Genomic DNA, 57671 nt, shown 5'->3' on the forward strand with positions numbered 1-57671 from the left:
CCTTCGACGAGTCCCGACGCGGTCATCGCATCGAGGCGCTCGGTCGGGTTCTGGAGCGCCGCGACGAGGATGCCGCCGATCGCGGCGGGCAGCAGCAGGATGCCGAGGATCGTCAGCCAGGTGAGCGAGCGGCGGCCTGTGAGCGAGCGGCGGCCTGTGAGCGAGCGGGTCATGCGTGCACCTCGGTCGTGGTGGAGGAGTGGGCGGCGGTGGCGTCGAGGTCGATCAGGTCGGGGGCGGCGCGACCGGCGGATTCGAGAACCGCGAGCGCCGGCTCGGGTGCGAGCGCGGTCAGCACCACGGCGAGTGTCGGGTCGGCATCGCGCAGACGTGCGGCGAGCTGATCGCGCGCGGCACGGCCGAGTCGGTCGACGCCGTCGACCACGAGGAGCGAGGGGCGTCCGCGCAGGGCCTCCGCGAGGTCGGATGCCGTGTCGCCGGTGTCCGAGACGATCACCGCTCCGACGTGTGCTCGCACCCACGCCGCACGGCCGGGAAGCAGGTGGCCGGCGACGCGGAGGCGCCCGCCGTCGGGCGTGATGCGTCCCGCGAGGGCGAGCGCGAGCACGCGCAGCGCACCGGCTGACGATCCCGTCACGACGGCCGAACCGCGGGGCGGTACCCGCAGACGAAGGGCGCCGATGCCGGCATCCGTGATGGCGAGGTCGTCGGCGGCCACCACCGAGTCGTCACCGGGCCAGTCGGCCAGGTGACGCTCACGCTCGACCGCCTCGCCCTCGATGTCGACGCTCGGCAGGATGCGCTCGAGCCAGGCCGGGATCTGCCAGGCGCGCTCACCGAGGATCGCCATGAGCGCGGGAATGAGCGTCATGCGCACGAGGAAGGCGTCGATCGCGATACCGGCGGCGAGGCCGAGCGCGATCGGCTTGAGGGAGGAGTCGCCCTCCGGCACGAACGCGACGAACACCGCGAACATGATGAGACCGGCCGCCGTGACGACCTTGGCCGAGCCGGTGAACCCGCTGCGCACCGCGCGGAGGGCCGCTGCGCGCCGCGTGACGCGGTCGGCGCTCTTGGCATCTGGGTCGTGCACGTAGTCCTCGCGCATGCGCGAGACGAGGAACACCTGGTAGTCCATCGCGAGACCGAACAGCACACCCATGAGGATGATCGGCATGAAGCTGATGATCGGACCGACCTTCGCGACGTGCAGGGCGTCGGCGAACCAGCCCCACTCGAACACCGCTCCGACCACGCCGAACCCCGCGACGATCGACAGCAGGTATCCGGCGGCGGCTGTCACCGGCACCCAGAGCGACCGGAAGACGATCGTGAGGAGGATCAGCGAGAGGCCGATCACGAAGATGCCGAACGGCAGCAGGGCGTGGCCGAGCTGGTCGGAGATGTCGATGCCGACGGCCGTGAAGCCGGTGACCTTCAGATCGATGCCGTACTCGTCGAGCCACTCGTCGTGGTGTGCGCGGAGCTCGCGCACGAGGTCGGCCGTCGCGGGGTCGTCCGGTGCCGTCTCGGGCACGATCTGCACGATGCCGGTGTCGGCGGTCTCGTTCGGAGTGGCGAGAGCGACCTCCTTCACGCCGTCGATCGTCGCCACCTCGTTGCCGAGGTCCTGCATGAGGGTGAGCGGATCCGTGCTCGTGACGATGGTGCCGGTGAGGATCAGGGGCCCGTTGAACCCGGCACCGAACTCCTCGGCGACCAGGTCGTAGCTCTGCCGCGCCTCCGAGCCCTTCGGCAGCACGCCCGCGTTCGGGAGAGCGAGATTCAGGCTGAGTGCTGGGACGGCGACGACGCCCAGCCCGATCACGACGGCGAGCGATACGAGGATCGGCCGCTTCGTGACCCCGGCGACCCAGCGGTCGCTGAAGCCGCGGCGGGGAGCAGGAGCCTGCCCCTTCTTCGTCTTCGGCACCCGGCGCGGTCGCCCGACGACGCGTCCCTTCATGAAGCCGAGGAGCGCGGGTGTGAGCGTCACGGCGATGGCCACGGCGATCGCGACGGCGACGGACGCGGCGATCCCCATGGTGGTGAGGAACGGGATGCCGGCGAAGCCGAGCCCGACCAGGGCGATGAGCACGGTGACACCCGCGAACACCACGGCGGAGCCGGCGGTGCCGACCGCGCGCGAGGCGGACTCCTCGGGGTCTGTCCCGGCCCTCACCTGGTCCTGATGCCTGGCCATGATGAACAGCGCGTAGTCGATGCCGACGGCGAGTCCGAGCATGAGCGCCAGCAGGGGCGTCGTCGATGAGACGGTGGCGAAGGCGGTGGCGGCGAAGATGCCCGCCATGGAGATTCCGACGCCGAGCACAGCCGTGAGAAGGGGCAGGCCGGCGACGACGAACGAGCGGAACGTGACGATCAGCACGAGCAGCGCGATCAGCAGACCCACCGCCTCGGTCAGCGTCACTCCGGGGATCGACGTCGCGAAGAGGTCGCCGCCGAGCGCGGTCTGCGAGCCCGAGGGAAGCTCGTCGGAGAGGTCGGCGACGACGGCGCGGAGGTCGTCCTTCGTCTGGTCGTCGACGTCACTGGACTGCCCGTCGAACTGCAGGCGGATGATGCCCGCGGTCTGGTCGTCGTTCACCATGCCGCTGACGTTCTCATCGAAGGGCGAGGTCGCGGAGAGCACGGAGTCGTCGAGGTCAGCGAGCTTCTCGACGGCATCCTCGATCTCCGCCCGGTACGGATCGTCGACGATGGAGTCTCCGTCGGCCGCGACCACGATGATCTGCGCGCTCGTGCCGCTCACCTGCGGGAACGAGCGGTTCAGCTGCTCGAGACCCGCCTGTGACTCCGTGCCGGGGATCGAGAACGTGTTGTCGGTCCCGGTGCCGAGAACGAGGGCTCCGGCGCCGGCGAGCCCCAGCGCCAGCAGCCACGACACGAGGACGCGCCAGGGGTGCCGGTACGACCAGCGACCGAGCGAGGACAGGAGTGTGGACACGGGGCTCCTCCGAGGATGCGGGTTGGATACATATCTGTATCCAATACATAGTTGTATCGTAAGGTGGTCCGATCGCCGAAGTCTGTGGACGGGGTGTGAGAATGAGGGGTCAGGAGGATTCGATGACGACGACCGCCACTCGGAGCAGGGAGAACACCCGTGCCCGGCTGCTCGACGCCGCCGCGCAGGTGTTCGCCGAGGTCGGGCTCGAGGGCGCATCCGTCGAGACCGTGTGCGAGCGCGCGGGCTTCACGCGCGGCGCCTTCTACTCGAACTTCGAATCCAAGGACGAGCTGTTCCTCATGCTCGCCGGCCGGGTCGCCGAGCAGCGTGTCGAGGCTGTCCGCGCCCGCGTCGACGAGATCGCCGCCGACGGGGGTCTCATCGAGGACTGCGACCCCGTCGACCTCGTGCAGCAGATCATGGATGCCGGGAGCGACGACCGCCTGAACGTCATGCTCATGAGCGAGATCCGCATCCGCGCCCTGCGCGACGCGCAGTTCGGTGCGGCGTATCTCGCCCAGGAGCGCGAGATGGTGTCGAGCATCGCGACCATCGTGTCGGACATCGTCGACGCGAGCTCGCTCGAACTGCGGATCCCCGCCGATGCTGCCGCCCGCATGCTCATGATCATCTGGGAGGGCATGACGGTGCGCGGCGCGATGGCGGGTCACGACGCCGAGCAGCTGCGGCGCTCCGGCAGCGAGGAGCTCGGCCGGCTCGTGCAGCTCCTGCTCGCGGAGTGACTGCCCGCGGGTGCTGAGCGAGCCGCGCGGGCCGACGTGACGAAACCCGCCGCGCGCAGGTCAGAGGTCGCGGGTGCGGATCGGGTAGAACCAGAAGCACAGCCACGCGAGTGCGGTGAACGCCAACGGCACGACGGCGACCATGATGCGGATGCCGCCGTCGACCGTGTCCGGCTGCGCGTCGCCGAGTGAGGCGTCGAAGCCGGACGACGTGAGCACGGCCGCGGCGACGACGGCCTGGAGCACGACCGACCCGCGTACGACGAAGCCGTTGACCCCGAAGTACGCGCCCTCGCGTCGGTGGCCGGTGCGCACGGCATCCTCGTCGATGATCTGCGACAGGACGACCTCGAGCAGCTGCAGCAGGCCGCCCACGCCGACCCCTACGGCGACGCCGATCAGCGCGGCGGCGAGGACGCTCGTCGGCAGCAGGTAGCCGAGCACGGCGACGCCGAACACCGCGACGCTCCACAGCAGGGCGGTGCGCGGTGAGGTGCGGCGCACGACTGCGCTCCACAGCACGATCGACGGGATGGCCGTCACGAAGATCGCGCCGAGCAGCAGACTGCCGTCGCCCTCGGCCGCGCCCAGCGAGTACCGGACGTAGAAGGGAACGGCGGCGAGGATGACGGCGATCGACGTCTGCACGAACAGCGAGCCGAGCACATAGGGCACGAAAGCGCGGTTGGCGAAGGTGTAGCGCAGCTGCGCTCCCCAGCGCATGGCCTCCGAGGCGGTCTCCGGCACACGCCGCTCGACCATGCCGCCGACGAACGACCACACCAGCAGTGCCAGGCACACGGCCGAGAGCACGATCGCCATTCCCGGCCACCCGATCCAGCCGTAGAGCGCCGGTGCTCCGGCGGTGCCGAGCACCATGCCGAGGATCGCGAAGATCTGCCGGGGCACGTTGCCGCGGGCGCGCTCCTCGGTGGTTCGGAAGATCTCGGGGAACAGGGCGGAGATGTTCAGCACCACGACCACGAACGCGATGTCGTAGACCGCGACGACGACGAGGAACCAGACGATGAGGCCCGGCACAGGCAGCGCCGGCGGCATCCAGACGAGAGCGAATGCGACGACGAGCGGCACGATGCCGAGCCCGATCCACGGGATGCGCCGACCCCACGGGGTGCGGATGCGGTCGGAGAGCGCCCCGACCACCGGGTTCAGCAGCGCGTTGAGCACCCCGTGCGCGATCATCGCGGCGGCGACCCACTCCGGCGGCACCCCGAGCTGCGTGACGTAGAAGTACACGACGAACGCCGAGAACGTCTGCGTCATCAACTGGGTCGGGAAGCCCGACGCCCCGAACGCGATGGTCTGCGCCCTCGTCGGCCCGGCGTCGAGCCTCCGGTCGCGCAGCCGGGTGGTGAGCGAGGTCATGCGCGTCCCTTCCGCTGCAGCTCGCGCAGGGCGCGCCAGCCGATCCGCACGAGCCCCTCGTCGGCGATCACCTGGTGCACGGCGGGGTCGGACAGCAGCCGCAGCTCGTGTCCGCGCTTCTCGGCGGCGAAGTCGACCGCGGACCGCAGCTCGACGTCGTCGACCATCGGATGCAGGTAGATCTCGGTCACGCCCGCGGGGACGGCGCGCAGCAGGGCGATGAATCCGTCGCGCATCTGCTCGTACGTCTCCCCGGGGGCCTGCTCGAACGGATGCGTCCACAGCCGATCGACGATCTCGACGCCCCGGGCATCGGCGGCCGCGGCCGTCTCCGCGAGCTTCCCCCGCAGGGCAGCATCGTCGTCCGAGCCCGCCATCTCCCGCGGCAGCCGGAACGGCAGCCCGTGCCGCGCGGCGATGTCGAAGACCGGGCCGAGGAAGTCGCGCCCCGTGAGCAGGCCGTACACCGAGCCCATGTGGTTGTCGAGATGCGTCACGTCGACCCCGGCATCCAGTGCGGTCTGCACCTGTGCCGCGAGCTCGGCGGCGACGTCGGCCTCGGCGGCATGCTGCTCGACGGCGAGCACCTCGGCCGGGAAGAACCCGGCGTCGTCGACGAGCGTCGTGCCGGTGCCCGTGAGGGGACGCCAGCGATACCGCGTCCACTCGCTCGTCAGCACGAGGTGCACGCCCACGTCGAGATCCCGACGGGATGCCGCGAACGCCAGCGCCTCCGGCGCCCATGCGCACGGCACCATGACTGTGGCCGAGTCGATCGCCCCGTCGCCGAGCAGCCCCATGATGGCGGTGTTCGCGGCGTGGCACATGCCGAAGTCGTCGGCGTTGAGGATGACGGCCCTGGCCCCCGGCTCCAGGCCCAGGCGGTCGGCGAGGTCGGAGCTCATCTCCCGGCCTTGTCGGCCGACGGCACGAGCCGCGAGAACACGGTGGCGCGGAGCGCGGCGGCCGACTCCTGCACGGCACCGACGAGCGGCGCCTCCGGGCCGAACGACGAGACGATGAAGCGCATCGGCAGCTGTGCCGCGAACTCGTCGGCGACCCGGGCGACCGCGTCGACGAGCACGGGATGCGCGGCGGTGCCGCCGAGGATGAACGCCTCGGGGTCGAGGATCAGAGCGACGCTTCCGGCGGCGATCGTGAGACGCCGGCCCATCTCGGCGGCCATGGCGATCGCCGCTTCGTCGCCGTCGGCCGCGGCATCGAGGTGCTGGTCGATCGACGCGTCGGGGTCGCGCCCGTGCACGAGAGCGAGGTCGCGCACGACGGCGTCACCGAGCACGGGCGCGCCGATCGGGAGCGGGGTCTGCGGCAGGTACATCACCTCGCCGGCGACCCCCGAGAAGCCCCGGTGCAGCCGCCCGTCGATGACGACGCCGCCGCCGAGACCGCCGTCGAGCAGCAGCAGGGCGAAGCTCGAGAGCTCGGCGCCGCGGCCGTCGCTCAGCTCGGCGAGCGCGGCCAGGTTCACGTCGTTCTCGACGCGCACGGGGCAGCCGAGCCTGGTCGAGAGCGCCGAGCGGAACGCCCCGCCGTCGGGCCCCTGGTCGTCTCGGATCCCGCCGTCGGCCGTCACGATGCCCGGCACCCCGACGACCGCCACGTGGAGCGGGCCCGCGACGGACGCGAGGCACGCGTCGATCAGCTCGGCGATGTGCTCGACCCGATCGCCCTTGAGCGGGAAGGGCGCATGGTTCTCGACGCGGACCGCACCGGTCGCGTCGACGAGCGCGACATGGGCGGCGACGGTGTCGACGTGCACGGCGGCCGCGAAACCGAGTGCCGGATGCAGCGCGACGCGCCCCGCGGCGGGGCCGCGCGTCTCCCGATCGACGCCGGCGGGGGCGACGGCGTCCGTCCCCTCCAGCATCCGCAGCACCTGGGTCACTGCGGTGCGCGAGAGCCCCGTCTCGGTCATGAGCTCCGCGCGGGTGAGCGGCCCGCGGCGGGCGAGCGATTCGAGGATGGCGCGCCCGTTGAGGGTGCGCAGCAGAGTCTGCGGACCGGCGAGCGGTCGTGCCATGAGGATCCCCCCGGAGTCGACGTGCGACCCAGCATAGACACATCGCGTCCCACCGGTCGAGCGGTCATTCCAGTGCCGTCATCACATGCTTCAGGCGCGTGTAGTCGTCGAAGCCGTACTGCGAGAGATCCTTGCCGTAGCCGGAGTGCTTGAAGCCGCCGTGCGGCATGTCGGACACGAACGGGATGTGGGTGTTGATCCACACGCAGCCGAAGTCGAGGTCGCGCGAGAACCTCATCGCCCGGGTGTGGTCGCGCGTCCACACCGACGAGGCCAGCGCGTAGGGCACGTCGTTCGCCATCGCGAGCGCCTCCTCCTCGGCGTCGAAGGCCTGCACCGTGAGAACCGGCCCGAAGATCTCGCTCTGCACGGCCTCGTCGTCCTGGCGCAGCCCCGTGACGATCGTCGCCTCGTAGAAGTAGCCCCGGTCGCCCTGACGACGCCCGCCGGTCGCGATCGTCGCATGCGCGGGAAGGCGGTCGACCACGCCCGATACCTGGGCGAGCTGTGCCGCGCTGCTGAGCGGGCCGTAGAGCACACCCTCCTCGTGCGGACCGCCCGTGCGGGCATCCGTCTTCGCCTTCTCGACCAGCGCCGCGACGAACTCGTCGTGCACCGAGGAGTGCACGAGCACGCGGGTGGCGGCCGTGCAGTCCTGCCCGGCGTTGAAGAACGCGCCGGTGACGATGCCCGAGGCCGCCTTGTCGAGGTCGGCGTCGGGGAACACGATCGCCGGCGCCTTGCCGCCCAGTTCGAGGTGCACGCGCTTGACGTCGGCGGCGGCCGAGCGCGCCACCGCCATGCCCGCGCGCACCGAGCCGGTGATGGCGACCATCTGGGGCGTCGGATGCTCGACGAGCGCCACCCCGGTGTCGCGGTCGCCGAGCACGACGTTCAGGGTGCCGGCCGGAGTGTGCACCGCCACGATCTCGGCGAGCAGCAGCGTGGTGAGCGGGGTCGACTCGGCGGGCTTCAGCACGACGGTGTTGCCCGCGGCGAGCGCCGGTGCGATCTTCCACACCGCCATGTTGAGCGGGTAGTTCCACGGCGTGACCTGGCCGATGACGCCGATCGGCTCGCGGCGCACGAACGAGGTGTGGCCGGCGAGGTACTCGGCGGCGGCGCGTCCCTCGAGGCTGCGGGCCGCACCGGCGAAGAACCGCAGCTGGTCGATCGACTGCAGGATCTCGTCGGCGACGAGGCCGGCCCGCGGCTTGCCCGTGTCCTTCGACTCCAGATCGGCGAACTCCTCGGCGCGGGCCTGCATCTCGTCGGCGATGCGGAACAGCGCCAGCTGCCGGTCGGCCGGGGTCGTGTCGCGCCAGATCGGGAACGCGGCGGCGGCGGCCGCATAGGCCGCATCGACGTCACTCGCGTCGGAGATCGGCAGCTCGCCGTACGTCTCCTCCGTCGCCGGGTCGATCAACGGCATCCGCTCCGCGCCGTTCACGGGAACGCGTCGACCGCCGATGAAGTTCTGCAAGGGTTCTGTGGCCATGCCCGCCATGCTAGCGAGGGGGTCACGAATACAGAAGGGCAAACTCGAGACGACGATGGAATCAGTTGCCATCGACCTCTTCGCCTGTCAATATCGACATATGAGCGGCCCGACCAAGCATCCGATGCTCGACGACATCTCCAAGCGCATCGTCGAACTCCTGCAGGAGGACGGGCGCCGTCCGTACGCCGAGATCGGCCGCGAGGTCGGCCTCAGCGAGGCCGCGGCCCGCCAGCGCGTGCAGCGCATGACCGAGGCGGGCATCATCCAGATCGTCGCCGTGACCGACCCCATGCAGCTCGGATTCCACCGCATGTCGATGATCGGCATCCGCGTCACCGGCGACCCGCGTGCCGTCGCCGAGAAGCTCACCGAGATCACCGAGCTCGCGTACGTCGTGGTGACCCTCGGCACCTTCGACATCCTCGTCGAGGCGGTGTGCGAGAGCGACGCCGACCTGCTCGACCTCATCGCCACCCGGATCCGCACCATCCCCGGCGTCATCCACACCGAGAGTCTGCTCTACGCAGGACTGTACAAAGACCTCTACAACTGGGGCACGCGCTGACCGCGTCGTCCCCACCATCCGCACGTCGATCCGCACCGGAGTGATCATGGGAACCACCGTCTTCGAACGCCAGCGCCCCTCGGATGCCGTCGTCGACGCGTCCCTGCAGGATACGGCGATGAGCGTCTTCTGGCTCGACGACGTCGAGCGGCCGACGCACCCGCCGCTCACCGGGACCATGGCCGCCGACCTCGTCATCGTCGGCGGCGGCTACGCGGGCCTGTGGACCGCGGTGCGCGCGAAGGAGCGAGAGCCTGAGCGCCGCGTCGTGCTGCTCGAGGCGTCGCGCATCGCGTGGGCGGCGTCCGGTCGCAACGGCGGCTTCTGCGAGGCGAGCCTCACGCACGGCCACGAGAACGGCCTGACCCGGTGGCCGCACGAGATCGACCGGCTCGAGGAGCTCGGCCTCGAGAACCTCGACGGGATCGCTCAGACGGTCGAGCGGTACCGGATGGATGCCGAGTTCGAGCGCACCGGGGCGATCGCCCTGGCCGTCGAGCCGCATCAGGTTGAGTGGCTGCGCGCGGAGGAGGGCTTCCTCGATCGCGATGCCGTGCAGGCCGAGGTGCACTCCCCCACGTTCCTGGCCGGCGCCTGGGACCGGGACGCCACCGCCCTCGTGCATCCCGCGAAGCTCGGCCTCGAGCTCGCGCGGGTGGCCGCCGATCTCGGCGTCGAGATCTTCGAGCACTCGCTCGTGCGGAGCATCGAGGGCGACGGGTCGGGGCCGATGACCGTCGTGACCCGTGACGGCGGCCGCGTGATCGCCGACGACGTCGCGCTCGCGACGAACGTCTTCCCGTCGCTGCTGAAGCGGAATCGCCTGATGACCGTTCCCGTGTACGACTATGTGCTCATGACCGAGCCGCTGAGCGACGAGCAGCTCGCATCGATCGGCTGGTCGAACCGTCAGGGCCTCGCCGACAGCGCGAACCAGTTCCACTACTACCGGCTCACGGCCGACAACCGGATCCTGTTCGGCGGCTATGACGCGGTCTACCACTTCGGCGGCAAGGTGCGCGCCGAGTACGAGGACCGGATGGAGAGCCACCGCAAGCTCGCGTCGCACTTCTTCACGACGTTCCCGCAGCTCGAGGGGCTCCGCTTCACCCACCGCTGGGCCGGGGCGATCGACTCGTCGAGCCGGTTCTGCGCGTTCTTCGGCACCGCCCGCCGCGGACGCGTCGCCTATGCGACCGGCTTCACGGGGCTCGGAGTGGGTGCCGCCCGGTTCGCCGCCGACGTCATGCTCGACGAGCTGTCGGGCGAGAAGACGGAACGCACGGAACTGGCCATGGTCCGCGAGAAGCCCATCCCGTTCCCGCCGGAGCCCGTCGCCTCGATCGGCGTCAACCTCGTCCGGGCGGCGATGGACCGCGCCGATCACAACGAGGGACGGCGCAACCTCTTCCTCAGGACGCTCGACGCCGTCGGCATGGGATTCGACTCGTGACGATGCTTCCGGCGGGGACGGGAGTGGATGCCGCGGCGCTGCCGCTCGCGCACGCGCCGCTTCCGGCATCCGATGTCGTGTCGGGGTCTCCGACCGCGGCGACCGTCGCCCTCGGGGAGATTCGCGGCGTCGAGGTCGGCGTGTGGGAGATGACGCCGGGCACGGCATGCGACAGGGAGGCGGACGAGGTGTTCGTCGTGATGTCCGGCCGCGCTCGCATCGCCTTCCTCGAGCCGGCGCTGCCGTCGATCGAGGTCGGACCGGGGTCGATCGTGCGCCTCGCGGAGGGCATGCGCACGGAGTGGACGGTCACCGAGACCCTCCGCAAGGTCTACGTCGCCTGACGGTCGCGCACCCGCGTTCCCGGCGCGCGCGCCTCACCGCCCTCCCCTCGCGTTGAGTTGGCACCTCCTGCCGCAATTCCTCGCGAATTCCCGCGTGAGGTGCCAACTCAGCGCCCCGGCGCGGGCGCTCCTAGGGTCGCCAGCCCCGACGCAGCAGCACCTCTCGCACGATGCGCGCGGCGACGGGCTCTGCGCCGCGAATATGCGCCGCAGTCAGCCGGACGACCTCGTACCCTTCGGCGACATAGGCGGCGTACTTCTCGATGTCACGATTCCACTGACGGCGCGAGGTGCGGTGATGGTCGCCTTCGATCTCGACGAGAACGCGGAAGTCCCGGTATGCGATCTCCGTGATGCCGAGAAGCCTGCCCCAGTCGTCGCGGATCTCGACGTCCAGCGACGATTCGGGCAGGCCTTCTTGCTCTGCGAGAAGGCGGAAGTCGGTCTCAAGCGGTGACGCGCTGCCGACGCGGATGAGAGGCAGCGCGGCGCGCATCCGCGCGATGCCGCGTCGGCGTCCGGCATCCGTCGCACGCTGCAAGTCGTCGATGGAGGCGAGGGCGCCACCAGGATGCCGGAACCCGCCTGGTCCGCGGGGCTCTCGCACGATCGCGTCGCCGATGCGGACCAGTTCGCGCACCGACATCTCGGCTGCGAGAAGCCCCCAGGTCGATGCCGGATCGGAAGCCCGCACCCCCTCGACCTCGACCACGGCGACGAGATCCTGCGACACCTGGCGACTTCGGATGCCGTGGCGGCGAGGTGCACGATGCGGAGACGGCACAGCGACCTCCAACGGGCCGGAGGGATCGACCGGCATACCCCAGAGCGCTGCCGCTGTGCGACCGGCGAAGAACGCATGCGCGACCATCAGGCGACCGTAGAGTCGCGCTCGGTCCCACAACTCCGCGCGCCGCGCGCGATCAGTGGCGAACGGGTCGGCGTTGTCGTCACGGCCGTCGCCGCGCGAGGCACTGGCGGGCGTCACCAGGAGGCCACGATGCGGATGCGCGACGTCCCGAGCCCGCAGCCGCCCGGTGGACACTCCGGCGGCGCGGGCCTCCTCCCACGTGAAGACCGGACCCAGCGACGAAGGAAGCGGATTCGGATGCCGTGCCATCGCTCGAGTATCGCGGCCGCCAGCCCGGGCGAGCACCGGCGCGAGCGCCAGCGGACGGCATCCCGGGAAAATTCCCATCGGGCCGCGCCTGTGCAGGAGCGATGGTCAGTCGCTCACTCGGCACCTTCTGCCGCAATTGCGCGAAAATTCCCACCTCAGGTGCCAACTGAACAGAGGGGAACGAGCACCCGATCACGGCAACCTCGCGAGGGTATCCGACCCGACCCGACTCAGGTGGCACCTTCTGCCGCAATTGCGCGCGAATTCCCACCTCAGGTGCCAACTGAACAGAGGGGAACGAGCACCCGACGAGCACCCGACGTGCACCCGACCCCCCACCCAACGGGCGCGCCGCGCGCACCGAACCGGTCACACCCCCAGCGGGCGTACGGTCGCGTAGGCGTCAGCGACATCGCGGGTCTCGGTGTCGTACACGCGCACGATGCCGGCATCCCCTTCGTGCCGGGGCCAGCCCGGGTCGCCGTGCGTGACGAAGGCGACCGCTCCGGCGTGCACCTCGTCGGCGAGCTTCTGCGGCGGGTTCGAGCCCGCGAGATTCTCGATGCGCGGGCCGTCGAGGCAGTCGAAGAGGAAGGGCACGTCGAGGCAGTGCTCCGCGAAGCCGAACCGTCCGGAGGGCCAGGAGAACCGGTACACCCAGGTCGGGGCGTCGCCGCGCGCGGAGGACACGCGGAGCACGCCGACCCGGAACATCCGGTCGGTCAGCACGCGACCGGCGAGCCGCGATTTCCCGAGACGCGCGACGTCGGCGTTGGCCGCGAGATAGTCCGCTCGCACCGCGCGCGGCAGCCCGAGCCGGTCGAGCACCACGTTCCGCGGCACCCAGCGCAGGGCCTTCGCCACCGCCCCACCGAACACCATGGTGAACTCGTCGTCGGTGGCGCCGAGCACGAGCGGCTTGTCGGCGCCGACACCGGCTCGCAGCGATTCGCGGGTCGGCCGCGTGATGAGGTCACCGTCGACAGCGGGGCCGAGCGGCAGCCCCTGGTCGACGAGGCCCGCGATCTCGCGGGGGTTCAGGTGCGTCGCGCGCTTCTGCAGCGCCAGCAGTCGCAGCTCACCGACACCCGAGAGTCCCGCGACCGTCGGGGCGACGCCGGCCGAGGCGGCGAGCGCCCGACCGAACGTCTCGGAGCGGGATGCCGCGACATCCGTCAGCGCGGCCGACACCGCGTAGACGCCGTGGAACAGGTGCTGCGCTGCCTCCATCCCCAGCAGCGTGAGCACGGCCCCGCCGCCCGCGGACTGCCCGGCGATCGTCACGCGCCCGGGGTCCCCACCGAACGCGGCGATGTTCTGCTGCACCCACTCGAGCGCGAGCAGCCAGTCCCGCACCCCGCGGTTCGACGGCGCATCCTCGATCCAGCCGAAGCCCTCGAAGCCGAGGCGGTACGAGATCGTCACGGTCACGACGCCGTCGCGGTTGAAGTTCCGCCCGTCGTACCAGGGGCTCGCCGGAGAGCCGGTCGTGAAACCGCCGCCGTGGATCCAGACGAGCACGGGCAGACCGGCGGCATCCGGGTCCGGGGTGAAGACGTTGACGTTGAGCGTCGATGATCCCTCGACGCTCGGCTCGGGGATGAGCGTGTCGCCCTGATCGCCGCGCTGCGCGGTCGCCCCGAACTCCAGCGCATCGCGCACGCCCTCCCAGGGTGTGTGCGGCACCGGGGCGGCGAACCGCAGATCGCCGACGGGCGGCTCCGCGAACGGGATGCCGAGGAACGCGGCCGACCTCGGCGTCCCTCGCCCTCCCGTGGTCGGGCGCCAGCGCCCGCGGACGCGCCCGGCGGCGGTGTCGACCTCGACGAATTCGCTCATCCCCGCAGTCTGCCGGATGCGCAGGGGTTCAGCCGCGAACGACCTCGGCGTGCGGCATCCGCTCGGTCATGACCCGGATCGCCTCGGGGTTGTCGTCGACGAGCACGGCGTCGCGCCCGAGCGCCGAGGCGACCGCTCCCGTCGTGCCGCTGCCGGCAAAGAGATCGAGCACGCGGTCGCCGGGGCGGCTCGACGCCCGCACGATGCGGCGCAGGATGCCCTCGGGCTTCTGGGTCGGATACCCCGTCTTCTCCCGCCCGGTCGTGGGCACGATCGTGTGCCACCACACGTCGGTCGGCAGCTTGCCCCGCGCGGCCTTCTCGGCGGTCACGAGCCCGGGCGCCATGTACGGCTCGCGGTCGACGTCGTCGGAGTTGAACACGTACTCCCGAGGATTCTTCACGTACACGAGGATCGTGTCGTGCTTGGTCGGCCAGCGGCGACGCGACTTCGCCCCGTAGTCGTACGCCCAGATGAGCTCGTTGAGGAAGCAGTCGCGCCCGAAGACGGCATCCAGCATCACCTTGGCGTAGTGCGCCTCACGGTAGTCGAGGTGTAGGTAGAGCGTGCCGTCGTCGGCGAGCAGCCGCCACGCCTCCTCGAGCCGCGGCATGAGGAATGCGCCGTAGTCGTCGAAGCGGTCGTCGTAGGTGCGCAGCATCCCCCGCACCCGCTCGTACCGGTGGCCGTGGAATCCATGCCGCACCTCGGCCGAGCCCGCGGGCTGGCCGGTATCCCCGGCATCCCCCGCCGTCCCGGCATCCTCGGCCTGCTTCGCGTCCGGCGCCGTGCGCCGCGCGGTCACGATCTGCCGCTCCTGCGCCCGGCCGGTGTTGAACGGCGGGTCGAGGTAGACGAGCGTGAAGGATGCCGAGGGCAGTGTCGCGGCGACGGCGAGGTTGTCGCCCTGGATGACGGTGACGGATCCTCGTGCGGGCGCGGACCCGTCCGTCACGGAACCCGGTGCAGCCACGCGTCGGTCGCGAACTTCGACTCGACCAGCGCCTCGGCATCGGCGTACTCGTCGGCCGTGATCGCGCCGTCCTCCGCGCCGGTGAGCGATCGGAACGTCTCGATGAAGCGGTCGATGATCTCGGCGCGCTCGAGACCGGTCTGACTGCGCAGCGGGTCGACGCGCTTCGCCGCCGAGGTTGTGCCCTTGTCGCTGAGCTTCTCGCGGCCGATGCGCAGCACCTCGGTCATGGTCTGCCCGTCGATGTCGTACGACAGCGTGGCATGGTGCAGAACCCCGCCGTTGGCGAGACGCTTCTGCGCGGCCCCGCCGATCTTGCCCGAGGAGCTCGCGATGTCGTTGAGCGGCTGGTACACCGCGTCGATGCCGAGCGAGCGCAGCGCCTGCAGCACCCAGTCGTCGAGGAAGGCGTAGGAGTCGGCGAACGTCATGCCCTGCACGAGGGATGCCGGCACGTACAGCGAGTACGTGATGATCTGCCCCGCGGCCATGAGCATGGCGCCGCCGCCCGAGATGCGGCGCACGACGTCGAAGCCGTGGCGCTCCGCGCCCTGGGGGTCGACCTCATTGCGATACGACTGGAAGGAGCCGATCACGACCGCGGACTGGTCCCACTCCCAGATGCGCAGGGTGGGGCGCCGACGCCCCTCGCCGACGCGCGAGGTGAGCACCTCGTCGAGGGCCAGGTTCATGCGAGGCGACACAGCCTTCTCGTGCACGATCTCCCAGTCGAAGTCGCGCCAGCCGGGGGCGGTGACGAGGGCGCGGCGCACGGCCGTGCCGACGGCCTCGGGGGTGAAGCCGAGCAGCTGCGCGCCCTCGGGAAGGGCGCTGCGCACGGCGGCCGCGATGGCCGTGGCGTCGGATTCGACCGGAAGACCTGTCACCGCCGCGTCGATGTCGGCGAGAGCGGTGTCGGGCTCGAGGAAGAAGTCCCCGGCGAGACGGAAACGGGCGATCCGACCGTCCTCCACATCGAGGTCGACGACGACGAGCTTGCCCCCTGGGACCTTGTATTCACCGTGCACGGTTCCAGCTTAAGGCGCTGACCGTCCGCCGTCGCGGTGCTCAGCGGCCGAAGACGACGACCCGCTCTCCCGCCCGGATCGGCAGCGACCAGCGGTTCCCGTCCGGCGGCTGCGGGCAGACGTACTGATCCGAGAACGCGCACGGCGGGAGGTAGGCGCGGTTGAAGTCGATGACGGCCGAGCCGTCGGCATCCGGCTCGTCGATCGGGAGGAAGCGGAAGCGGTACGTCTCGATGCCGTTGGTCCCGTCGCCGAACACGGCCGTCAGGCCGCCCTGCGAGGACCTGGTCGCCGCGAGGGTCAGTCGGATGCCGTCGAGGGCGAAGTGCAGCCGGCCGGCGAGATCCTGCTCGTGAGTGGCGCCGTCGATGGCCCTGACCGTCACGGTCTCGCCAGGCGTCTGCTCGAATCGCGCCGCGACCCGCCAGCCCTCCCGCGGCGGATACGCGTCGATGCCGCTGAAGCGCTCGCGCTCGGGGCGCCGCGGGTTGAACACCCGAAGGGCGACTGCACCACGTCGATCGAACACGCGCAACTCGCGGTGACCGAGGCGCAGGGTCTGCGTGCCGGTCAGGGTCACGCTCGATCCCGCTGTGCCGAGGTCGCTGCCGCGGATGCCGCCGTCACCGGTGAGCGCCCACAGACCGGGCACCCCGTCGACCGCGGCCGGCTCGGTGATGAGCCAGTTGGTCGACTCCAGCGCCGCCGGGCCGTATTCGGCGCCGGCATAGCGCTCGCGCGCCTTCCGCCAGTCGCGCCAGTCCTCCTCGAAGCCCACTGCGCCCCTCCTCGCCGCCCTCGCCCCTCTCGTCCAGAATCTAGAGGGAGCGACGGATGCCGGGTGCGGCCGGCGTCACGCGGATTCACCCGCTGTCACGCAGAGTCATGCGGGGTCACGCGGGGACACGCGGAGACGTGCGCCGTGGGGTCGGCGCCTTTCCGCGGACCCTATCCTCGTCCGAGTTGGCACCTCGTGCGGGAATTCAGCGCGAATTCACGCAGCAGGTGCCAAGTGAAGCCACCGTCGGCTCCCACGCACACGCACACGCACCCGCACGCACGCACGCACCCACGCTGACTCAGTTGGCACGTCCTGCGGGAATTCGGCGCAGATTGCCGCAAGAGGTGCCACGCGAAGTCGCCTGATCAGCGGCAGGGGCGGCAGCGCGGGGATGCGGAGGGCTCAGCGCGCAGGGATGCGGGCGTCGAGCCAGGCGAGCACGTCAGCGCGGACCTCGGCCTGGTTCAGCTCGGCGAAGATCTCGTGCCGCGCATCCGGGTAGACGAGAGTCGTGATGTCCGTGAGGCCGGAGCGGATGCGGTACTCCTCGGCCAGCCGGTGCACGCTGCGGGGTCCGCCCACCGGGTCGTCGCGGCCGACGAGCAGCAACAGCGGGATGTCGTGACCGAGGTCCTTCCGCGGGCGGCCGTACAGCCGCGCGGCCTCGATCGGACCGAACAGCTTCAGCAGCGGCACGTCGGTCGTGAGCGGATCGTCGTGGAACGCCGCCCACACCTCAGGGTCGCGGCTCAGCCACTCCAGGCCCGTGGCCTCGGGTCCGGCCCAGCGTGCGTTCAGCGGGGCCGCGTTGAGCGAGCCGGGCATGCGCAGCGCCGAGCCCGAGAGGATCACGGCGCTCCACGCCTCGGGGTGGTCGTTCACGAGCATCTGCGCGAGGAACGACCCCCACGAGTGCCCGAGCAGCACGAGCGGCAGGTCGGGATGCTCGTCCGCGATGATGCCGGTGAGCTGCCAGACCGCCGCGACCGCGGCCCGCAGACCGCCCTTGCCGAGACGGCCGAGCCTCGCCGGCCCGTCATGCTGACGGATGCCGGTGCGACCGTGGCCGCGGTGGTCGTCGGCGTACACGTGGAACCCGGCCTCGGTGAGCGCTGCGATCAGCGCGCCGTACCGGCCCGCGTGCTCGCCGACCCCGTGCAGCAGCTGCACGACTCCTCGTGCGTCGCCGACCGCCTCGTGCACGTCGTAGACGATGGCGATGCCGTGGGCGTCGGTGAACTCGCGGGTATCCGTCACGGGGCGAGCCTACCGGCCGAGGACGGCGACGATCGCGCGGGCGATGTCGAGGTCGGTGACCTCGTAGCCGCCGACGCCGTCGGCCGCCGAGCCCATGCGCACGCCGCCCTCCTCGCGCACCCTGCGCTTGGCGGAGAAGTGCAGGGCGTCGACCCCGGTCGCGGCGAGAGCGGCGGCGCTCGCGGCATCCACTCCGCTCCCGGCCATGACTTCGATGTCGCCCGCGGCTTCGGCGACCATCGCGCGAAGCGTGTCGACGCCGTCGATCGCCGCGGATGCGCCGCCCGAGGTGAGCACCCGGCGGAGTCCGAGAGACCGAGCGGCGGCGAGCGTCGCGACGGGGTCGGCGGTCACGTCGATCGCCCGGTGGAGGGTGACGGATGCCGCGCCCGCGGCGTCGCGCAGCCTCGCCATCGCGGCGAGGTCGAGGGCGCCCTCGGCATCCAGCGCGCCGACGACGACGCCGTCGGCGCCCGCGTCGACCGCACGCCGCACGTCGCGTTCGGTGACCGCGAGCTCCTCGGTGTCGTAGTGGAACCCGCCGGGCCGCGGACGCACGAGCACGTGCACGTCGACGCCGAGGTCGCGGGCAGTCTCGATCGCGAGTTCCAGAGTCGCCGGCGACGGCGTGAGCCCCCCGAGCGGGAGGGCCTGGGCGAGTTCGATCCGCGTCGCTCCGACCGCTCCGGCGATGCGGACTCCCGCGATGTCCTGGACGGCGATCTCGAGGGCAGGCATGCGGGTCATCGGTCCATTCTGCCCGAGTGCCGCGAGCGGTGAGCGAGGGATCAGCGCACGGGCAGCGTGCGGATCTCGAGCATCGCGGCGAATCGGGCGTCGGCGTCGTCGAGGTCGAGCTCACCCACTTCGGCGACGCGGCGCAGGCGGTACCGGAACGTGTTGGCGTGCACGAAGCAGGCGGCGGCCGCCGCGGTGACGTCGCCGAAGTGGTCGAGCCAGGCCGTGAGGGTGTCGACGAGGTGCGCATCGTGGCGCGCGTCGTAGTCGATCAGCCGGGCGAGCGGCCCCGAGGCGAGGTCGCCGCGCGCGCTGCGCAGGTCGCGCAGGTCGAGCAGCAGCGAGTCGGTCTCGACGTCGGCGATGCGGGCGAGGCTGCGCTGTCGAGGGGCGCGCTCGACCACGACGCGCAACGCGCGGTGGGCCTCGGCGCGGGAGCGCGCGATCTCGGCCACGGTCGCAGCGGGGCGGCCGATGCCGATCACGGCGGGGATGCGGTCGCCGACCCGCTGCAGGAAGTCCTCGGCGAGGCGCACGGAACGGTCCTCGGCCGCGGCATCGGCGACGGGCAGGATGCCGTAGACGGTGTCGCCGACGAGGGCGACCGCGGCTCCCTGCTGCACGGCCGAGAGGTGCAGTGCGAGGGCGTCGGTGAGCCGCTCCCGCTCCGCGATGGAGTCGTGCTCGGTGCCGTCCTCGCCGCGCGGTGCGAGAGCCGTCGCCATCACCCAGACGCGGCGACCGGCGAGGCCGAGGCGACCGAGCGCGTCCTGCGCATCGGGCCCGCCGTCGAGCGCGCGGCTCACGAGCTCGGCGCGCAGGCTGCGCTGCGCGTCGGCCCCGGCGCGGATCCGAAGCAAGTGCAGCGCCACGAGGGTCGTCGCGTCGCGGAGGGTCGCCGCACGCTCCTCGGTGAGCGGGCCGTCCATGGCGGCCCAGATCGAGCCGAGCACCTCGTCGCCCGCGCGCACGGCGATCGCGATGCGCTGCGTCGAGACGCCCTCGCCGAGCCGAACCGGGTCGACGACCACCGGCGCATCGCCGCGGTACAGGTCGCGGAAGACGCCCATCTCGGTGAGCACGCGCGCGTAGCGGTCGGGCACCTGCCGCCCGATGATCGTCTCCACGCGCGAGGGGTCGGCCGCCTCCTGCCCGCCGGAGAAGGCGAGCACCCGTGACGATCGGTCCTCGATCGTCACGGGGGCGTCGAGCAGTGCGGCGATCGCGTTGGCCACGGCGAAGAGGTCGCCCGACGACACTCCGCCCAGCGACTCCGCCGGCGTCTGGCCCACGTCGTCCTCGGCGAGCAGCGAGCGGAGGAGGGCGGCGAGCTGCGTCCACGTCGCGCCACGGGCGAGGCCGAGGATCGCGATGCCGGCGTCATCAGCGGCATCCCGCACGCCCCGCGGCAGCTCGGTCGACGCTCGCACGACCACCGCCACGGCGCCGCGCGCCCCCGCCTCTCGCACCAGCGCCGCGAGCTCGTCGGCGTCTCGCAGCGCGACCGCGAGCACCACGGCACCCTGCGGGTAGACCGGCTCGTCGAGCGGATCGTGGATGACGACGCCGCCGACCTGGCGGTCGACGTCGATGCGCCCGTAGGCCACGTCGAGCAGCGTCACGCCGAGATCGTCGATCACGCGACCCCAGCTCGACCGTGACAGCGCGCTCATATCGGCGAGCATAACCTCACATCGGAAGCCACTCGGTCCCGGTCGTGAGCTCGTCGAGGATCTCCGGGATCGGGGTCACACCGAGCCCTGGGCCCTGCGGCACCGCGAGGCTTCCGTCGCGCATCACGAACGGCTCGGTGAGGTCGACCCGGTAGAAGCGGTCGCTCGCCGAGACGTCCCCCGGCAGCACGAATCCGGGCAGCGCGGCGAGCGCGACGTTCGCCGCCCGCCCGATGCCGCTCTCGACCATGCCGCCGCACCAGACCGGCACACCCTGCGCCACCGCGAGGTCGTGGATGCGGCGTGCCTCGAGGTACCCGCCGACACGGCCCGGCTTGATGTTGATGACGCTCGTGGCGCCGAGGCGGATCGCGGCGGCCGCGGTCTGCGCCGAGGTGATCGACTCGTCCAGACAGATCGGCGTCTTCAGCATCCGTGCGAGGTCGGCATGGCCCACGATGTCCTCCTCCTCGAGCGGCTGCTCGATGAGGAGGAGGCCGAAGTCGTCGAGGCGGGCGAGGTGCTGCGCGTCGCGCAGCGTGTAGGCGGTGTTCGCGTCGACCTGCAGCAGCACGTCGTCGCCGAAGCGCTCGCGCACGGCGCGGACGACGTCGACGTCCCACCCCGGCTCGATCTTGAGCTTGATGCGCACGTACCCCTCGGCGAGGTACGCGTCGACGGCGTCGAGCAGCCGCGGGATCTCGTCCATGATGCCCACCGACACCCCGCACGGCACGGTGTCGTGCACGGCGCCCAGCTCGCGCGCGAACGACCGCCCCTCGGCGCGCAGCTCGGCGTCGAGCACCGCCGTCTCGACCGCGGCCTTCGCCATGCGGTGGCCCTTGAACGGCGCCAGCAGCTCGCCCACCATGTGGGCACCGGAGATCTCGGCCCCGGTGAGCGCCGGCACGATGTAGCGGCGGATCATGTCGACCGCCCCCTCGGTGTACTCGGGCGAGTAGACAGGATCGGGCAGCGTGACGCACTCGCCCCAGCCGTCGACGCCGTCGACGACGGCCCGCACGAGCAGGATGTCCTTGGCGGTCTGCGTGCCGAACGATGTGCGGAACGGGGAGACGAGCGGCATCGCCACCCGTCGCAGCTCGATCCCGTCGATCCTCATGCCGTTGTCCTCTCCGGTCGGATGATGTACCCCTCGGTGCGGTCGAACCCGACGATCCGTCCGCCCGCGTCCAGGGCCGCGATGAGCTGCTCTCTCAGCCGCAGCCGCCATCGCTGCGCCTCGGCGCGGTCCTCCCGTCGCAGCCGCTCGATGTCGGGCGGCACCGCGACGGCGCGGTCGCCCGGCATCCGCGTCTCCGGCTGCGGGGAGCTGCCGTGCGCTCGGAGCACGACGCCCGCGTCGCGGAGCTCCCAGCGCATGAGCAGCCGGTCGGTCTCGTCGTCGCTGTTCACCCCGTCGGTCATCGCGCCGTAGAAGTCCGAGAGGTACTCCTGCGGCCTGGCGCCGAGCTTGGTGATGTTGAAGTGCGCGTTGCGGGCGACGAGCGGATCGAAGGTCCACTCGATCGCCTGGATGCCGCGGCCGAGCGCCCAGGCTCGCTGGTGCTGCTTGAGCGCGAACCCGATCGAGCGCCCGGCGCTCTCCGCCGAGATCCCGGCGATGTGGCTGTAGAGCGCGTGCCGCTCCGGATCGGCGTGGAAGGCGATCGCGACGCCGACGAGGCGGTCGTCGGCGAACGCGCCGCCGATGTAGTTGCCCGCCTTGCTCAGCGCCCGCATGAGCTCGGGCGGCACGACCGGGTTCTCCGGCGAGCGCCGCCAGATGCGCGACAGCAGGGCGATGGCCTCGGTGTGCTCGCCGACCGCCCCGAGCTCCCTGATCGAGACGCCAGATGCGGCGGCCGCGCGGTCCGCGTCGCGCTGCGCGGACGACACGACCGCATCGTCGTGCATCAGTTCTGCCATGGTCCGTCCGTTCTCGATATCACCGCGGCCATGTCGGCCAGCAGCCGCGTTCGGGGCAGGATCTCCGCCACGATCGCGTGTTCGTCGTCGGCGTGCGCACCGCCCCCGACGGCCCCCATGCCGTCGAGGGTCGGCACCCCCGCACCCGCGGTGAAGTTGCCGTCGCTGCCCCCGCCGACGGCGACCGTTCCCACGTCACCCAGCCCGTGCGCCGCACCGAGCCGTCTCGCGAGATCCGCGAGCCCCTGCGACATCTCCCGTTCGAGAGGCGGGCGGTTGATCCCGCCGTGCACGGCGATCGCCGCGCCGGGAATCGGCGACGTGTACGCGCGGAGCGCCGCGTCCACCCGCTCGAGCTCCGCCGCCGACCAGGCGCGTACGTCGACGAGCAGCCGCGCCTCCGCCGGGACGGTGTTGCCCGTGGTGCCGGAGTCGGCGCGCGTCGGTGTGACGGTCGTGCCGGCATCCGGATCGGCGAGCCCGCCCAGAGCCAGCACCAGGTGCGCGAGCGCGACCGTCGCGTTGACGCCCTTCTCCGGTTCGAGTCCCGCGTGCGCCGCCCTGCCCCGCACCGCGATCTCGTACATGCCGACGCCCTTGCGCGCGCCCTTCCAGGCGCCGTTCTCCGAGGCCTCGGTGACGAGCACGGCTGCGGCGCCGCGCGCCGTCTCCTCGATGAGCGCGCGGGACCGCACCGATCCCGTCTCCTCGTCGCCCGTGACCAGCACGGTCACCCCGTCGCGGTCGTCGAGCGCGGCCACCGCGTGCAGCACCATGGCGAGACCCGTCTTCATGTCGAACGACCCCGGCCCTCGGAGCACGCCGTCGACGATGCCGAACGGCAGCCGATCGAGGGTTCCGTGCGGCCAGACGGTGTCGTGGTGGGTCAGCAGCAGCACCCGCGTCTCGGTGCCGAACCGCCACCGCAGATGCGTGCAGCCGTCGATGACGAGGCGCTCGGGCCCTGTGCCCAGCAGCTCGGCGCCGATCTGGGCGACGACGTCGGCCGACCGGGCGACGGCCTCGTCGTCGCCGGAGGGCGACTCGCACTCGATCAGCCGACGTATCGAGGAGACGAGCGCCGCCTCCGTGAGTGCGCCGGTCATGAGCGGGGACGGGATGCTCATACGCCGCTCGACACCTTCGGGGTCGCCCGTGCGCCGAAGTGCAGGTACTCCTCGCCCGTGGGCAGCGTGTAGAACGTCGCCGTCAACCACGTCTGGGTTCCCGGCGCGCGGAGCGCGAAGACGCCGTCGCTGTACGGGGTCAGCGCGTACTCGTCGACCGGGTCGGGCTCGAGCTCGGCGAGCGGGCCGAGCACGGTGGTGCGCAGCATCGGTCCCTCGTCGCCGACGAACACCTCCGCCCGCACCGAGGCGCGCTCGTAGGTGCCGACGAACGGCGCGATGTCGACCTCGACGGGCTCCGCGGGCGGCTGCACGGTGGACTGCATGGTGACGCCCGCGAGCTCGGCGAAGATCTCGCGATAGAGATCCTCGTAGAGGTCGCGCGTGTGGCCGCCGTTCGTGAGCAGCGTCACCGCGACACCCGACTCGGGGTGCACGCGCAGGAACGCCGCCTGGCCGATCGTGTTGCCGTCGTGCCCGTACAGGCGCTCGCCGTTCCAGTCGAAGCGGATCCAGCCGAGGCCCCACGAGTCGCCGAGGATGTGCTTGTCGGGCACCTCGGCCTGGAACGCCTGCATCTCGGCGACCGTCGACTCGTCGAGCAGACGGGTGCCGTCAGCCGCGACGCCGCCGGCCAGGTGCAGCCGTGCGAACGCCAGCACGTCCGCGGCACGCGCGGTGATGAGCCCGGCGGGGCCGAGCGAGCGCGGCAGCGCCCACACCGGCGCGATGACCGGCTTCTCCCCCGTCTCGACGTGTCCGACGGCGGCGGAGTGCAGGATCGCCTCCTCGGGCAGCGTGACGGTGTGCGTGAGACCGAGCGGCGTGAAGATCAGGTCGCGCATAGCGGCATCCCACACGCTGCCCGTGGCGCTCTCGATCACGCGCCCCAGCAGCGAGAAGCCCGAGTTGCAGTACGACCAGGTCGCGCCGAGCGGGTGGTTCACGCCGATCTCGGGGAACAGCTCGGTGTACTTCTCCAGGCAGTCGTCGCCGCGGCCGGTGTCGGTGAACACGTCGCCGTCGATGCCGCTCGTGTGCGTGAGCAGGTGGCGCACCGTGACGCCGCGCGTGAACTCCTCGGTCGCGAGCTGCAGGTCGGGCACGATCTCCTTCACCGGGGTGTCGAGGGTGAAGGCTCCCTGCTCGATCAGCCGCATGACGGCAGTGGCCGTCCACACCTTCGAGATCGAGCCGATCTGGAAGACCGAGTCGGGCAGCACGGTCGCCGACGCCGCCGGCAGATCGGCGTTGAGGGTGCCGGTGGTCGCCGTGACGACCTCGTCGCGCCCCTCGGGGTCGTAGCGCAGGATGCCGAGCTGCGCACCCGGCACGTCGTGCAGCCGCGCGAGCTCGTCGAGCCGGTGCTGCCAGTGCGCGGCGTCTATCGCGGCCGGGCGCGCGCCGCGGGTGCTCCCGGCGAAGCGCTCGACCCAGTCGACGATGCGGCGGGCGTAGTCGACCCGGTGGCTCGGTGCTCCGAGCAGCGGGAAGACGTGGCTGCCGCCGGGGTAGATGACGAGCTCGGTCGGGACTCCGCGCTCGCGCAGCGCGTAGTGCCACTGCTGCGCCTGGTGCACGGGGCACCGCAGGTCCTTCTCGCCGTGCAGGACGAGCGTCGGCGTCGTCACGTTCTCGACGGCCGAGTACGGCGACATCGCAGTGAGCGTGTCGCGGTCGGCCGACGCCCACGGCATGACGCCGAGTTCGAGCACGCTCAGCATGTGCGCATCGTCGCTTGTGCCGCCCATGCTGAAGAGGTCGGCGACGATGCCGCCCGCGACGGCGGCGGCGAACCGGTCGTCGTGCCCCGTGAGGTACGCCGTCATGTACCCGCCGTAGCTGTAGCCCGCGACCGCGAGGCGCGCGGCATCCGCCGTCCCCTCCGCGACGAGCTGGTCGACCGGCTCGAGGAAGTCCTTCGCGTCGGAGACGCCCCAGGCGCCGTTGACCCCGCGCCAGAAGTCCTCGCCGTAGCCGTCGCTGCCGCGCGGGTTGATCATGAGGATCGTCCACCCGTCGGCGGCGAGCTGCTGGTGGTACAGGTGCATCTCGTCGACGGCGCCGTTCCAGGCGTTGTGCGGGCCGCCGTGGATGTCGACGAGCAGCGGGGTCGCCCCCGCCACGGCGGGGTCGCGCACGACCCAGCCCTGCACGACCGTGCCGTCGCTGATCGTGAACTCGCGACTCTCGCGTACGAACAGCTCGGCGCCGTCCGGCGCGTCTCCGTGAGCCGTGAGCACCGAAGTCGTGCCGGCCGCGAGGTCGAGGCGCACGATCTCGCCGAACGACGTCGGCGTCATGAGCGCGATCGCAGCGGTGTCGCCCGCGACCGACAGGCCGCTGACGACCTCGTCGGTGCCGCCGTGCACGAGTCGGGACGCACCGCCCGCGACGGGCACGGCGTAGAGGTGCGTCGCACCGCGGTCGCGGATCGCGAAGAGGATGTCGCCGGATGCCGTGACCTGCGGCAGCGCGCCCGGATAGGCCGGGGCGCCGGGCATCACGTTGCGGTCGAGGTCGCCCGCCGCGTCGACGACGTCGCCGGAGGCGAGATCGACGACGAAGAGCCCGGCGTGGCCCTCTGGCTCGCCGTTCCAGCCGATGACGACGAGCCCGCCGCCGTCGGGCGTGAACGTCACGGTGCCCGCATAGCCGTCGGCGAACGCGAGGGTACGGGGGCGGGCTGCGGGGTCGGCGGGGTCGAGCGCCTGCACGCACGAGCGGAAGGCGAGGTCGTCCGCGCCCTCGGGTCGCGCGACGTAGGCCAGGGTGCTGCCGTCGGGCGACCATGCCGGGCTGCCGACGCCGGGGACGCCGTCGGTGAGACGGCGCACGCTGCCGCCTGCCAGGTCGAGCACGTGCAGCTGGTCGGTCACGCCGCGCGTGAACCAGGCGCCGTCGACGAGGTAGTCGATCCCGCTCGTGACGATCGGGGCCTTCTCGCGCTCCGCCCGCTGCTCCTCGCTCTCACCCGTGTCGGGTGCGGAGAGCGGCACGACCGGAGCCGTGAACGCGATGCGCGTGCTGTCGGGGCTCCACACGGGCACGCCGGCACCGAGAGGCAGCGTCGTGCGCTGCTCGGGCTCGCCGCCCGCGAGCGGCAGCGTCCACAGCTGGCCGTCGCGCAGGAAAGCCACCTGCGTGCCGTCGGGCGAGAACACCGGGCTGGAGTCCGACGGACCCCGCGTGAGCGCCCTGGTCGCGCCGCCCTCCGCGATCCAGAGCGAGCTCGTGCTGCGGTCCTTCTCGACATCGGTCGCGCCGAGCACGTACACGACCCGGTCGCCGGTGGGCGACAGCGTCGGCTGGCTCGGCACGGTCAGAGCGAGAGCGTCGTCGATACTCATTCTGCGGGTCACAGGGACTCCTTCGGTTGCGGCGCTCGTGGCACCGGCGGCGTGTGGGTCGGTCAGGGGGTGTACTGGATCGGTCGCGGGATCGCGGCGAGTAGCTCCCGCGTGTACGGGTCCTGCGGGTCGTCGAGCACGTCGGCGGTGGGGCCGTGCTCGACGACGGTGCCGTCTCGCATCACGACCATCCGCGAGGCGACGTATCGCACGACCGCGAGGTTGTGCGAGATGAAGAGCATCGAGAACCCGAGCTCGTCCTGCAGCTCGCGCAGCAGATTGAGGATCGCGCCCTGGATGAGCACGTCGAGGGCCGAGGTGATCTCGTCGGCGATGAGCACCCGCGGCCTGCCGGCGAGCGCGCGGGCGATCGCGATGCGCTGGCGCTGGCCGCCCGAGAAGCGCGAGGGCCGCGAGTCGGCCTTGTCGGGGTCGAGCTGCACGAGCTCCAGCAGCCGGGCGGCCTCGGCCGCGCGCTCGCGCCTGGTCATGCCAGACGGCATCATCTCGGCGATGCTCGCGCCCACCGGCATCCGCGGGTCGAGCGACGAGTACGGGTCCTGGAAGACCATCTGCAGGGGCCGCGGCCCCCGACGCGGGATGGGCTCGCCGTCGAGCAGGATCCGCCCGCTGTGCAGGGGGACGAGTCCGACAGCCGCCCTGGCCAGCGTCGACTTGCCGGATCCCGACTCGCCGACCACGCCGGTGACGCCGCCGTCCGGCACCGTGAGCGAGGCGCGATCCACCGCGGTCATGGCGCCGCGGCCGACGCCGTAGCGCACCGAGACCTGATCGAACACGAGCTCGCTCATCGGGTGCCCACCTCCTGGTGATCGCCGCCGACGGTATCGACCGGGGCAGCATCGCCCTCGGCATCCGACCCGTCACCCGTCGTGCTGTCGGCCTTCGTCGCCCGCCCCTCCTCGGCCGCCAGCGTCGCGAGCGTCGCGAGCGGGCGGTCGAGCGGGGTCGCCATGTGCGGCACGGCAGCGAGCAGCGCTCTCGTGTAGGGATGCCGCGCCGACGACAGGTCGCTCGCGGGCAGCGACTCGACGATCTCTCCGGAGCGCATCACGAGCACCCGGTCGCAGAGCTCGGCGACCACGGAGATGTCGTGGCTGATGAAGAGGATCGACGCGCCGTCCTCGTCGCGGATCGCCCGCAGCAGATCGAGCACCTGGCTCTGCACGGTGACGTCGAGCGCGGTGGTCGGCTCGTCGGCGATGATGAGCCGCGGCGACACCATCAGGCCCATGCCGATCATGGCGCGCTGCCGCATACCGCCCGAGAATTCGTACGGGTACTGCCGCACCCGTCGCTTCGGTGCCGTGATCCGAACCGCGGCGAGTCGGTCGGCCGCCCGGTCGAGCGCCTCCCGTCGGCTGAGGCCGGCGTGCTCGGTGGCGACCTCGGCCAGCTGCGAGCCCATCCGCATGGTCGGGTTGAACGACGACATCGGGTCCTGGAACACCATCGCCATCGAGGTGCCGAGCAGTCGGCGCAGCGCCGGGCCCTCGGCCGCCTGCAGATCGACCCCGAGGAAGCGCAGAGCGGATGCCGTGACCCGCCCCGGAGGGTTCACGAGCCGCGCGACGGCGAGCGCGGTCATCGACTTGCCCGATCCGGACTCGCCGACGATCCCGACGATCTCCCCCGAGCGGACCTCGAAGTCGATCCCCCGCACGGCGTGCACCACGGTACCGTCGGCGGCCTCGAAGTCGACGCGCAGGTCCTCGACCTCCAGCACGGCCCCGTTCTCCGAGGCGTTCGCCGCCGTCCGCGCGGCGGCGCGGCCGAAGGGCGTCCGGCGGTGGACGCGGGTCGCGGTGCGCAGCAGCGCGTCCTCGGCGAGGCCGAGGCTGCGCGCGGCGGACTCGCCGGTGAGGTTGAACGCGAGTCCGGCGATCACGACGGCGAGGCCGGGGGCGAGCGCGGCGAGCGGGTTCGCGTAGATGCCGCGCAGGCCGTCCATCATCAGGCGCCCCCAGTCGTACTCGGGAGGCTGCACGCCGAGACCGAGGAACGAGAGTCCGGCGAATGCGAGCAGCGTGCCGCCGGCGCCGATGGTCGAGTTGACGATCAGCGGCTCGCCGATGTTGGGGAGGATGTGCCGGAGCAGCACGCGCACGCGGCCGACGCCGCCGACGCGGGCGGCCGCCACGAAGTCGCGCGCCTCGATGCCCGCGATGAGGTTCTGGCAGAGGCGGGCGAACGAGGGGGCGCCCGCGAGTCCGAGCGCGAAGACCGCTGCGGTGGCGGTGCTGCCGAAGATCGCCGCGAAGAAGAGGGCGAGCAGCAGTCCCGGGAAGGCGACCGCGATACCCGTGAACCACGTCACGGCGCGACCGAGCACCGGCCCGAGCAGCAGCGGGGCCACCCCGAGGATGAGCCCGGCGACCACCGCGACGAGGGTGGCGAGCAGTGCGAGCACGATCGACAGGCGCGTGGCGACGATCGTGCGCAGCAGCAGGTCCCGGCCGAGATTGTCGGTGCCGATCAGGTGCTCGGCCGACGGCCCGGCCAGGAGGTCTCCGGTGTCGGTGACGTCGGCCTGCTCGCCCCAGATCAATGGGGCGACGATCGCCGTGAGCACGACGATCGCGAGCAGCGCCAGCGCGACCGCCCCGAGCGGGGTGCGCACCATGTTCGCGAGTGTGCGCCTCATGCGTCGGCCGCCGTCGACTGGGGGTCGAGCACCGCGAGCGCGGCGTCGACGAGGGTGTTCACGAGCAGCACGCCCACGCCGTAGACGAGCACGGTGCCCTGCACGAGCGGATAGTCCTTGGTCTGGATCGAGCTGACGATCGTGCTGCCGAGACCCGGCCACGCGAACACGGTCTCGACGAGCACGGTGCCGGCGACGAGGCCGCTCAGCAGCAGGCCGCCGAGCGTGAGCGTCGCGGTCACGGCGTTCGGCAGCACGTGCCGCAGCGTGATGCGCGGGCCCCGAAGCCGCTTGGCGTGCGCGGTGCGCACGAAGTCGGCCTCGAGCACCGAGAGCGCCTCGATGCGGAGGATGCGCGCGAGGATCGCCGCCGGCCCCAGCGCCAGCGCGAGCACGGGGAGGATGTACGACAGCGGCCCCTCGCGGCCGGCGACCGGCAGCCACCCCAGCTGCACGCCGAACACCGCGACGAGAGCCACCGCCAGGAGGAAGTCCGGGATCGACCCGATCACGACGCTCGTCGAGCTGAAGCCCACCTCGAGGCTGCGCGCCCTGCCGCGCTGCGTCGCCACGGCGACGGCCATGCCCAGGGGGATGGCGATGAGCACCGCGAGCACGAAGGCCAGCAGGGCGAGGGTCAGCGTGGCGGGCAGCCGCTGCGCGATCGTGTCGGCGACGGGCAGCTGCGACCCGATCGACACCCCGAGGTCTCCCGTGAACACCCCACGGATGTAGTCGAGGTACTGCTGCCAGATCGGGTCGTTCAGCCCCAGCGACTCCCGCCGCGCCTCGACGACCGCGGCCGGAGCCGTCGGACCCAGCGCCGCGCGGATCGGGTCACCCGGCACCAGATGGATCATCAGGAAGGATGCCGTGATCAGGATCCACAGCGAGACGAGCAGCCGACCGGTGCGGCGGAGGGCGAACCTCAGCCAGCGGTGGTCGCCGACGCGCGTGTCGTCTTCGGCGATGCGGGTGGTCACTGTCGTCATGTCGTCGATTCGATCCGGGGGTCGAGGGCGGCTCGGGCTCTCAGCCGACGAGGCGGATGCTGGTCGGTTCGATCACGCCGGTCCAGTCGAACTCCGCGCCGTTGCCGAACATGTACACGGTCGCGTTCGCGAAGGGCACGAGATCCGCGGCGGCGAACAGCGCGCTCTCGGCCTCCTGCCACACGTCGCAGCCCTCGCTGCCGTTGAGCTCGGAGGCCCTGGTGACGGCATCCGTGTACTCCGCGTTCTCGATCGCCGAGAAGTTCGAACCCTCAGGCGGCACGGTGCCGCTCACGAAGCCGATGGCCTGGTCGGGGCTGTTGACGCTCAGCGTGAGCCAGCCGATGTCCCACGCACCGGTGCTGAACGTCGCTTCGAGCAGCGCCGTCTCATCCTGCTGCTTGCCGTCGACCTCGGCGCCGATCTCCTCCCACGCCGACATCGCGAGCTCCGCCGCGGCCGCGGCCGCGGCACCGAGGCTGTTCTCGTAGAGGAACGTCAGGCTCAGACGCTGTCCGTCCTTGGCGCGCACGCCGTCGGAGCCGCGCACCCACCCCGCCTCGTCGAGCGTCGCGTTCGCGGCGTCGACATCGAACTCGGGGCGCGACTCGGCGATCGCGTCGTACGTGCAGACGGTCGGCTCGACGACCGCCAGGGCCGTGGCGGGTCCGCCCTTGCCTGCGGTCATGACGTTCGCGAGCTCGTCGTAGTCGACGGCCTGCGTCAGCGCCATGCGCACCGCCGGGTCGCTCGTCGGGTGGCCCGCGGCGTGGTTGTACCACTGCTCTCCCGCGATGGCGGTGCCCTCGCGGGAGAAGAGACCGGCACTGATCGCCCGATCCGCGTCGGGGCCGGTCAGCTGGGCGGCGTTCGCCTCACCCGAGAGCAGCAGGTTGGCCGCGGTGGTGCCGTCTGACACGACGCGCACGTTCACCTTCGCCGGGATGCCCTCCTCGTCGACCGTGGCTCCGCCGGGGCCCCACGCGTAGTCCTCGCGCAGCTCGTACGTGTAGTGGTCGTTCGGCACGGCCTCCGTGAGCACGTACGGGCCGGTGCCGTCCGTGCCCGCCGCGAGCCCGTCGCGGTCGTTCAGCGAGGTGTCGCACACCATCGGCAGACCCGAGAGTCCGAGCAGCAGGAACGGCGCCGGGCTCGACAGCGTCATCGTCACGGTGTCTCCCTCGGCGGTGCTCGTCACGCCGACGGGGAGGAACGCGCCGAGGAAGCCGCTCTGGTTCTCGGGGTCGGAGATCCAGTTGAGGTTGTCGGCGGCGCTCTGGGCCGTGAACGGCGTGCCGTCGCCGCAGGTGATGCCGTCCTGGATCTTCAGGGTCGCGGTGGTGCCGTCGACCTCCCACTCGGTGGCGAGCTGGCTGCGCACCTCGCCGTCGGCGTCGACGCTGACGAGCGTGTCGTAGGCCAGCTTGCTGATGTCGAACAGCGCGCTGCCGGCCGACAGCTGCGGGTCGAGGCTTCCCGGGTCCGAGCCGAGGATCTCGGTGAAGGTGCCTCCCGTCACCGCCTCACCCCCGCCTCCTCCGTCCGAGCCGCACGCGGTGAGCACGGTGGCGAGAGCGGTCACGGCGACGACGGCGGTGACGGCGGTGCGATTCGGTGTCATGACGTTCCTCCAGGCAGTGGGTTCGTGCGTATCGGGGTGCACGCCGCGTGGCGACGAGGGTTCGGGTGGTCAGCGCGACCGCGGCACAGCGCGGCCGAAGTGGATGTACGAGGCGCGGCCGTCGTCGGCCGGATCGAGGAAGGCGAGTACGAGGTGCATCCCGTCCTTGCGTTCGCGCGCGATGAGCGATGCATCGCCGTAGGGCATGAACTCGTCGGTCGACGGCTCGGCGCCGAGCGCGCGCAGCTCGGGCGTCGGGCGCTGCTCGAGCCACAGCCGCCCCTCCGCGTCCTGCGACACCTCCATCTCGACCGTGGAGTTCGCGTAAACGCCGAGGTAGCCGCTCACGTCGGGGACGGTCGGGTCGGATGCCGTCGGGTCGGATGCCGCGGCATCCGCCGCGTCCCCGGCCGGCACCGGCGCCTCGGGCAGCCCCGCGCCGGTGAGCTCGCGCAGCAGCGGGTCGACGACGTCGCGGAAGAGACCGGCGCCGTCGCCCCCGTTCGTGAGCAGCACGACGGCGACCCCCGCCTCCGGCGCGATCCGCAGGAACGACGACTGTCCGACCGTGTTGCCGTCGTGCCCGAACAGCACGGTGCCCTCGTCGCGGTCGATCTCCCAGCCGAGCCCCCAGGCGGCTCCCATGCCGGCGACGCGCGGCAGGCGCACCTCCGTCGTGCGCATCGCGGTCGCGGCGGCCTGCGAGACGATGGGCCGCCCGTCCTCCGACGCGGGCGGCGCACCCGCTGCGGCACGGAGGTGTGCGCGGGCGAACACGGCCAGGTCCTCGGCCGTCATCGCGAGCATCGAGCCGGCGGGTTCGTTCGAGCGCGCCATCGCCCAGAACGGCGCGGGCTGAGGTTCACCGCCGTCCCCGGCATCCACGTGTCCGACTGCGACGCGGTGCAGGATCGCCTCGTACGGGCTGGGCGAGACGCTGCGCAGGCCGAGCGGTGTCGCGAGGTGCGTGAGCAGAGCCTGCTCCCACGTCGTGTCGCGCAGCCGCTCGACGAGTCGTCCCAGCACGACGTAGCCGGCGTTGCTGTACGAGAACAGCGCCCCCGGTTCGAAGATCTGCGCCGCCTCGGCGAGCAGCGCGACGTACTTCTCGACGGCGTCGTCGCCGCGACCGGTGTCGGTGAAGATGTCGCCCTCGATGCCCGATCGGTGGCTGAGCAGGTGCCGCACCGTGATCGCCGCGGAGGCGGCCTCGTCGGCGAGCGCGAACTCGGGCAGATACGTGCGGACGGGCTCATCGAGATCGACGAGTCCCTCGTCCACGAGCTGCATCACGAGCGTGGCGGTCCAGACCTTCGTGATGGATCCGATCTGGAACACGGCGTCGGTCGTCGCCTCGATCCGCGTCGCGGTGCTCAGGAGGCCGGCGGCGTGGGTGACGATCTCGCCGTCGACGAGGACCGCCACGGATGCCGCGGGCACCCCGTGCGTCTCGATGAGCGATCCGAGAGTGGACCGCAGGTGTTCACCGACCGCGTGGGGGCTCTGCATGGCCTCACTCTAGGCATCGCACCACGGCGCATCGTTGGTGTGATCGAACGGAAGCAGTGGTCTGCGTTCGTCATCCCGGACGAACTACCAGCGGAGGAGGCATCTTGTCTCAGAAGAGAAATTAGATAGACTATCTAAGTAATGTCTGCGTCCGATGAGTCCCTTCACCTCACCGCGACAGACCTGCGCCTCGCCACCTTCCGGCTCGCGCGCCGCCTCCGACACGTTCGTGCCGTCGACGCCATGAGCGACGCGCAGCTGGCGGTGCTCGCGACGCTGCGCATGCACGGTCGTCGCACGATCACCGCTCTCGCGGATGCCGAGCGCGTCACCGCCCCGTCGATGACCAGCATGATCAACGGCCTCGCCGAGCAGGGCTACGTCGTGCGCATCCCCGATGAGGAGGACCGCCGCCGCGTGCAGGTCGACATCACCGAGAGCGGTTCGGCGATCGTCGCCGAGACCATTCAACGGCGCGACCGACTGCTCGCCGGCATGCTGGCCGAGCTCGATCTCACCGAGGCGGAGCTCTCGACGCTGCGCGAGGCCAGCGCCCTGATGCGGAGGGTGGTCGACCGATGAGCGCCATGTTCCGCTCGTTCGCGAACGTCAACTACCGCATCTGGTTCGCCGGCGCTCTCGTCTCGAACGTCGGCGGGTGGATGCAGGCGACCGCGCAGGACTGGGTCGTGCTCACCGAGCTCACCGACAACGACGCCGCCGCGATGGGCGTGACGATGGCGCTGCAGTTCGGACCGCCGCTCGTGCTCGTGAGCCTCACCGGGTGGGTGGCCGACCGCTTCGAGCGCCGCCGCATTTTGCTCGCGACGCAGAGCGCGCTGCTGGTGCTCGCGATCGCCGTCGGCGTCCTGCTCCTGAACGGGCTCATGACGCTGCCGATGATGTTCGGCTTCGCGGCGGCCTTCGGCGTCGTGAACGCGTTCGACGCCCCGGCCCGTCAGGCGTTCGTCTCCGACATGGTGTCGGTGGGCGACACCTCGAACGCGGTCGCGCTGAACTCGGCATCCTTCAACCTCGCCCGTATGATCGGCCCCGCCGTCGGTGGACTGCTGATCGTCGCGATCGGCTCCGGCTGGGTGTTCATCGCGAACGCGGCGACCTTCCTCGCGATGCTCGTGGCGCTTCTGCTGCTGCGTACCGGACAGCTCGCGCCGCGCCTCAAGGGACGCAGCCGCGGAGGCCTCGCCGCCGGATTCCGCTACGTCTGGGGGCGCAGCGATCTGCGCGTCGTGTTCGTGACCGTGTTCCTCATCGGCGCGTTCGGCATGAACTTCCCGATCTTCGCCTCGACCATGGCCCTGGAGTTCGGTGCGGGGGCCGACGGCTACGGCGTGCTCAGCTCGATCCTCGCGATCGGATCCCTCGCCGGGGCCCTCCTCGCTGCTCGCCGCGACCGCGCCCGCGTGCGGGTCGTGATCCTCGCGGCCGGCGGCTTCGGCATCGCCGCGTTCGTCTCGTCGGCGATGCCGACCTACGCCGCCTACGCGGTGACCCTGACCTTCACCGGTTTCATGATCGTCACGCTGCTCACCACGGCGAACGGCTACGTGCAGATGACGACCGACCCCACGCTGCGCGGTCGGGTGCTCGCGCTCTACATGGCCGTGATCATGGGGTCGACCCCGGTCGGGGCGCCCATCGCGGGGTGGGTGGCCGACACGTTCGGCCCGCGCAGCGCGATCATGCTCGGCGGAACGGCCGGTCTCGTCGCGTGCGCGATCGGCACGATCTGGGTCATCACGTCGGGACGCCTCCGGCGCTCCGAGGACCGCCGCTTCCTGCTCACCCTCGACGAGACGCGCCCGCTCAGCGTCATCGACGAGCCGGAGCTCGCCGAGCCGGCGGCATCCGCCGAGCACGTGGACTACACCGAGAAGGCCACCGCGACGACACCGATCCGGATCGCGAAGCAGGACTGAGCCGGATCGCCCGGCGCGGGTTTGTCAACCCCTCGCCGCCCCACCGGCACCGGCGTAACGTCGCGCACATGGACGACAACACAGGACGCACCCCGCACCCCGAGCAGCCCGCCGAGGGCTCCCCCGAGATCAACCCGGAGCACAACACCGCTCCCGACGGTCAGAGCGCCGGCGACGGCGCAAACGACCTCGACGGCGGCGCGCAGGGCGCAGCCCAGGGTGGCGCGATCCAGGGCGACAACGCGCACGGCGAATCGCCCCGCGGCGCGATCCAGGGCGAAGCCGCAGACGGCGACCCGCAGGGGTCGTCGCAGGGCGGAGCCATCCAGGGCGACAGCTCGCACGGCGAGTCGCCGCACGGCGCGATCCAGGGCGACGCGAATCCCGACCGCGACGTTCCCATCGGCGGCGACGACACGACCGCCGCGCAGCTGGACGCCGACAACGATGTGGAGCGCGACACCCTTCGCACCCTCGACCCCGAGGACCCGCCGGCCTGAATCGCGGACTCGCGGCGACGCCACGGTGTCCCCGTTCCCGCCCGCGCCCACCCCACCGCTCGCTTGGCACCTCCTGCCGGAATCCTCGCGGAATTCCCGCAGGAGGTGCCAACCGAAGCGGGGTGACTACGCGCCGAGCACGTGCTTGAGCTGCTCCACCGCCCAGTCGAGTTCCGTCGCGCGGATCACGATGGGCGGCGCGATGCGGATCGTCTGTCCGTGCGTGTCCTTGACGAGCACGCCGCGATCGAGCAGACGATCGGCGATCTCCCGCCCGGTGCCCTTCGCGGGGTCGATGTCGACGCCGGCCCAGAGCCCGGCGATGCGCACCGCGGTCACGCCGTGCCCCTTCAGCGACTCGAGCGCCCCGGCGAGGTGCTCGCCCAGAGCGCGGGCGCGCTCCTGGAACTCGCCGTTCTCGAGCATCTCCACCACGCGGAGTCCCACCGCCGCCGCGAGCGGATTGCCGCCGAACGTCGAGCCGTGCTCGCCGGGCTGGATGACCCCGAGCACATCGCTGTTGCCGACCACCGCGGAGACGGGGAGGATGCCGCCGCCCAGCGCCTTGCCGAGCAGGTACAGGTCGGGCACGACGCCCTCGCGATCGCACGCGAACGTCTCGCCGACGCGCCCGAGCCCCGACTGGATCTCGTCGGCGATGAAGAGCACGTTCTTCTCGTCGCAGATCTCGCGGATGCGGCGCAGGTACCCCTCCGGCGGGATGATCACCCCGCCCTCGCCCTGGATGGGCTCGATGAGCACGGCGGCGGTGTCGGCGGTGATGGCCGCGGCGACGGCATCCGCGTCCCCGTAGGGCACCACGTCGAAACCGGGCGTGTACGGCCCGAAGCCCTCGCGCGCCTGCTCGTCGTCGCTGAAGCTGACGATGGTCGTCGTGCGCCCGTGGAAGTTGCCCGCGGCGACGATGATCCGCGCAGCGCCGTCGGTGATGCCCTTGACCCGGTAGCCCCACGCACGGGCGACCTTGATTCCGGTCTCGACCGCCTCGGCGCCGGTGTTCATCGGCAGCACCATGTCTTTGCCGGCGAGCTCGGCGAGCGCGGCCGCGAACGGCTCCAGGCGATCGCTGCGGAACGCGCGGCTCGTCAGCGTCACGCGGCCGAGCTGCTCGGTGAGCGCGGCGACGAGGGCCGGATGCCGGTGGCCGAAGTTCACGGCCGAGTACGCCGCGAGCAGATCGAGGTAGCGCTTGCCCTCGACGTCGGTGACCCAGGCGCCCTCGCCGCGTGCGATCGTCACGGGGAGCGGGTGGTAGTTGTGCGCGACGTGGGGCTCGGCATCCGGTGCCGTGGCCGACCCCGCGACCTCGTCGACCGCCGTCACTTGGCACCCCGCAGCTCGAGCGTGCAGCACTTGATGCCGCCGCCGCCGAGCAGCAGCTCGGACAGGTCGACCATTATCGGGTTGTAGCCGCGCTCGCGCAGCTGCTTCTCGAAGCCCACGGCGCGCGGCGAGATGATGACGTTGTAGCCGTCGCTCGCCGAGTTCAGGCCGAACACGGCGCCGTCCTCGTCGGACACGAGGATCGCGTCGGGGAAGCGCTTCTCCAGCTCGGCACGGCTCTCGTCGTCGAAGGCCCCGGGGAGGTAGGCGATGTTGGCGCGCTCGGGTCCGCCGTTCTCGACGCCCTGCACGGGGTCGAGCACCGCGATCGCCGTGTCGAGGTGGTAGAAGCGCGGGTCGATCAGGTTCAGCGACACGACTTCGCGGCCGAAGACCTCGCCGACCTCACGGTGGCTGTCGCCGGTCGAGCGGAATCCGGTGCCGGCCAGGATCACGTCGCCGACGAGCAGGAAGTCACCCTCCCCCTCGTTGACCTCCTGCGGCATGACGGTGTCAAAGCCGGCAGCGCGGAACCAGTCCGCGAACGCGGGCGCCTCGCCTTGGCGCTCGACGAACCGGAACTCGGGCACGTACGCGCGGCCGTCGATCACGAAGCCGCCGTTCGCGGTGTAGACCATGTCGGGGTAGCCGGCGAGCGGCTCGATGAGCTCGACCTCGTGACCCAGTTCGAGGTAGAGGTCGTGCAGCTTCTGCCACTGCTCGACGGCCTTCTCGGTGTCGGTGGGCTTCGCGGGCTCCATCCACGGGTTGATGGAGTAGTTCACCGTGAAGTGCGACGGCTTGCACATCAGGTAGCGGCGGTGGTGCGCGGTGCGTGCGTTCGCCTCGGTGGCGGTGGACTCGGACGCGGTGGTCTCGACAGACATGGAGCTCCTCGAAAGAGACGCGGCGGACGCTGTCCAGGGGCCCGGCGGTCCTTCGACCCTGTCCGCTCTCCGGGAGCGGGCGGCGGGGAAGATGCGACTCGAGCACGCCGGCATCCATTCTGTCACCCGTCGCCTGGGCGGTGCCAGAGCGGCGACTGTGTCGAGCGTCACTCCGCCCCGCGCACGACGACCTTGCCGACCGTATGCCCCGCCTCGACATGCGACAGCGCCGAGGATGCCCGCGCGAACCCGTACTCGCGGTCGATCACCGGCGTGATGCGGCCCTCGGCCGTCAGTTCGAGCAGCGCGGTCAGCACCTCCGTCCGGGGCGTCGCCATCAGCGAGCGGATGCGGCGGCGGGACCCGATCGAGCGCAGCGCGGCGGCGAGGATGCGGGGCATCGGCCCCAGCACGTGACCGCCGTTCCCTGCGGTGAGCACGACCCGCCCGCCGTCGCGGACGAGACGCTGCAGATCGCGCAGCGGGATGCCGCCGGCGATGTCGACGACCGCATCGAAGTGACCGGCGGGCAGCGTCGACAGGGGCGTGCGGCGGTGATCGATCGTCCGGGCCGCGCCGAGATGTTCGACGAGACGCGCATTGCGCTCCCCACAGGTGGCCCATACCTCGGCGCCGCGCAGCGCGGCGAGCTGCACCGCGAACGTCCCGACGCCGCCCGAGGCGCCGATCACGAGCACGCGCCCCGGTGCAGCATCCGGATTCCCGCCGCCGGAGCGGATGCCGACGCCGGCGAGGTCGAGCGCCTGCCAGGCCGTGCCGCCGGCCACCGGCAGCGTCGTCGCGATCTCGGAGGTCACGCCGTCGGGGACGGGCACGAGGCGGGATGCCGGGACGGCGACGTGCGAGGCGAGCCCTCCCCCGCCGACCAGCTCGCCGACGACCCGCGTGCCGAGGTCGACGCCGATCACGTCGGGACCCAGCTCGACGACGGTGCCGGCGGCCTCCATCCCGCGCACGGGATACGTGGGTCTGGTGAGACCGAACACCGGTCGCACGAGCAGGGGATCGCCGAGCAGCAGGCGCACGTCGCCGGCGTTGAGCGAGGTGGCCTCGACCCGCACGACGACCTCGCCGCGCCGCGGCGCGGGCATCGGGATCTCGGTGAGGCGGACGCCGTCGGCGGGTCCGTAGGTCTCGCGGCTCCACGCGGGGATCATGGCGCGCGTCGTCTCGGGCTCACTGCCGGCAATGCGGTGTTCAGCGGACATGTCAGCCCTCCTTCGGGGCGGCGTCGGGGTACTGGAAGAGATCGTCGAGGCCGACGCCGAATGCGCAGGCGATCTGGAACGCGAGCTCGAGGGTCGGCGAGTACTTCTCCTGCTCGATCGCGATGAGGGTCTGGCGCGTCACGCCGATCGAGCGGGCGAGCTCGGCCTGAGTGAGCCCTGCCGCTTCGCGGTGGGAGCGGATGCTATTGGAGACGAGAGTCGGCTTGACCATCACACCAGGCCCCGCCGATACGCGACGACCCGCGCGATACTGCCGATCACTGCCGATACCGCGAAACCGGCGAACATGGTGTTCGCGATCCAGAACAGGTCGGCTCCGATCGCGCACAGGGCGATCACGGCGAGCCCGGCGATCACGAGGAACGCCTGCTCCACGCGTCCGCCCATGCGGCTGATGTCGCGATCGCGGATGTCGGATGCCGTCGCCGCCTCGCGGTCGCGCATCCCGACGGCGATGCCCCAGACGATCGTGATGAGGATCGTCACGACGATCCCGCCTCCGATCGTCCAGAGCATCGGCGGCAGCCAGTCGATGTCGGTCACCGGGCGGCTCGCCGCCTGCTGCAGCATGATGACGACGTACGTGGTGATCGCGATCACGCTGACGACGAGACCCGTCCAGGCGTTGCGCTCCTCGAAGACCATGACCGCTCCTCGTGTAAAAGATTGTTTACACGAGGAACCTACGCCGGGGCGATCGTCATGTCAAGAATCTTTTACACTCCGTGACTGGCGGGCCCCTCAGATCACCTCGGCGCTCCAATCGTCCGGGTTGCCGTAGCGGTGCGCGGTGATGGCGATCGCCTGCTCGTGCACGAAAGGCAGCAGCTCGATCCGCGCCGCCGAGGTGACCTCGCCGTCGTACACCGCGAGATCGGGGTCGCCCCCGACGGCGCCGGCGAGCGACCGGTGCAGCTCCCCGACCGATGCGCGCGTGCCGACGAGCCGGACGCGCGACGGGTGGCCCTCGGCCTGCATCCGCTCGATCCACTCCTCGTCGCTCTCGAGGTACACGGTCGCCCCCACGTCGCCGAGTGCGTGACGCACGGCCGCGGGCAGCCCGACCGGGGTCGACAGCGTGAACGGAGCACCCGCCCGCACCGCCGCGATCACGACGCGCAGCAGCTCCTGCCAGCCCGCGTCCGACGTCGCGCGGATCCCGACGGGCACCGGCCGGTACCGGAAGAGGTTCCGCTCGACGCCGAGCCGCGACACGTCGCGCACTCTGCCGAACTCGCGGTCCCAGGCGAGCGCGTCGGAGAGCGCCGACCGGCGCAGCCACTCGAACGCCTCGTAGTCGAGCGACGGCTGCGCCGACTCGATCAGGGCCGTGATCCGGGCGTCGAGGCCGCGCAGGTGCAGCGTGCTCGACACGGGCCCCGTGGCCCGAGACCTCCACGATCCGAGGCCGATGAGGTAATTCGGGCCGCCGGCCTTCGCGCCGGGTCCGACCGACGAGCGCTTCCAGCCGCCGAACGGCTGACGCTGCACGATCGCGCCGGTGATGCCGCGATTCACGTAGAGGTTGCCGGCCTGCACGCGGTCGAGCCACAGCCCGAGCTCGGCCGGATCCTGCGTGTAGAGCCCCGCCGTGAGGCCGTAGGCGACGGCGTTCTGCAGCTCGATCGCACGCTCGAGCGTGGGGGCGTGCATGACCCCGAGCACGGGGCCGAAGAACTCCTCGGCGTGGAAGCGCGAGCCCGGCTGCACGCCGACGCGGATGCCGGGGCGCCACAGCCGCCCGGTCGGATCGTCGGCGGAGACGGCGGGTTCGATGAGCCACTTCTCCTCGCCCTCGAGCTCGGTGAGAGCCCACGCGAGCTTGCCCTGCGGCCGCTCGATCACGGGACCGACCTCGGCCAGCGGGTCGGTCGGCCAGCCGACGTGCAGCGACCGCGTCGCGTCGGCGAGCTGTCGGGCGAACCGCTGCGAGCGCCCGACCGGGCCGACGAGGATGGCGAGGGATGCCGCGGAGCACTTCTGCCCCGCGTGGCCGAACGCGCTGCGGACGAGATCGGCCACCGCGAGGTCGAGGTCGGCCGACGGGGTGATGATCATGGCGTTCTTGCCGCTCGTCTCGGCCAGCAACGGCAGGTCGGGACGCCAGGAGCGGAAGAGCGCCGCGGTCTCCCAGGAGCCGGTGAGGATGACGCGGTCGACGCCGGGGTGCGTGATGAGCTCTCGCCCCAGGTCGCCCTCCTCGATGTCGACGAGGGCGAGCACGTCGCGCGGCACACCGGCCTGCCAGAGCGTCTCGGTGATCACGGCGGCGCAGCGACGAGACTGCGGGGCCGGTTTGAACACGACGCCCGACCCGGCGGCGAGCGCGGCGAGCACTCCTCCGGCGGGGATCGCGAGCGGGAAGTTCCACGGCGGGGCCACGACGGTGGCGCCGGCGGGCACGAACGAGGCGCCGGCGACGGCGTCCAGCTCCCGGGCGGTCGCGGCGTAGTACCGGGCGAAGTCGACGGCCTCACTGACCTCGATGTCGGCTTCGGCGAAGACCTTGCCCGTCTCGGAGGCGGCGACCTCGATGAGGTCGGCGCGGCGGCCCTCGAGCGCGGCGGCGGCGCGCAGCAGCACCTCGGCGCGCTCGGCGGCGGGTCGAGCGCCCCACTGGGCACCGGCATCCCTGACGCGGGCGATCGTGCTGTCGAGAACGCTTGCGTCGTCGACGCGGGCGGCCGCGATGGTATCGACGCCGAGCGTCGACGTGGCGATCCGGCCCAGCACCCCGGCCGCCCACTCCCGGTTCGCCGGCAGCGAGGGGTCGCTGTCGGCGGTGTTGGAGAACCCCGGGGCGCCGTCGCCCGCGCGGTCGAGTTCACGCGGCGAGTACACCGCCGTCTCGAGGAACGGGGCGCCGGTGTCGTCGGACCCGCGCGAGATGCCGAGCACGGCCTTGGTCAGATCCTCCTCGGGCGCGGGCGCGACCGGTGCGGGGCGCACCGACTCGTGCACGGGCGCGAGGCGGTCCTGCGTGCGGCGCGGTCCGGTGCGCAGCGTGGGCGATGTCGAGCGCTCGAGCGCGTCGAGGAAGCGGTCCTGCTCCCGCACGAACAGCGCCTCGTCGTCGCCGAGCCGGAAGGCCGCCGAGAGGAAGTTGTCGGGAGAGGCGTTCTCCTCCAGCCGCCGCACGAGGTAGCTGATCGCCACGTCGAACTCGTCGGGCTTCACGACCGGCACGTACAGCAGCACCTCGCCGACGTCACGGGAGACGGCCTGCACCTGCCCCTGCGCCATGCCGAGCAGCATCTCGAACTCGATCGGGGGCTGCCCGACGGCACCGGTCGCACCCGACGCGGCATCCTGCGCCGCACGCACGCCCCGTTCCCCCGCGAGCAGCCACGCGTACGCGATGCCGAAGAGGTTGTGTCCCGCGATCCCGAGTCGCACGGCTGCCACGTTCTCCGGTCGCAGCGCCCAGTCGAGGCAGCGCAGATAGTTGGCGTCGGTGTCGACCTTGACGTCGTAGGTCGCCGTCGGCCAGCCGTGCATGGTCGCCTCGACCCGCTCCATCGCGAGGTTCGCGCCCTTCACGAGACGTACCTTGATCGGCGCCCCGCCGTGCGCGATGCGCTCCTGCGCCCACGCGGTGAGCTCCTGCAGCGCCGGGAGCGCGTCGGGCAGGTACGCCTGCAGCACGATCCCGGCCTCGAGCCCCTGCAGCCGCGGATCTTCGAGGATGCGTGTGAACACCGCGATCGTGAGGTCGAGGTCGCGGTACTCCTCCATGTCGAGGTTGATGAACGTGCGGTCCGACGCCGCCGTCAGGTACAGCGGCAGCAGGCGTTCGACGACGGCATCCACCACCTCGTCGAACGCCCACATCGAGATGTGGCTGATGATCGCCGACACCTTGACCGAGACGTAGTCGACGTCCGGGCGCCGGATCAGGTCGTGGATGCCGTCGAGCCGCCGCTTCGCCTCGGCCTCGCCGAGCACGGCCTCGCCCAGCAGGTTGAGGTTCAGGCGGGCGCCCGACTCGCGGATCTTCGCGATCGCCGGTCCGAGCTTCGCCGGGCGCGCGTCGACCACGAGGTGACCGACCATCTCGCGCAGCACCCGACGGGCGATCGGCACGACGGGTGCGGGCAGCACAGGGGCGACGCCGCCGCCGATCTTCACCGCCGAACGCAGATACCACGGCAGGAACTCGGGCACGATCGGCGCGATCCGGTGGAGCTGGGATGCCGCAGCGCCCAGGCTCTCGGGGCGCATGACACCGTCGACGAAGCCGAGCGTGAACGGGAGACCGTTGGCGTCCTGCAGCACTCCGGCGAGGCGCTCGGCGGCGGGGTCGACGTCGGCGGCCGCCGCCTCGGTCACCCAGCGGCGGGCGAGGTCGATCGCGCGGTCCGCGAGGGTGTCGGACGGGTCTGCAGACGGCATCGGGTCGGCCATGTGCCCAGGCTATTACCGCGCGCCTCACTCCCCGCGTCCCCGCGCCGACCCGCCTCGCGCGCACCTCTGTCTTCCCGCCGACCCACCCCCTTGTGCGCGACCCACCCCTGTTCGGTCGGGCCGCAGAGGGGCGGCTCGCGCAGAAGGGGGTGGCTCGGCGAGGTCAGCGTCCCGCTGCGAGCATTCCGTCGTACCCCTCGCGGAACGTCGGGTACGACAGTTCCCCCAGCAGCGCGTGGGCGAGGCTGCCGTCGAGCACGGTGCCGCCCCCGGCATCCCCCTCGCTCTGCGGCGGAGCCGCGACGCCCAACCGCGAGGCGATGTGCGAGACGACGTCGCCGAGGCGCACGGGCTCCCGATCGATCGCGTGCACGAGCGCGGGCGGGGCGTCGGCGCGCAGCAGCGCCTCGAGAAGCCGCACGAGGTCATGCTCGTGGATGCGGTTGGTGCGGCGCTCGTGGTCGACGGCCGCCCCCTCGCGCACGCGGCGGATCAGCGAGTCCCGCCCGGGGCCGTAGATCCCGGCGGGACGCACGATGATCGCGTCGAACAGGTCGACGGCCAGCCGCTCCCCCTCGACGAGGGCGTCGCCGCGCTCGCCGATCGTCAGCGGCGGGTCGGTCTCGGTGAGCGGAGCCCGCCCGTCGGCGCCCCCGAACGCCTGCGAGCCGTAGCCCTCGAACACCCTGGTCGACGAGACGAAGATCGTGCGCTCGGGGCGCACGGTCAGCGCGGCGGCGAGATGCGTGAGCGCGGCGGGATAGATCGATCCCTCCTGGCCGGTCCCCGGCGGCAGCGTGATCACGACCGCGTCGAACGTCGGCAGCGGCGTGGAGAGCGGATGCCGCAGGTCGGCCTCGATCGTCGAGAACGCCGCGGGCAATCCCGAGCCGTCGCGACGGATCGCGGTGACCGCGGCTCCGTCGTCGACGAGCCGCTCGCCGAGGGCCGTGCCGAGCGCGCCGCACCCGACGAGGAGGGTGCGTGCGGGGCGGCGCGCACCGGCATCCGCCATGATCAGCTCCACTCGCTCGGCGCGGGCATGCGCACGGGCGGGAGAGCGGATGCCGCGGCCCAGTCGTGCACCCAGGCGTCGATCTCGCGGACGCCCTCCGGCTTGCCGACGGCGGCGAAGAGCTCTTCGTTGCTGACCGTGCCGCCGGTGCGGCGCAGCATCCTGGCGCGCACGATCGCCCGCGCGTACACCTGCCCCTTGACGACTGCGCGGTGCTCCATGAAGAGGGCCTTCTCGTCGTGGCCGATGAACCGCGACTGCACCTCGAACCGCTGCCACAGCTGCAGCGACCTGCGGAAGGTGATCGTCTCGCTCGACACGACCGCGTACCAGCCCCGATCCTTCATGGCGTCGAAGAGCCCGGTGCGGATGAGCAGGTCCCATCGCCCGAGGTCGAACAGCGAGAGGTATCGCCCGTTGTTCATGTGGCGGAGGATGTCGATGTCGCTCGGGAGCGTCGTCAGCCGGATGGTGCCGACGGCGGTCGGGTCGAGGGTCTTGCCGCGCCGCGCGCGACGGCGGGCTGCGAGGATCACCAGGAGGGTGCGCCAGATCACGTTCACGAGGATCGATCGTAGCCATCGGCGCACGATCGGCGAACATCGTTGTCAGATTCCTCCAGGCGGTGTTACAGCGGCATTTCGGCATCCTGCTCGATTTCTCGATCGTGTGTGCCGCGCGTAGAGTCACCGCATGAGCGCCGAAGCCCACCCTGAAGTCATCGTCCGTCCGGTCCGTGATGTGGACGCGGAAGCCCTTGGTCGCGTGCACGCGCAGTGCTGGCACGAGACCTACGACCACCTGATCAGCAAGGCCGCGCTCGAGAAGGTCTCGCCCCGGCGCATGGCCGAGCTGTGGACGCACTGGGCCGCTCAGGGCCCCGAGTTCACGATGAACGCCGCGCTCGTCGACGGCGAGATCGTGGGCTTCGCCGGCTCTGGTCCCGCCCGCGACAAGGACGCCCCCGCGTTCCGCGAGCTGTACTTCATCTACCTGCTCGACGCGTGGCACGGCACGGGCATCGGCCAGAAGCTGTTCGACGCCGCGGTCGAGAAGGACGAGCCCCTGTACCTGTGGGTCGCCGAGGACAACCCCCGCGCGCACCGCTTCTACACGCGGAACGGCTTCACCCTGGACGGTGCGACGCACACCGAGCCGTTCCTCGGCGAGACCCTCACCGAGGTGCGCTTCACCCGCTGACCCGCGCTCGGCCGCCCTCCGCCGAGCCACCCCTTTCTCGCCGAACCACCCCTGTGCGTGTCGAACGCAAGGGGGTGGTTCGCACGTAAGGGGGTGGCTCGGGTGTCAGACGCGGTATCAGAAGCGAAGGCTCAGCGCCCCGACACCGTGCCGAACAGGCGGGCGATGGGCGCGATCACGAGCGGACGCGCCGCGACCCAGCCGATCGCGATCACGACCATGGACGCGACGAACACCCAGAATCCGGTCCAGGTGACGGCATCCTGCGCCGCGTACATGTGGTTGAGGTTACGCAGGAACCCGGTCAGGAACACCAGCAGCACGTGCACGATGATGAACGCCACGAAGTACAGCATCACCGGGAAGTGCAGGGCGCGCGCCCATTCGATCGGGTACCCCTTCGAGAGGCGCTCGGCCCTCTTCGGCCACATCCCCGACATGCGGAACCCGGTCACCGCGGCGAGCGGAGCGGCCAGGAACACGGTCGCGAAGTAGGCGATCTGCTGCAGGCTGTTGTAGTTGTTCCAGCCGTTCTCGTGCGGCCAGTCGAACGAGACGTACTGCAGCGCCGCCGACAGCGCGTTCGGGAAGACCTCCCAACTCGTCGGCACGATCCGCGCCCAATGGCCGGTCGTGAACAGCAGCACCACGAAGATCACGCCGTTCACCAGCCACAGGATGTCGAGCGCCTGATGGAACCAGATCGTCAGGCTCGTCTTGCCCTTGGGATCGTTCCGCGGGGTCCAGAACGCGGTCGGACGCTTCTCGGTGCGGATGCGCAGACCCGAGCGGATGATCAGCACCATGAGGAACACGTTGAAGAAGTGCTGCCAGCCGATCCACGGCGCGAACCCCGGTTCGACCTGCACCGCGGGTTCGTATTCCCCCGGGAACGCGGCGAGGAAGTCCTGCATGAACGGCAGACTCAGCAGCGCTCGGACGAACGCCACGGCGGCGCCGGCCAGGATGCCGAGGGCCGCGGCACCGAACAGTCCGGCGATCGCCTGGGGCCACGTCGGGCGACGGGCGGATGCCGGTGCCGCAGCGACATGGCGTGGGGCCCGACCGTCCCACACCGTCTTCGTCCACGGCAGGGGCGTGGAGACGTCGGCGACCGTCGCGACCACGGCCGAGCGAGCCGCGGTCGGCGCCGGCGCCGCAGCCGCAGCAGTCGCCGCAGGTTCGGGGGCCGACGCGACGAGGGAGCGGACGGTGTTGGCGGGCGGCCACGGCTCGCCGCCACGAATGCGCGGCAGGCCTCGCCGCACGGATGCTGCAGCGTCACCCCGCGGTTCGTCGAGCGAGGACGACGCCGCGGACGCTTCCCCATCCCGCGGGTCGTCGAGCGAGGACGACGCCGCGGACGCTTCCCCACCCCGCGGATCGTCGAGCGAGGACGACGGAGTCGACCGAGACGAAACGCGGTCCCCTCCGGACGGCGCAACCACGGACGACGCGGGCGGCCACGGCTCGCCGCCCGGCGTGCGCGGGAGTCCGCGGCGCAGGGTCGTACCGGCGGTGTGGCGCGTGTCGTCTGGCTCCGCTCGCTCAACGACCCGGGGTTCAACGACCGATGCGTCAACGACCGGGGGTGCGGCGACCGACGAGTCCTTCCGCGTTTCGTCTCGCGCCGTTCGCTCGACGACCGGGGGTTCGATCGGGGCCTCAACGACCGGAGCCTCGACGACCGCGACCTCGACCACCCCCGCGGGCGGCCAGGGCTCGCCGCCGGGCGTGCGCGGGAGGCCGCGGCGCAGCATCCGCTCTGCCATGTCTACTTCTTCCGGGCCTCGAGCGCGGCGATCACCTGCGGCACCACGGTGAACAGGTCCCCGACGATGCCGAAGTCGGCGACGTCGAAGATGGGCGCCTCCGCGTCCTTGTTGATCGCGACGATCGTCTTGGCGGTCTGCATGCCGGCGCGGTGCTGGATCGCGCCGGAGATGCCGAGAGCGACATACAGCTGCGGCGATACCGAGACCCCGGTCTGGCCGACCTGGTGCGACTGCGGGATGTATCCGGCGTCGACGGCGGCGCGCGAGGCCCCGACGGCGGCGCCGAGCGCATCGGCGAGCTCCTCGACGAGCACGAACTTCTCCTTCGAGGCGAGTCCGCGTCCGCCCGAGACGACGCGCTGGGCACCGCGCAGCTCGGGGCGCGTCGACGTCGTCTCGATCGCCTCGACCGCACCGACGGTGGCAGCGGGGGCTCCGGATGCCGCGACGGCGAGCTCCTCGACGGTCGGCGCACCGACGGCCTCGGCGCGGGCGTCGACCGCTCCCTGACGCACCGTGATGACGGGAGTCCCGTACGTGGGCGCCGCGTCGACGAGATAGGCCCCGCCGTAGACGGAGTGGTGCGCCACGACGCCCTCGTCGTCGCGGGACACACCGACAGCGTCGACGCACAGGGCGCTGCGGGTGCGGACGGCGAAGCGTCCTGCGACGTCGCGCCCGGCGATCGAGTTCGAGATCAGCACGGCATCCGGCTGCACCTTCTCGAATGCGGCCTGGAGGGCGTCGACCACCGGCACGGTGAGCAGGCTGTCGTCTCCGGAGGCGGTCAGCACGACGGCGGCGCCGGCCGCGGCGGCCTTGGCCGCGGCATCCTCTGCGCCGCCGACGATGAGGGCGACGGGCGAGCCGATGGTCGATGCGGCGCCGATCAGGGCGGCGGTGCTGCTGGCCGGAGCGCCCGACGGATCGACGTCGACCAGCACGAGCACGGGTTTCTCGGGGTAGCTCATGTCACACCAGCCTGTTCTCTGCGAGGTAGTCGACGAGCTTCTGGGCGGAATCGCCCTCGTCGACGATCTTGACGCCCGCGGCGCGCGCCGGCTTCTCCGACACCGCCGTCATGATCGTGCGCGGGGCCTCTGCGGGGTCGGCTGAGACGCCGAGGTCGTCGAGGGTCAGCACCTCGAGCGGTTTCTTCTTCGCCGCCATGATGCCCTTGAAGTTCGGGAACCGCGCGTCCGGCAGCGCCTCGGTGATCGAGATGACGACGGGGAGGGATGCCGAGATCGGCTGCGCCCCGGCATCCGCCGCCCTCGTGCCGCTGATGCCGTCGGCGGTGATCTCGACCGTGGTGAGCGCGGTGGCGTGCGGCCAGCCGAGGTGCTCGGCGAGCATCGCGGCCATGACACCGCCGGAGCCGTCGGTCGAGAGGTTGCCGGCGATGACGAGGTCGGGCTCACCGCGGCGGATCGCGGCGGCGAGCACCTCGGCGGTGAGCCCCAGGTCGGCGCCCACGAGGCGCTCGTCGGCGATGTGCACGGCCGATCCGGCGCCGATCGCCAGTGCTCGGCGCACCGACGCGGTCGACCCCTCGGGCGCCATCGCCACGGCCACGACCTCGGTGCCCTCGTTCTTGTCGGCGTGGCTCAGCGCGACCTCGAGGGCACGCTCGGTGATCTCGTCGAGCACCACGTCTCCTGCCGCGCGATCGGCCAGGCCGGTCTCGAGGTCGAGCTTGCGGTCGCCGTAGGTGTCCGGCACCTCTTTGACCAGGACGAAGATCTTCATCGATTGCTCCTCACGACTGCCTCGATTCTAGCGTGGTGAAACTGAGTCCCATTTCGAGAGCGACCGAGGACCAGCGATCGGCTGAACGTCCGATGCCCTACCGTAGAGACGTGGTCCGATCCCGCCCTCTGCCCGTCGATCCGCTCGCCGAAGCGAAGCGGCAGTGGCTCGCGCACGGATGGACGGATGCCGCGGACGGCATGACCGTGGTGACCTCGGTCATGCGGGCCCAGCAGCTCCTGCTCGCCCGGGTCGACGCGACCCTGAAGCCGTTCGCGCTGACCTTCGCCCGCTACGAGATGCTGCGCCTGCTGGCGTTCAGCCGCGCGGGCCGGCTTCCCCTGTCGAGCGTCGTCGCTCGCCTCCAGGTGCACGCGACGACCGTGACGAGCACCGCCGAACGCCTCGTCCGCGACGCGCTCATCGTGCGCGAGCCGCACCCCCACGACGGACGCGCCGCGCTCCTCGCGCTCACGCCCGCCGGTCGCGACCTCGTCGAGAAGGCGACCGCGGCGCTCAACGCCGAGGTGTTCGCCGACCCCGGCATCAGCCGCGACGACGCCACCGAGCTCGTCGCGATCGTCGCCCGCATGCGCAAAGCAGCCGGCGACTTCGCCGACCCGCGCCCGCAGCCGGACGCGCTCTGACATGGCACGCTTCGTGCTCGAGCGGGTGATCGCCGCTCCCCCGGCCGAGGTCTTCGCCGCGTCGCTCGATCCCGAGCTGCACGTGCGCTCGATGGCACGGCACGGAGAGACCATGGTCGAGGCGCCGGCCGGTGGCGTCTTCAGCGAGGGGTCGACGGTCACCTGGCGAGCGCGGCACCTCGGCATCCCGTTCCGGCTGCGGTCGGTGGTGTTCGACATCGACGAACCCCACGGGTTCCGCGACCGCCAGATCGCGGGCCCCTTCGGCGCGTTCCTGCACGAGCACGAGTTCCAGCCGCACGAGCGCGGGACGCTCATGCGCGACACGATCACGTTCCGCTCGCCGTTCGGTCCGATCGGCCGGGTCGTCGACCGGCTGTTCATGACGGCGTACCTGCGGCGACTCATCGCGGAACGCAACGACACGATCTCCGCCGAGATCGAGGGCCGCGGGCGTACCCTGTCGCCATGAGCGAACTGCGTGTCCACACCACCCTCGTGCGGCGCGGCCCCGCCGCCGCGATCGTGCTCACCGACGAGCAGGTCTCGTCGCTCGGCGCGGGCAAGGCGTTCCCGGTCGCTGTCACGATCGACGGGCGCACGGCCCGACTGCGGCTCGCCCGCATGGGCGGCGAGAACCTCATCGGATTCAACAAGGCCGTGCGGGCCGACCTCGGGCTCGAGGTCGACCAGGAGATCGATGCTGTGATCCGGGTCGATTCCGCCGAGCGCACGATCGAGGTGCCGCCGCCGCTCGCCGCCGCGCTCGACGCCGACCCGGCGCTGCGCGCCGCCTTCGACGCCCTCTCCCCCTCGGCGCGCAAGGAGCACGCCCGACAGGTGGCCGACGCGAAGCAGGACGCCACGCGCGATCGCCGCATCGAGAAGATCGTCGCGTCGCTGCGCGCCTGAGCCACCGGCCATGGGTCTCACGACTCAGCGATTCTGGAAGTCGGGTGCGCGCTTCTCGCGGAAGGCGGCCATGCCCTCCTTCTGGTCGGCGGTGTCGAACAGCGCGGCGAAGGCCCGCTTCTCGTGGGCGAGGCCGTCGGCGAGCGATGTCTCCATCGCCGCATCCAGCGCGGCCTTCGCCGCGTAGAGCGACGGAAGCGACTTCGAGGCGATGGTCTCGGCCAGTGCCGCAGCCTCGTCGAGCAGATCGGATGCCGGCACCACGCGCGACACGAGACCGGACCGCTCCGCCTCCTCGGCGCCCATGAAGCGACCGGAGAGCACGAGCTCGGCGGCCTTGTAGTAGCCCACCGCGCGGATGAGCCGCTGCGTTCCGCCCATTCCGGGGATGACGCCGAGGTTGATCTCAGGCTGTCCGAACTTCGCGGTGTCGGCGGCGAGGATGATGTCGCACATCATCGCGAGCTCGCATCCGCCGCCGAGCGCGAAGCCCGACACCGCCGCGATCACCGGCGTCTTCACCGCGGCGAACTCGTGCCAGATGCCGAAGTGATCGGTCTCGAGCATCTCGTCGCCCGACATGCCCTCCATCTCCTTGATGTCGGCGCCGGCGGCGAACGCCTTCTCCGAGCCGGTGACGACGATCGCACCAACGCCGTCGTCGAGGTCGAAGGCCTGGGCGGCGGCCGTGATGTCCTCCGCGAGCTGGGAGTTCAGGGCGTTCAGCGCCTGCGGCCTGTTCAGGGTGATCCATCCGACGCGTCCGCGCTGCTCGACCAGGATCGTCTCGTACTCGGTCATGAAGGCCCTCTCCGTCGTGGTCGTTCCAGTATCACGGGGTTGCCGCGTTTCGTCTCGCTCGGCTCCGCCGCGCTCGCTGCACCCTCTCCGGTCGTCGAGCGAGCGAAGCACCCTCTCCGGTCGTTGAGCGAACGACGCACCCTCTCCGGTCGTTGAGCGAGCGAAGCGAGACGAAACGCCGTGACCCGACCGAGCTCACCGGCCGACGACCCCATCGCGGATGTCGGTGATGATGCCGGAGAAGTCGCGACCGGCGCCGTCGCCGGCGGCGAACGCGGCGTACAGCTGCTGCGCGAGGCGCCCCATCCTCGCATCCGTCGAGGTCTGCTCGACGGCCTGGAGCGCGAGACCGAGGTCCTTCGCCATGAGCGCCCCGGCGAACCCGGGCTGATAGTCCCGGTTCGCTGGACTCGTGGGCACGGGTCCGGGCACCGGGCAGTTCGTGGTGATCGACCAGCACTGCCCCGAGGCCTGCGACACGACGTCGAACAGCGCCTGATGCTCGAGCCCGAGTCGCTCGCCGAGCACGAACGCCTCGGCCACGGCGATCTGTGAGACCGCGAGCACCATGTTGTTGCAGACCTTCGCGGCCTGCCCGAGGCCCGGGCCTCCACAGTGCACGATGCGCTTGCCCATGACCTCGAGCAGCGGCAGCGCGGCGGCGTAGTCCTCGTCGGACCCGCCGACCATGAACGCGAGCGTGCCGTTCTCGGCCCCGACGACACCACCCGAGACGGGGGCGTCGATGTTGCGGTGCCCCGCGGCGAGCGCGAGCGCATGAGCGGCCCGCGCCTCGTCGACCGCGATCGTCGACGACTCGATGAACAGCGTCGCGGGTCGGGCGGCGGCGAGCAGCTCGGTGCGGTACGCGTCGAGCACATGCTTCCCCGCGGGGAACATCGTGATGACGACGTCCGCGTCGGCGACGGCATCCGCTCCGCTCTCCGCGACGGGGATGCCGGCACCGCGCGCCGCCTCGATCGCCGCCGGCACGAGGTCGAAGCCGTGCACCTCGTGCCCCGCGGCGACGAGGTTCTTCGCCATCGGCAGTCCCATGTGCCCGAGGCCGAGGAACGCGACCCGGGTCATGACGCGCTCCGCATCGCGCTGCCGCCGCTCCGCTCCGCCGAACTTCCGCCGCTCCGCTGGAGGGATGCCGAGCCCGACGGACGCAGCATCTCGCGACCGACGATCAGGCGCATGATCTCGTTCGTCCCCTCGAGGATCTGGTGCACACGGAGGTCCCGGACGACGCGCTCGATGCCGTAGTCCTGCAGGTAGCCGTAGCCGCCGTGCAGCTGCAGCGCGCGGTTGGCGACGTCGAATCCGGCATCCGTCGCGAAGCGCTTGGCCATCGCGCACCGCATGGTCGCGTCGGGCGAGTGCTCGTCGACCGCCCGCGCGCCATCGCTCACCATGAGCCGCGCGGCCTGCAGGTCGGTGCGCATGTCGGCGACCTGGAAGAGGATCGACTGCTTCTCGGCCAGCGGCTCACCGAACGCGACCCGCTCGTGCACGTACTGCACGGCGCGGTCGAGCGCCCACTGCGCCCCGCCGAGCGAACAGGCCGCGATGTTCAGGCGTCCGCCGTTGAGCGCCGACATCGCGATCGCGAAGCCGCGGCCCTCCGCGCCCAGGAGAGCGGATGCCGGCACCCGCACCCCATCGAGGATCACGGGCCTCGTGGGCTGCGCGTGCCACCCCATCTTCTTCTCGGGCGGTCCGAAGCTCAGCCCTGGCGCATCGCCCGGGACGAGGAAAGCACTGATCCCGCGGGCACCCGGCTCGCCGGTGCGCGCCATGACGACGTACACCGCCGCCTCGCCCGCACCGGAGATGAACTGCTTGACCCCCGTGAGCACGTAGTCGTCGCCGTCGCGGACGGCGCTCGTGGTGATGTTCGCCGCATCCGACCCCGCTCCCGGTTCGGTGAGACAGTAGCCGCCGAACTCCTGCATCGCGGTGAGCTGCGGCACCCACTGCGCACGCTGCGTCTCGTCGCCGTAGGTGTCGATCATCCAGGCGACCATGTTGTGGATCGAGATGTAGGCGGCGACCGCGGGGTCGCCCTTGGCGAGCTCCTCGAAGATCGCGACGGTGTCGGTGCGGCTGAGCGCGGTGCCGCCGAACTCCTCACGCACGTAGATGCCGCCGAGGCCGAGCTCTCCCGCCTTCCGCAGCGACTCCCGCGGGAACAGGTGCTTCTCGTCGCGCTCGGCGGCGAAGGGCGCGAGCTCCGTGTCGGCGAACTCGCGGACGGCCCCGATGATCGCCTCGCGTTCCTCGGCGGTGGTGATGGTGATGGTGTCGCTCATGATGGTGTCCTCGTAGGGCGTGGGGATCAGTGCATGGTGGGGATGACGAAGCTGGCCCCGTCGCGGATGCCCGCCGCGGGCCAGCGGCTCGTGACCGTCTTCGTCTTCGTGTAGAAGCGGAACGCGTCGGCTCCGTGCTGGTTGAGGTCGCCGAACCCGCTGCGCTTCCAGCCGCCGAACGTGTAGTACGCGATCGGCACCGGGATGGGGACGTTGACACCGACCATGCCGACCTCGACGCGGGCGGCGAAGTCGCGCGCGGCATCCCCATCGCGGGTGAAGATCGCGACGCCGTTGCCGTATTCGTGCTCGGACGCCATGCGCAGCGCCTCTTCGTAGTCCGCCGCGCGAGCGATCACGAGCACCGGGCCGAAGATCTCCTCGCGGTAGATCGCCATGTCGGTGGTGACGTGGTCGAAGAGGGTCGGGCCGAGGTAGAACCCCTCCTCGTGACCCGGGACCGTGAAGCCGCGTCCGTCGGCGAGCAGCGTCGCTCCCTCGTCCACGCCCTGCTGGATGTAGCCCTCCACGCGCTCCACAGCGGCGCGGGTGACGAGCGGGCCGTAGTCGGCGTCGCTCGCGAGCGCCGGGCCGACCCGCAGTCGGGCGACGCGCTCTCGGAGCTTCGCGGCGAGAGCATCCGCCGTCTCGTCTCCGACGGGCACCGCGACCGAGATCGCCATGCACCGCTCGCCCGCCGAGCCGTAGCCGGAGCCGATCAGGGCGTCGACGGCCTGGTCGAGGTCGGCGTCGGGCATCACGATCATGTGGTTCTTGGCGCCCCCGAAGCACTGCGCGCGCTTTCCGTGCGCGGCGGCGGTCGCGTAGATGTACTCCGCGATCGGGGTGGAGCCGACGAAGCCCACGGCACGGATGCGGTCGTCGGTGAGAAGCGTGTCGACCGCCTCCTTGTCGCCGTGCACGACATTGAGGACGCCGGCCGGCAGCCCCGCCTCGAGGAACAGCTCGGCGAGGCGCACGGGCACGGAGGGGTCGCGCTCGCTGGGCTTGAGCACCACTGCGTTCCCCGCCGCGAGCGCGGGACCCGCCTTCCAGAGCGGGATCATCGCGGGGAAGTTGAACGGCGTGATCGCGGCGACGACCCCGAGCGGCTGGCGCATCGAGTACACGTCGATGCCGGCTCCCGCTCCGGTCGAGTACTCGCCCTTGAGCAGGTGCGGCGCCCCGGCGGAGAACTCGATGACCTCGAGCCCGCGCTGAATGTCGCCCTTCGCGTCGTCGACGGTCTTGCCGTGCTCACTCGCCAGGAGTTCGGCGAGCGACTGCATCTCGCGCTGCACGAAGTCGAGGAAGCGCAGGAGAACCCGGGCGCGCTTCTGCGGGTTGGTCGCAGCCCACTCGACCTGGGCTGATTCGGCGTTCGCGATGACTGCGCGCACCTCCTCGGCGGCGGCGAGCGGCACCCGGGCCTGCACGGAGCCCGAGCTCGGGTCGAACACGTCGGCGAAGCGGCCCTCTTTAGGGGTGAGGTGCGATCCGCCTACGAAATGGGGGATGGTGCGAGTCATTGTGCGAGATCCCTTCGGGCCGTCATTGGCACAATGCGAGTGTACTTCGGCATCCGACGAATTACTAGGGCATCCATGTATTTGAGATCCCGGCGCTGCACGGGGATTCCACGCGTGTTCACCGCCCGGACACCTGGGTCGACTACAACTGCAGATGCGCGGACACATCGACTCAGACCGGATCGGGCAGTCAGGTCATCCGCGCTCACGGTGAGTATGAGCTCCCGTCGCGGTGTCATCACCGCGAAGACCCCCGCCGAATCGGGTCGGCGGGGGTCTTCCTCATCCGGGCGCGTTGCTCGGGAAAGCGCGCCAGCCTCGGCCGTTTCCTAACCAAGAGGCCGAAGCACGCGCCAAGAGCCGAGGCTAGGGACGCTCCACGATCATCGCGTTCGCCATCCCGCCGCCCTCGCACATGGTCTGCAGACCGTAGCGGCCGCCGATCGCGTCGAGGTGATCCACCAGCGTGCCGAGCAGGCGCGTTCCCGACGACCCCAGCGCGTGGCCCAGCGCGATCGCGCCGCCGCGGGGGTTGAGCTTCGCGGCATCCGCCCCGGTCTCTGCCGCCCACGCGAGCGGCACCGACGCGAACGCCTCGTTCACCTCGTACGCATCGAGGTCGTCGATCGACAGCCCGGCGCGGTCGAGGATCCGCCGCGTCGCGGGGATCGGCCCGGTCAGCATCATCAGCGGATCGTCGCCGACCACGGCGAAGGAGTGGAACCGGGCACGCGGCGTGAGCCCCAGCTGCTCGGCGCGCTCCGCGCTCATGAGCAGCGCCGCGGAGGCTCCGTCGGTGAGCGGCGAGGAGCTGCCCGGCGTGATGCGCCAGTCGAGGTCAGGGAAGCGCTCGGCGAGCGCGTCGGTGCGGAACGCCGCCGGAAGCCCGGCGAGAGCGGATGCCGTCGTCCCCGCCCGCACGGTCTCGTCGCCGCGCGCCTCCGGCGCCTCGTCGACCGCGACCACGGTGCGGTCGAAGAAGCCCTCCTCCCAGGCCGCGGCCGCCCGGCGGTGCGATTCGGCGGCGTAGGCATCCAGCTCCTCGCGGCCGAGCCCCCACCGCGCCGCGATGAGCTCGGCGGACACCCCCTGATTCACGAGGCCCTCGGGGTACCGGGCGCGCAGGCGCGGCGACATCGGACTCCCGGCGACCGTCGCGGACGATCCGAGCGGCACCCGACTCATCGACTCGACGCCGCCGACGATGACCGCGTCGTAGGCGCCGGCCATGATGCCCTGCGCCGCGGCGTGCACGGCCTGCTGACTCGATCCGCACTGCCGGTCGATCGTCGCCGCGGGCACCGTCTCGTCGAACCCGGCGGCGAGCACGGCCTGGCGCGCGATGTTCGACGACTGCTCGCCCACCTGGCTCACGCAGCCGAGCAGCACGTCGTCGATCTGACGCGACTCGAGGCCGCTGCGGTCGAGGATCGCGGCGAGCACTCCCGCGGCGAGGTCGACGGGGTGGACTCCCGACAGCATCCCGCCCGGCTTGCCGCGGCCGACGGGCGTGCGGACGACATCGATCAGGACGGCTTCGCTGCGCGTGCTCATGCCTTCATTCTCTCCCCGATGGCGCGCGCCGGCAGGGTGCGCCGCCTCTAGTCGGCGGGGAGCGGCGGGCGGGAGAAGATGTGGCGGGGCTTGACCGCGCGGGACCCGGAGGTCTTCGCGGGGGCATCGGCCGACACGGACTGTTCCGTGCGGGAGGGGGTCGGGCGTCTGTCTGCGTCCTGGTCGGACGAGGGATGACTACTCATGTCCCGACCGTACGGGGCGAACATGTACGCGCGTTCAGGTTCGCGGTTCGCGCGGTTCGCGCGGTGCGAACGAGCG

49 protein-coding genes are annotated in these 57671 nt (G+C 71.4%); 11 read left to right on the forward strand and 38 right to left on the reverse strand.

Going from position 1 to position 57671, the window contains the following annotated elements:
* Positions 1-169: 169 nt before the first annotated feature.
* Positions 170-2929, reverse strand: a complete 2760-nt coding sequence (locus tag AUC47_RS09480) for an MMPL family transporter (RefSeq protein ID WP_096714975.1) — start codon at positions 2927-2929, stop codon at positions 170-172.
* Between the two features lie 122 nt (positions 2930-3051).
* Here AUC47_RS09480 and AUC47_RS09485 point away from each other — a divergent pair, with 122 nt between their 5' ends.
* Entirely contained in the window at positions 3052-3675 is a 624-nt protein-coding gene (locus tag AUC47_RS09485) for a TetR/AcrR family transcriptional regulator (protein ID WP_096714976.1), read from the forward strand.
* A 60-nt stretch (positions 3676-3735) separates the two neighbouring features.
* Here AUC47_RS09485 and AUC47_RS09490 read toward each other — a convergent pair whose 3' ends face one another.
* The 4 genes from AUC47_RS09490 to AUC47_RS09505 all read right to left on the reverse strand — a co-directional run bounded on the left by AUC47_RS09490 (position 3736) and on the right by AUC47_RS09505 (position 8600).
* Entirely contained in the window at positions 3736-5061 is a 1326-nt protein-coding gene (locus tag AUC47_RS09490) for an MFS transporter (RefSeq protein WP_096714977.1), read from the reverse strand.
* Entirely contained in the window at positions 5058-5966 is a 909-nt protein-coding gene (locus tag AUC47_RS09495) for a polysaccharide deacetylase family protein (RefSeq protein ID WP_096714978.1), read from the reverse strand. The genes AUC47_RS09490 and AUC47_RS09495 overlap by 4 nt, the downstream gene beginning before the upstream one ends.
* The gene (locus AUC47_RS09500; RefSeq protein ID WP_096714979.1) at positions 5963-7102 is read right to left on the reverse strand and encodes an ROK family transcriptional regulator; all 1140 of its coding nucleotides are present in this window, start codon (positions 7100-7102) and stop codon (positions 5963-5965) included. Before AUC47_RS09500 ends, AUC47_RS09495 begins: the two co-directional genes overlap by 4 nt.
* A gap of 64 nt (positions 7103-7166) precedes the next feature.
* On the reverse strand, positions 7167-8600 hold the full coding sequence (locus AUC47_RS09505) for a gamma-aminobutyraldehyde dehydrogenase (protein ID WP_096715020.1): 1434 nt from the start codon (positions 8598-8600) through the stop codon (positions 7167-7169).
* A gap of 100 nt (positions 8601-8700) precedes the next feature.
* Here AUC47_RS09505 and AUC47_RS09510 point away from each other — a divergent pair, with 100 nt between their 5' ends.
* The 3 genes from AUC47_RS09510 to AUC47_RS09520 are packed head-to-tail and all read left to right on the forward strand — an operon-like array spanning position 8701 to position 10965.
* A complete protein-coding gene (locus AUC47_RS09510; protein ID WP_096714980.1) occupies positions 8701-9168 on the forward strand; it encodes an Lrp/AsnC family transcriptional regulator in 468 nt (155 codons plus the stop codon).
* 46 nt (positions 9169-9214) lie between these two features.
* The gene (locus AUC47_RS09515) at positions 9215-10621 is read left to right on the forward strand and encodes an NAD(P)/FAD-dependent oxidoreductase (RefSeq protein WP_096715021.1); all 1407 of its coding nucleotides are present in this window, start codon (positions 9215-9217) and stop codon (positions 10619-10621) included.
* A gap of 2 nt (positions 10622-10623) precedes the next feature.
* Entirely contained in the window at positions 10624-10965 is a 342-nt protein-coding gene (locus AUC47_RS09520) for a cupin domain-containing protein (RefSeq protein WP_179297575.1), read from the forward strand.
* A 130-nt stretch (positions 10966-11095) separates the two neighbouring features.
* Here the strand turns inward: AUC47_RS09520 and AUC47_RS09525 are convergent, their stop codons facing one another.
* The 17 genes from AUC47_RS09525 to AUC47_RS09605 form a co-directional block, all read right to left on the reverse strand.
* The gene (locus tag AUC47_RS09525) at positions 11096-12085 is read right to left on the reverse strand and encodes a hypothetical protein (RefSeq protein WP_096714982.1); all 990 of its coding nucleotides are present in this window, start codon (positions 12083-12085) and stop codon (positions 11096-11098) included.
* Positions 12086-12454: 369 nt separating this feature from the next.
* Positions 12455-13924, reverse strand: a complete 1470-nt coding sequence (locus AUC47_RS09530) for a carboxylesterase/lipase family protein (protein ID WP_096714983.1) — start codon at positions 13922-13924, stop codon at positions 12455-12457.
* Positions 13925-13952: 28 nt separating this feature from the next.
* Positions 13953-14879, reverse strand: coding sequence for a DNA-methyltransferase (locus AUC47_RS09535; protein WP_096714984.1), 927 nt, complete (start codon positions 14877-14879; stop codon positions 13953-13955).
* Positions 14876-15925: a lipoyl protein ligase domain-containing protein gene (locus AUC47_RS09540; RefSeq protein ID WP_096714985.1), complete on the reverse strand. Its 1050-nt coding sequence runs from the start codon at positions 15923-15925 to the stop codon at positions 14876-14878. Before AUC47_RS09540 ends, AUC47_RS09535 begins: the two co-directional genes overlap by 4 nt.
* Before the next feature lie 40 nt (positions 15926-15965).
* Positions 15966-16703, reverse strand: coding sequence for a DUF1684 domain-containing protein (locus AUC47_RS09545; protein ID WP_096714986.1), 738 nt, complete (start codon positions 16701-16703; stop codon positions 15966-15968).
* Positions 16704-17108: 405 nt separating this feature from the next.
* Positions 17109-17963 (reverse strand): alpha/beta fold hydrolase, encoded by an 855-nt coding sequence (locus tag AUC47_RS09550; protein WP_096714987.1) that lies wholly within the window; start codon positions 17961-17963, stop codon positions 17109-17111.
* Positions 17964-17972: 9 nt separating this feature from the next.
* Positions 17973-18710: a copper homeostasis protein CutC gene (locus AUC47_RS09555; RefSeq protein ID WP_096714988.1), complete on the reverse strand. Its 738-nt coding sequence runs from the start codon at positions 18708-18710 to the stop codon at positions 17973-17975.
* A gap of 41 nt (positions 18711-18751) precedes the next feature.
* Positions 18752-20374, reverse strand: coding sequence for a PucR family transcriptional regulator (locus tag AUC47_RS09560; RefSeq protein WP_179297574.1), 1623 nt, complete (start codon positions 20372-20374; stop codon positions 18752-18754).
* Positions 20375-20390: 16 nt separating this feature from the next.
* Positions 20391-21497, reverse strand: coding sequence for an o-succinylbenzoate synthase (gene menC / locus AUC47_RS09565; RefSeq protein ID WP_096714990.1), 1107 nt, complete (start codon positions 21495-21497; stop codon positions 20391-20393).
* A complete protein-coding gene (locus tag AUC47_RS09570) occupies positions 21494-22303 on the reverse strand; it encodes a GNAT family N-acetyltransferase (RefSeq protein WP_218838218.1) in 810 nt (269 codons plus the stop codon). The genes menC and AUC47_RS09570 overlap by 4 nt, the downstream gene beginning before the upstream one ends.
* A complete protein-coding gene (locus AUC47_RS09575; protein ID WP_096714991.1) occupies positions 22291-23430 on the reverse strand; it encodes a M20 family metallopeptidase in 1140 nt (379 codons plus the stop codon). Before AUC47_RS09575 ends, AUC47_RS09570 begins: the two co-directional genes overlap by 13 nt.
* The gene (locus AUC47_RS09580; protein ID WP_096714992.1) at positions 23427-26792 is read right to left on the reverse strand and encodes a serine hydrolase; all 3366 of its coding nucleotides are present in this window, start codon (positions 26790-26792) and stop codon (positions 23427-23429) included. The genes AUC47_RS09575 and AUC47_RS09580 overlap by 4 nt, the downstream gene beginning before the upstream one ends.
* Positions 26793-26842: 50 nt before the next feature.
* Entirely contained in the window at positions 26843-27592 is a 750-nt protein-coding gene (locus AUC47_RS09585) for an ABC transporter ATP-binding protein (RefSeq protein ID WP_096714993.1), read from the reverse strand.
* Complete coding sequence (locus AUC47_RS09590) at positions 27589-29445, reverse strand: dipeptide/oligopeptide/nickel ABC transporter permease/ATP-binding protein (RefSeq protein ID WP_096714994.1); 1857 nt, start codon at positions 29443-29445, stop codon at positions 27589-27591. Before AUC47_RS09590 ends, AUC47_RS09585 begins: the two co-directional genes overlap by 4 nt.
* The gene (locus tag AUC47_RS09595) at positions 29442-30437 is read right to left on the reverse strand and encodes an ABC transporter permease (protein WP_096714995.1); all 996 of its coding nucleotides are present in this window, start codon (positions 30435-30437) and stop codon (positions 29442-29444) included. Before AUC47_RS09595 ends, AUC47_RS09590 begins: the two co-directional genes overlap by 4 nt.
* 40 nt (positions 30438-30477) lie before the next feature.
* On the reverse strand, positions 30478-32058 hold the full coding sequence (locus AUC47_RS09600) for an ABC transporter substrate-binding protein (protein WP_096714996.1): 1581 nt from the start codon (positions 32056-32058) through the stop codon (positions 30478-30480).
* Between the two features lie 69 nt (positions 32059-32127).
* Complete coding sequence (locus AUC47_RS09605) at positions 32128-33567, reverse strand: serine hydrolase domain-containing protein (protein ID WP_096714997.1); 1440 nt, start codon at positions 33565-33567, stop codon at positions 32128-32130.
* 141 nt (positions 33568-33708) lie between these two features.
* On the opposite strand from AUC47_RS09605, the gene AUC47_RS09610 reads away from it, so the two are divergent.
* The 3 genes from AUC47_RS09610 to AUC47_RS09620 all read left to right on the forward strand — a co-directional run bounded on the left by AUC47_RS09610 (position 33709) and on the right by AUC47_RS09620 (position 36007).
* The gene (locus tag AUC47_RS09610) at positions 33709-34149 is read left to right on the forward strand and encodes a MarR family winged helix-turn-helix transcriptional regulator (protein WP_096714998.1); all 441 of its coding nucleotides are present in this window, start codon (positions 33709-33711) and stop codon (positions 34147-34149) included.
* 5 nt (positions 34150-34154) lie between these two features.
* Positions 34155-35507: an MFS transporter gene (locus tag AUC47_RS09615; protein ID WP_096715023.1), complete on the forward strand. Its 1353-nt coding sequence runs from the start codon at positions 34155-34157 to the stop codon at positions 35505-35507.
* Between the two features lie 68 nt (positions 35508-35575).
* Positions 35576-36007, forward strand: coding sequence for a hypothetical protein (locus AUC47_RS09620; RefSeq protein ID WP_096714999.1), 432 nt, complete (start codon positions 35576-35578; stop codon positions 36005-36007).
* Between the two features lie 126 nt (positions 36008-36133).
* On the opposite strand, the gene rocD is transcribed toward AUC47_RS09620, so the two are convergent.
* From rocD to AUC47_RS09660, 8 genes are all read right to left on the reverse strand, one after another.
* A complete protein-coding gene (gene rocD, locus AUC47_RS09625; RefSeq protein WP_096715000.1) occupies positions 36134-37351 on the reverse strand; it encodes an ornithine--oxo-acid transaminase in 1218 nt (405 codons plus the stop codon).
* Positions 37348-38238, reverse strand: a complete 891-nt coding sequence (gene ddaH / locus AUC47_RS09630) for a dimethylargininase (RefSeq protein ID WP_096715001.1) — start codon at positions 38236-38238, stop codon at positions 37348-37350. The genes rocD and ddaH overlap by 4 nt, the downstream gene beginning before the upstream one ends.
* 167 nt (positions 38239-38405) lie before the next feature.
* Positions 38406-39467: an NAD(P)-dependent alcohol dehydrogenase gene (locus tag AUC47_RS09635; protein WP_096715002.1), complete on the reverse strand. Its 1062-nt coding sequence runs from the start codon at positions 39465-39467 to the stop codon at positions 38406-38408.
* 1 nt (position 39468) lies between these two features.
* Positions 39469-39699 carry a helix-turn-helix transcriptional regulator gene (locus tag AUC47_RS09640; RefSeq protein ID WP_096715003.1) on the reverse strand — a complete coding sequence of 77 codons (231 nt, stop codon included), beginning with the start codon at positions 39697-39699 and terminating at the stop codon, positions 39469-39471.
* Positions 39699-40133: a hypothetical protein gene (locus tag AUC47_RS09645; protein ID WP_096715004.1), complete on the reverse strand. Its 435-nt coding sequence runs from the start codon at positions 40131-40133 to the stop codon at positions 39699-39701. Before AUC47_RS09645 ends, AUC47_RS09640 begins: the two co-directional genes overlap by 1 nt.
* A 96-nt stretch (positions 40134-40229) precedes the next feature.
* On the reverse strand, positions 40230-43892 hold the full coding sequence (locus AUC47_RS09650; RefSeq protein ID WP_096715005.1) for a proline dehydrogenase family protein: 3663 nt from the start codon (positions 43890-43892) through the stop codon (positions 40230-40232).
* Between the two features lie 163 nt (positions 43893-44055).
* The gene (locus tag AUC47_RS09655) at positions 44056-44907 is read right to left on the reverse strand and encodes a sugar nucleotide-binding protein (RefSeq protein ID WP_096715006.1); all 852 of its coding nucleotides are present in this window, start codon (positions 44905-44907) and stop codon (positions 44056-44058) included.
* A 2-nt stretch (positions 44908-44909) separates the two neighbouring features.
* A complete protein-coding gene (locus AUC47_RS09660) occupies positions 44910-45470 on the reverse strand; it encodes an acyl-CoA thioesterase (RefSeq protein WP_096715024.1) in 561 nt (186 codons plus the stop codon).
* Between the two features lie 130 nt (positions 45471-45600).
* On the opposite strand from AUC47_RS09660, the gene AUC47_RS09665 reads away from it, so the two are divergent.
* A complete protein-coding gene (locus AUC47_RS09665) occupies positions 45601-46107 on the forward strand; it encodes a GNAT family N-acetyltransferase (protein ID WP_096715007.1) in 507 nt (168 codons plus the stop codon).
* Between the two features lie 131 nt (positions 46108-46238).
* Here AUC47_RS09665 and AUC47_RS09670 read toward each other — a convergent pair whose 3' ends face one another.
* The 3 genes from AUC47_RS09670 to AUC47_RS09680 are packed head-to-tail and all read right to left on the reverse strand — an operon-like array spanning position 46239 to position 49631.
* Positions 46239-47879 carry a cytochrome b/b6 domain-containing protein gene (locus AUC47_RS09670; RefSeq protein WP_096715008.1) on the reverse strand — a complete coding sequence of 547 codons (1641 nt, stop codon included), beginning with the start codon at positions 47877-47879 and terminating at the stop codon, positions 46239-46241.
* A 2-nt stretch (positions 47880-47881) separates the two neighbouring features.
* Positions 47882-48853 (reverse strand): electron transfer flavoprotein subunit alpha/FixB family protein, encoded by a 972-nt coding sequence (locus AUC47_RS09675; protein WP_096715009.1) that lies wholly within the window; start codon positions 48851-48853, stop codon positions 47882-47884.
* Between the two features lies 1 nt (position 48854).
* Positions 48855-49631 (reverse strand): electron transfer flavoprotein subunit beta/FixA family protein, encoded by a 777-nt coding sequence (locus AUC47_RS09680; protein WP_096715010.1) that lies wholly within the window; start codon positions 49629-49631, stop codon positions 48855-48857.
* A gap of 110 nt (positions 49632-49741) precedes the next feature.
* Between AUC47_RS09680 and AUC47_RS09685 the strand changes: the two genes are divergently transcribed.
* Genes AUC47_RS09685 through AUC47_RS09695 form a run of 3 tightly spaced genes read left to right on the forward strand, consistent with a single transcriptional unit; the run spans position 49742 to position 51190 of the window.
* Positions 49742-50278 carry a MarR family winged helix-turn-helix transcriptional regulator gene (locus AUC47_RS09685; RefSeq protein ID WP_096715011.1) on the forward strand — a complete coding sequence of 179 codons (537 nt, stop codon included), beginning with the start codon at positions 49742-49744 and terminating at the stop codon, positions 50276-50278.
* A gap of 1 nt (position 50279) precedes the next feature.
* Positions 50280-50750: an SRPBCC family protein gene (locus AUC47_RS09690; RefSeq protein ID WP_096715012.1), complete on the forward strand. Its 471-nt coding sequence runs from the start codon at positions 50280-50282 to the stop codon at positions 50748-50750.
* On the forward strand, positions 50747-51190 hold the full coding sequence (locus AUC47_RS09695) for a YdeI/OmpD-associated family protein (protein ID WP_096715013.1): 444 nt from the start codon (positions 50747-50749) through the stop codon (positions 51188-51190). The genes AUC47_RS09690 and AUC47_RS09695 overlap by 4 nt, the downstream gene beginning before the upstream one ends.
* 24 nt (positions 51191-51214) lie before the next feature.
* Here AUC47_RS09695 and AUC47_RS09700 read toward each other — a convergent pair whose 3' ends face one another.
* The 5 genes from AUC47_RS09700 to AUC47_RS09720 all read right to left on the reverse strand — a co-directional run bounded on the left by AUC47_RS09700 (position 51215) and on the right by AUC47_RS09720 (position 57389).
* On the reverse strand, positions 51215-51991 hold the full coding sequence (locus tag AUC47_RS09700; RefSeq protein ID WP_096715014.1) for an enoyl-CoA hydratase-related protein: 777 nt from the start codon (positions 51989-51991) through the stop codon (positions 51215-51217).
* Positions 51992-52186: 195 nt separating this feature from the next.
* Entirely contained in the window at positions 52187-53080 is an 894-nt protein-coding gene (gene mmsB / locus AUC47_RS09705; protein WP_096715015.1) for a 3-hydroxyisobutyrate dehydrogenase, read from the reverse strand.
* Positions 53077-54306 carry an acyl-CoA dehydrogenase family protein gene (locus tag AUC47_RS09710; RefSeq protein WP_096715016.1) on the reverse strand — a complete coding sequence of 410 codons (1230 nt, stop codon included), beginning with the start codon at positions 54304-54306 and terminating at the stop codon, positions 53077-53079. The genes mmsB and AUC47_RS09710 overlap by 4 nt, the downstream gene beginning before the upstream one ends.
* A gap of 26 nt (positions 54307-54332) precedes the next feature.
* Positions 54333-55835, reverse strand: coding sequence for a CoA-acylating methylmalonate-semialdehyde dehydrogenase (locus AUC47_RS09715; protein ID WP_096715017.1), 1503 nt, complete (start codon positions 55833-55835; stop codon positions 54333-54335).
* A gap of 366 nt (positions 55836-56201) precedes the next feature.
* Entirely contained in the window at positions 56202-57389 is a 1188-nt protein-coding gene (locus tag AUC47_RS09720) for a thiolase family protein (RefSeq protein ID WP_096715018.1), read from the reverse strand.
* Between the last annotated feature and the right edge of the window lie 282 nt (positions 57390-57671).

The sequence above is a fragment of the Microbacterium sp. SZ1 genome, assembly GCF_002362255.1.
Lineage (GTDB): Bacteria > Actinomycetota > Actinomycetes > Actinomycetales > Microbacteriaceae > Microbacterium.

What these genes read in the sequence shown, in the direction of transcription:
- AUC47_RS09485 (WP_096714976.1), top strand. Translation starts at nt 3,052, where the DNA reads ATGACGACGACCGCCACTCGGAGCAGGGAGAACACCCGTGCCCGGCTG.
- AUC47_RS09490 (WP_096714977.1), bottom strand. Translation starts at nt 5,061, where the DNA reads ATGACCTCGCTCACCACCCGGCTGCGCGACCGGAGGCTCGACGCCGGG.
- AUC47_RS09495 (WP_096714978.1), bottom strand. Translation starts at nt 5,966, where the DNA reads ATGAGCTCCGACCTCGCCGACCGCCTGGGCCTGGAGCCGGGGGCCAGG.
- AUC47_RS09500 (WP_096714979.1), bottom strand. Translation starts at nt 7,102, where the DNA reads ATGGCACGACCGCTCGCCGGTCCGCAGACTCTGCTGCGCACCCTCAAC.
- AUC47_RS09505 (WP_096715020.1), bottom strand. Translation starts at nt 8,600, where the DNA reads ATGGCCACAGAACCCTTGCAGAACTTCATCGGCGGTCGACGCGTTCCC.
- AUC47_RS09510 (WP_096714980.1), top strand. Translation starts at nt 8,701, where the DNA reads ATGAGCGGCCCGACCAAGCATCCGATGCTCGACGACATCTCCAAGCGC.
- AUC47_RS09515 (WP_096715021.1), top strand. Translation starts at nt 9,215, where the DNA reads ATGGGAACCACCGTCTTCGAACGCCAGCGCCCCTCGGATGCCGTCGTC.
- AUC47_RS09520 (WP_179297575.1), top strand. Translation starts at nt 10,624, where the DNA reads ATGCTTCCGGCGGGGACGGGAGTGGATGCCGCGGCGCTGCCGCTCGCG.
- AUC47_RS09525 (WP_096714982.1), bottom strand. Translation starts at nt 12,085, where the DNA reads ATGGCACGGCATCCGAATCCGCTTCCTTCGTCGCTGGGTCCGGTCTTC.
- AUC47_RS09530 (WP_096714983.1), bottom strand. Translation starts at nt 13,924, where the DNA reads ATGAGCGAATTCGTCGAGGTCGACACCGCCGCCGGGCGCGTCCGCGGG.
- AUC47_RS09555 (WP_096714988.1), bottom strand. Translation starts at nt 18,710, where the DNA reads ATGACCCGCATGCCTGCCCTCGAGATCGCCGTCCAGGACATCGCGGGA.
- AUC47_RS09560 (WP_179297574.1), bottom strand. Translation starts at nt 20,374, where the DNA reads ATGAGCGCGCTGTCACGGTCGAGCTGGGGTCGCGTGATCGACGATCTC.
- menC (WP_096714990.1), bottom strand. Translation starts at nt 21,497, where the DNA reads ATGAGGATCGACGGGATCGAGCTGCGACGGGTGGCGATGCCGCTCGTC.
- AUC47_RS09570 (WP_218838218.1), bottom strand. Translation starts at nt 22,303, where the DNA reads ATGGCAGAACTGATGCACGACGATGCGGTCGTGTCGTCCGCGCAGCGC.
- AUC47_RS09575 (WP_096714991.1), bottom strand. Translation starts at nt 23,430, where the DNA reads ATGAGCATCCCGTCCCCGCTCATGACCGGCGCACTCACGGAGGCGGCG.
- AUC47_RS09585 (WP_096714993.1), bottom strand. Translation starts at nt 27,592, where the DNA reads ATGAGCGAGCTCGTGTTCGATCAGGTCTCGGTGCGCTACGGCGTCGGC.
- AUC47_RS09590 (WP_096714994.1), bottom strand. Translation starts at nt 29,445, where the DNA reads ATGAGGCGCACACTCGCGAACATGGTGCGCACCCCGCTCGGGGCGGTC.
- AUC47_RS09595 (WP_096714995.1), bottom strand. Translation starts at nt 30,437, where the DNA reads ATGACGACAGTGACCACCCGCATCGCCGAAGACGACACGCGCGTCGGC.
- AUC47_RS09600 (WP_096714996.1), bottom strand. Translation starts at nt 32,058, where the DNA reads ATGACACCGAATCGCACCGCCGTCACCGCCGTCGTCGCCGTGACCGCT.
- AUC47_RS09605 (WP_096714997.1), bottom strand. Translation starts at nt 33,567, where the DNA reads ATGCAGAGCCCCCACGCGGTCGGTGAACACCTGCGGTCCACTCTCGGA.
- AUC47_RS09610 (WP_096714998.1), top strand. Translation starts at nt 33,709, where the DNA reads ATGTCTGCGTCCGATGAGTCCCTTCACCTCACCGCGACAGACCTGCGC.
- AUC47_RS09615 (WP_096715023.1), top strand. Translation starts at nt 34,155, where the DNA reads ATGTTCCGCTCGTTCGCGAACGTCAACTACCGCATCTGGTTCGCCGGC.
- AUC47_RS09620 (WP_096714999.1), top strand. Translation starts at nt 35,576, where the DNA reads ATGGACGACAACACAGGACGCACCCCGCACCCCGAGCAGCCCGCCGAG.
- ddaH (WP_096715001.1), bottom strand. Translation starts at nt 38,238, where the DNA reads ATGTCTGTCGAGACCACCGCGTCCGAGTCCACCGCCACCGAGGCGAAC.
- AUC47_RS09635 (WP_096715002.1), bottom strand. Translation starts at nt 39,467, where the DNA reads ATGTCCGCTGAACACCGCATTGCCGGCAGTGAGCCCGAGACGACGCGC.
- AUC47_RS09640 (WP_096715003.1), bottom strand. Translation starts at nt 39,699, where the DNA reads ATGGTCAAGCCGACTCTCGTCTCCAATAGCATCCGCTCCCACCGCGAA.
- AUC47_RS09645 (WP_096715004.1), bottom strand. Translation starts at nt 40,133, where the DNA reads ATGGTCTTCGAGGAGCGCAACGCCTGGACGGGTCTCGTCGTCAGCGTG.
- AUC47_RS09650 (WP_096715005.1), bottom strand. Translation starts at nt 43,892, where the DNA reads ATGGCCGACCCGATGCCGTCTGCAGACCCGTCCGACACCCTCGCGGAC.
- AUC47_RS09655 (WP_096715006.1), bottom strand. Translation starts at nt 44,907, where the DNA reads ATGGCGGATGCCGGTGCGCGCCGCCCCGCACGCACCCTCCTCGTCGGG.
- AUC47_RS09665 (WP_096715007.1), top strand. Translation starts at nt 45,601, where the DNA reads ATGAGCGCCGAAGCCCACCCTGAAGTCATCGTCCGTCCGGTCCGTGAT.
- AUC47_RS09670 (WP_096715008.1), bottom strand. Translation starts at nt 47,879, where the DNA reads ATGGCAGAGCGGATGCTGCGCCGCGGCCTCCCGCGCACGCCCGGCGGC.
- AUC47_RS09675 (WP_096715009.1), bottom strand. Translation starts at nt 48,853, where the DNA reads ATGAGCTACCCCGAGAAACCCGTGCTCGTGCTGGTCGACGTCGATCCG.
- AUC47_RS09680 (WP_096715010.1), bottom strand. Translation starts at nt 49,631, where the DNA reads ATGAAGATCTTCGTCCTGGTCAAAGAGGTGCCGGACACCTACGGCGAC.
- AUC47_RS09690 (WP_096715012.1), top strand. Translation starts at nt 50,280, where the DNA reads ATGGCACGCTTCGTGCTCGAGCGGGTGATCGCCGCTCCCCCGGCCGAG.
- AUC47_RS09695 (WP_096715013.1), top strand. Translation starts at nt 50,747, where the DNA reads ATGAGCGAACTGCGTGTCCACACCACCCTCGTGCGGCGCGGCCCCGCC.
- AUC47_RS09700 (WP_096715014.1), bottom strand. Translation starts at nt 51,991, where the DNA reads ATGACCGAGTACGAGACGATCCTGGTCGAGCAGCGCGGACGCGTCGGA.
- mmsB (WP_096715015.1), bottom strand. Translation starts at nt 53,080, where the DNA reads ATGACCCGGGTCGCGTTCCTCGGCCTCGGGCACATGGGACTGCCGATG.
- AUC47_RS09710 (WP_096715016.1), bottom strand. Translation starts at nt 54,306, where the DNA reads ATGAGCGACACCATCACCATCACCACCGCCGAGGAACGCGAGGCGATC.
- AUC47_RS09715 (WP_096715017.1), bottom strand. Translation starts at nt 55,835, where the DNA reads ATGACTCGCACCATCCCCCATTTCGTAGGCGGATCGCACCTCACCCCT.
- AUC47_RS09720 (WP_096715018.1), bottom strand. Translation starts at nt 57,389, where the DNA reads ATGAGCACGCGCAGCGAAGCCGTCCTGATCGATGTCGTCCGCACGCCC.